Here is a 57,671-nt window from a genome sequence, read left to right on the forward strand (position 1 = left end):
AGGGCAAGACCTCGGCCGCGCTGGGCATGGCGGTGCGCGCGATCGGCCACGACATGAAGGTCGGGGTCGTGCAATTCGTGAAGGGCGCGATGGCGACGGGCGAGAAAGCGGTGTTCGATCGCTTTCCCGACCTGATCGAATTCAAGCCGATGGGCGAAGGCTTTACCTGGGACACGCAGGACCGGACGCGCGACATTGCGGTCGCGCGCGAAGCGTGGGACGAGGTGAAGCGCATGATCGCCGACCCGAGCTACAAGATGGTGATCGCCGACGAGCTCAACATCGTGCTGCGGTACGACTATCTGCCGGTGGATGAGGTGCTGGAGGCGCTGGGTGCGAAACCGCATATGACGCATGTGATCATCACCGGGCGCAATGCCCCGCAGGAGTTGATCGACACCGCCGACCTCGTCACCGAGATGGCGCAGGTGAAGCATCCGTTCCGCGAGCAGAATGTGAAGGCGCAGAAGGGAATCGAGTTCTGATGCGGGCGCGCGCGCTTGCGGCGGCAGCGGCGCTGCTCGGCGGCGCCGGACTGCTCTGGGCGACCTCCCCCGCCCCGCGCGCCAAGGCGCCCGCCGTTCCGCAGCGCATCGTATCGATCAACCTGTGCGCCGACCAACTTGTGCTCGCGCTCGCCGACCGGGAGCAGATCGCCGGGCTCACCAAAAATGCCACCGATGTCGAAATGTCGGGCGAGGCGGCCAAGGCCGCAGGCATTCCCTTGCTCAGCAATTCGGCCGAGCAGATATTGGCGATCGAACCCGACCTGATCGTCGGCATGCCGGCGAGCCGCAGCGCGGCGCTGCGCGCGCTGCCGCGGCAGGACTATCCGCTACTCGATCTCGCCACCGCGAACACGCTGGATGAAATCTATACCTCGATCCGCGAGACGGCGGCGGCGGTCGGCCATCCCGAACGCGGCAGCGCGCTGATCGCACGAATGCAAGGCGAGCTGGCCGGGCTGCCCAAGCCGGGCAAGGGCCGCGTCGCGGCCTATTATCAGCGGCGCGGCTATATGACCGGCACGGGGACGCTGATCGACGAGCTGATGGGGCGCGTCGGGCTGGTCAATCTGGCGGGCAAGCTCGGCAAGCCGCCGCTGTCGCAATTGAGCCTTGAGGAAATGGTCGCGGCGGAGCCCGATTTCCTGATCGTCGAGAGCGCGACCGATGTCGTGACCGACCAGGGAAGCGAAATGCTGCACCATCCCGCGATCAAGGATATTCCGCGCATCAGCATTCCGCAGGCGTGGACCGTATGCGGCAGCCCCGCCTATACACAGGCGGCGCGCAGCATGACCGCGCAGATTGCGCGCATCGACGGGGACCGACCATGAACCGCCTTGCCCTGCCCCGCTGGTCGCTGATCGCGGCGCTGCTCCTGTTGACGCTCGTCGCCGCCACCGGATCCTTGCTGTTTGGCGCGGTCGACCTCTCGGTCGCGCGGCTGATCGCCGCCGCGACCGGCGACGGCGACCGGGTGGCGTCGGTGATCCTGTTCGACCTGCGCCTGCCGCGCACGATCCTCGCGCTCGGCGTCGGCGCGATCCTCGGGCTCGCGGGCGCCGCGCTGCAGGGCTATCTGCGCAATCCGCTTGCCGAACCGTCGGTGCTCGGAACGTCGAACGCCGCGGCGCTCGGCGGGGTGGCGGCGCTCTATTTCGGGATCGCTGAACTGCATCCTGTCATGCTTCCCTTGCTCGCGACGGGCGGCGCGCTGCTGTCGCTCGCCTTGCTGTTCATCCTGTCGGGCAAGGCCGAAAGCCCGCTGACCTTGATCCTTGCCGGGATTGCGGTCGGCACGCTCGCGGTCGCGGGGACCAGCCTTGCGCTCAACCTGTCGCCCAATCCCTTCGCGGCGATGGAAATCATGACCTGGCTGCTCGGCAGCCTCGAGAACCGGTCGTTCGACCATGTGTGGATCGCACTGCCGTGCATCGCGATCGGCGGGGCGATGCTGCTGTGGAACGGGCGCGCGCTCGATGCGCTGACGCTGGGCGAGGATGCCGCGCAGGCGCTAGGCACCGACCTTCGGCGAACAAGATTGCGGCTGCTCATCGGCACCGCGATCGGCGTTGGCGGCGCGGTCGCCGTGTCGGGATCGATCGGTTTCGTTGGGCTGATCGTGCCGCACCTGATCCGCCCGCTCACCGATCGCAGCCCGTCGGCGATCCTGCTGCCCTCGGCCATCGGCGGTGCGGCGCTGCTGACGCTCGCGGACCTTGGCGTCCGGATCATTCCGACGACGAACGAGCTGAAGCTGGGCGTCGTCACCGCCTTTCTGGGGGTACCGATCTTCCTCCTCCACCTGATGCGGGAGCGACGGATATGGTGAGCATCACGCTGAACAAGATCGGCGTCACGCTCGGGCGCCGGACCGTCGTGCATGGCGTCAGCGCGGATTTTCGCGCGGGCACGCTGACGGGGATCGTCGGTCCCAATGGCGCGGGTAAATCAACGCTGGCGCGCGCGATGCTCGCGCTGGTGCCCGCGAGCGGCCGCGCCGAGGTCGATGGCGTCGATGTGACGGCGATGCCGCGCGCCGACCTCGCACGGCGCATCGCCTATGTGCCGCAGGGGCAGACCCTGCACTGGCCACTGACGGTCGAGCGGCTCGTCGGGCTGGGGCGGCTGCCGCACCTCGCGCCGATGTCGCGGATTTCGGATGCCGATACGGCGGCGATCGAACGCGCGATGGCGCGCGCCGATGTGCTGGAACTGCGCGACCGGATCGCGACCGAGCTGTCGGGCGGCGAGCGCGCGCGGGTGCTGTTCGCGCGCGCGCTGGCGGTCGAGGCGCCCGCGTTGATCGCCGACGAACCGCTCGCCAGCCTTGATCCGGGGCACCAGATCGACGTGATGGACATGCTGCGCGCCGAAGCGACCGGCGGCGGACTGGTGATCGCGGTGCTGCACGATTTGACGCTGGCGGCGCGATACTGCGACCGGCTGCTGCTGATCGACGAAGGGCGGATCGTCGCCGACGGGACACCCGCCGAGGTGCTGACCGCCGAGCGGCTCCGCGCGGTTTACGGGATCGATGCGCGCGTCGAAACGGGTGGCGAATGGCCGACGATTACCTTGTTCGGGCGAGCAAGGTGAGCGAGACGCTCTTTGCCGAGCAGGGTTATGCTGCGGTATCACTGTTCGAACCGGAGCTTGTTCGCGAAGCGCAAGCCGATATCGCGGAGCATATCGACCGCGTGTCGCGCGCGCTCTACCTGCCCTTCGATCAAAGCTGCCCCGACGCGCCCCTGAGCGAACGGATCGACCGCGTGTTTGCGTACGAGCGCAGCGTCGCGAACCTGCTGCGCGTCGCGGTGTGCACCGATGCGCATCGCGGGCCGCGGCTGCAGGCACTCGTCAAGGATCCGCGGCTGATAGAAACCGCCGAGCGGCTCGGCGGCCGCAAATTGTCGGGCAAGATCGCACGCGTGCGCGCGAGCATCGCCTGCTTTCCCGAGCATCGCCACGCCTGGCACAGCGACGTCGCGCGCGACGATGGCACGGGATGTGGCAAGGTGCTCGTCACCGCATGGATCCCGCTGAGCGATGCCGGCCCGACAAGCGGAGGGTTGGAGGTTGCGGCGAAGCGCCAGCCCGCGCCGCTGGCGAGCGAGGGCGACGACGGGTATGAAATTCCCGAATGGCGGCTCGCCGGACTGCCGCGCGTGCAGCCTGAGTGTCCGGCGGGGACGGCGCTGTTCCTCGATCGCTTCACGCCGCATCGCACGCTGCCGGCAAAGTCGACGCGCTTTGCGCTCGTCGTCTGGATGAAGGCCGCCTAGCGGGCGGGTTCGACGCGAACCGTCCGGCTAGCGCGTTTGCCGTCGGCCGAACGACTGCGCACATCGACGGCAGCGCTGACCGCCACGGGCCCCGAATAGCGCGTCCAGGCACCGCCCTCGATGCGATATTCGATCGCCGTGCCGGGGAACATGCTGTTCGCCTCGAGCTTGCCGTTCGCGATGCGTGCGCCGGGAGGGGCGACGCGATAGGCAATGCCCATCCGCTCAAGCTGCGGGAATTGCACCGCAACGCGCCCGGCGAAATCCTGCCACCCCGCCTTCAGCTTGGCCGCATCGACGCGCTTGTCGCCCCATGCGTAGCTTGCACCGGCCTGATACGCCGGGGTCCACGGTGCCGGGCTCCACGCACGCTCGGCGAGCGCGAGCAGGCGCGGGAAAAGCATATAGTCGACCTGCGCGTCGGTGCGGATCGTCTCGCTCCATAGCTGCGCCTGCAGCCCAGCGACGCGGCGCCCCGGCTGCAACACCGGCTTGTCCTCGATCGCCTTGCCCTCGGCCTGGATGTTGCGGATCGTCGCGGCGTTGGCGGGCAGATTGTCCGGCATGAAGCCGAAGACCTGATAGGGATCCACCCCGCGCGAGGCCCAATTGTACCCGCCCTCTTCGGGGTTCGGCGCGTAGGGCATGTCGAAATAGCCGAGGTCGGGGATCGACAGCACCGCGTCCCAGCCCCGGTTCATCTGGTCGTGCGCCTCGCGGATCGCGCCCGCGTGGAGCACCCCCCAGATGTTCGTCTGCACCTTGTTCGGCATCGCCGCCGCTTCGGTGTGCCCCATGCCGTCGCTCCAGCCGGCGGCTTCGAGCCCCCTCGCGGCGAGGCTCTGGCTCACGCGTTCGATGAAGCGAGGGGTGAGCTTGCCCGCATCGCCGCCGTTTTCGGCGATCATGGCCTTGCACGCGGGCGATTTGACCCACGCACCCGCGGTCTCGTCGGCGCCGAGATGGAAGGTCTTGAGCGGCACGCTGGCCCGCCGGTGCATATCGGCGAGCGCGTCGACCACGGTGTCGACGAAAAGATAGGTCGCTGGCAGGCAGACGTTCAGCGTGTTGTCGCTGTAATTCTGGATGCTGCGATATTCGGTCGTGTCGGCGGGGTCGATCAGCCGGTAGGCTTCGGCCTCCGCCTTCTTCCCTTCGGCGGCAAGGCGCGCATGGCGTGCCTCCATCGCCCTGATCGCCGCGCGCGAATGGCCGGGCATGTCGATCGAGGGGATCACCTCGATCTGCCGCGCCGCCGCTGCCTTTACGATCATGACATAGTCGGCGACGCTCAGATAGCCGTTGACGCCGCCCGTTCCGTCAGGCCCGGCGCCGAGTTGCGGGAGCAAGCACCTCGTTTCGGCGGGGTCATGGCAACGTTTCGAACCGATTTCAGCGAGTTCGGGCAGCGCGGGAATCTCGATCCGCCAACCTTCGTCGTCGGCGAGATGGAGATGCAGCTTGTTGAGCTTGTACGCCGCCATCGCCTCGACGAGTTTCAATATCTCGTCGCGGCTGTGGAAGTTGCGGCCGAGATCGATGTGGAGCCCGCGGAAGCGATATTCGGGGGCATCCTCGACATGGAGCGGGGCGAGCCTGCCCCCTTCGAACGCCGCCTGTTGCGCGAGCGATCGCAGCGCATGGCTCGCGCCCGCCGCATCGCCCGCAGCGATCACGATGCCCGACGCCTTGACGTCAAGGGAATAGCTCTCGGGCTTCATCGCCGCGTCGATGCGGATTGCCAGCGGCACCGCGCCGCCCTCGGCTGCGCCGAGCGCCGCCAGAGCAGGCGCGATGGCGTTTCGGTCGAGACCGGTCAGCGTCGGCGCGACGCCGCGACCGAGATCGATGCTTTTGCCCCTGCCCTGCGTCGCGTTGAGCGGCTTGGGCAGGATCACGATGCCCTTCGCTTCGGGCGCTTGCCGCTCGGCCTGCAGCCCGAACGCGCGTTCGGCAGTGAGCCAGCGTGTCTTGTCGGTGCCGCCCTTGGTCGCGAGTTTCGCCTCGTCGGTCATCGGCGCAACGAAAGGCAGGACTTGTAGGCCCGTTTCGGTATCGAGGAGAGGTCGCGTCGCGGCAATCGTGCGCGGCTGTAACCCATCGGCGACGAGATAAGCGTTGGGCATCGCGAACGCCTTGGAGAAGTTGGACCCGGTGCCCCACAGCCTGATCTCGTGCTTCGAGCCGGGGCGCAGCGTCGCGCCGGGTTTCAGCATCAACTGCTGCACATCGCCGTTGACGAGCCGATGCGTGAAGATGTCGCTCTCGACGAGCGGGAGCCGATTGACGAAGCTGAAATAGAGCGACAGGCCCTTTGCCGGCAGCGCGTCGGGCAGCCGTTCGGGGATTGTCAGCGTGATCGTCGCCAGGAAACAGCCCTCGATACCAGGCGGGCACGTCGGGCCGTTGTCAACGACCTGATAGCGGTAACCCAGCGTGTCGGCGAAGCGGTCGAGCGAGGCCTGCGGTGATACGTCTGCCGCCAAAGCGTACGGCGCGGCGAGTGCCACTATTGCTGCTGCCGTCGCGCCGAAGGCCCGCATTCCTATTCTCCCAATCGATAATTTGTATCTAATTTGTCATGTCGCACCCACGTGGTCAACGCCTTTCGATCTGGCTGTTTTGGTAGAAAAATTAGCGAATCGCTCGCGAGCATTGCATTTTCGCTGCCGAACGACCTCCCGATTGGTCTCATATTAGTATTTCCTTCCCGCCCACGCGGGGAGCAAAAATTGCCCCATTCACGCGGCGGCATTTGGCGCGAACTATTCGCAACAGATTGACGCGACGATACCAATGCAACACATAAGGCCATGGCGCTGGTCCTATCAGCCAGAATGCCTTTGCAACCGGATGGAGCAACGTCCTTGTCACTGATCGAACGCGTGGGGCCGCTGCAGAAGGACGATCCCACCCCGCTGTATCTTCAGTTGCAGAAGGTCCTGCGCGACGCGGTCGAGGGGCAGTTGGTCAAGGCCGAGGAGGCGATCCCGACCGAGCGCGACCTGGCCGAGGAATTCGACGTCTCGCGCATCACGGTGCGCAAGGCGATCGACGGGCTGGTCGCCGACGGCATCGTCACGCGCCGCCGCGGCGCGGGGACATTCGTCACGCGGCCGCGCGTCGAGAAGAGCTTTTCGAAACTCACCTCCTTCTCGGAGGACATGGTCTCGCGCGGACGCAAGCCGCACAGCCAATGGATCAGCAAAACCGCGGGCGCGGTCACGCCCGAGGAGGCGCTGTCGCTCGGCCTGTCGCCGGGTTCGCTCGTCTATCGCTTTCACCGCATCCGCTATGCCGACGACACGTCAATGGCGCTCGAATATGCGACGATCCCGGCCTATTGCCTGCCGTCGGTCGAGACGGTCGGGGCGTCGCTGTACGAGGCGCTCGAAGCCGCGGGGCATCTGCCGGTGCGCGCGCTCCAGCGGCTCCGCGCGGTCGCCTTCACCGCCGAGCAGGCGGAGATATTGGGGATAGAGGCCGGCACGCCGGGTCTGTTCATCGAACGGCGCGGCTTTCTGGCGGATGGGCGCACCGCCGAATTCACCCAGAGCTTTTATCGCGGCGACGCCTATGACGTCGTTGCAGAACTGAACGGCTAAGCGCGCGGCGCAGTCGGCGCCCATTGCCTTCGCGTCACCCTTATAAGACCAATTTCTGGAAACGGGGACTGCACTGCAGCCGCGCTTCCTTCAACGCGTCGTGCATCGGGAACGCCAAGGAATGGTGGCATTGCACGCGCAGAATCAAGAAAATTCGCTCTTTGCGAACATACATCTTGATGAGACCTATATAACCTATATAGTACCAATGCATCGAGCGGCCGTACGCCGCCGACCGGGAGACGAGATTCTATGACGCCCAACGCCGCATCGGACGGACGACAGACGTTGATGGAGCAGGAAGCGGGCGAAGCGGCGGGCGCGGTTGCACGGATGCTGGAGGCGAATCGGGATGCGTTCGCCGCGATCGGCCGGCGCCTTCGCACCTCGCCGCCAGCGGCTGTCGTAACCTGCGCGCGCGGATCGTCGGATCACGCCGCAACCTATGCCAAATATCTGATCGAGACGATGACGGGGACGCCGACCGCGTCGGCCGCGCTGTCGATCGCCTCGCTCTATGACGCGCCCGCGGTCGCCGGAAACCGGTTGTGCCTCGCGATCTCGCAGTCGGGCAAGAGCCCCGACCTGCTTGCCGCAGTCGAACAGCAGCGCGACGCCGGCGCCTTTGTCGTCGCGCTCGTCAATGCGGAGGGCACCCCGCTCGCCGAGCTCGCCGATGTGGTGATCCCGCTTTCGGCGGGGATCGAGCGCTCGGTCGCCGCGACCAAATCCTATATCTGCTCACTCGCCGCGATCGCGGCGCTCGTCGCGGCATGGGCCGAGGATGCGGCGCTCGAAGACGCGCTGACCGCCCTGCCCGCGCAGCTTGCCGACGCGTTCGCGCTCGACTGGTCCCCGGCGGTCGCCGCCTTTCAGGGTGCGAGCAATTTGTTCGTGCTCGGCCGCGGTTATGGCCTCGGCGTCGCACAGGAGGCCGCCCTCAAGTTCAAGGAAACCTCCGGTCTCCACGCCGAAAGTTTCAGCGCCGCCGAGGTTCGCCACGGTCCGATGGCAATCGTCGGCGACACCTTTCATGTTCTCGCCTTTGGCGGCAGCGACCGCGCGGCGGTCAGCGTCCGCGAGGCGACGACCGAGTTCCGCGGCCGCGGCGCAACGGTCCTGCTCGCCGATCCCGCAGGCGGCGACCTGCCCGCCATCGCAGCACATGCCGCGATCGAGCCGATCCTGCTGATCCAGAGCTTTTACCGCATGGCGAGCGCGCTCGCGCTGGCGCGCGGCCACAACCCCGACTCGCCTCCGCATCTCAACAAGGTTACCGAGACCCTATGATCTTTCGTTTCCATAACGGCCGGGTCGCGCTGCCGACCGGCGCGGTCGGCGCGGCGGACATCGCGATTGCCGACGGCTCCATCCTGTCGGTGACGGCTGCTGCCGATACGGCCGCCGACGAGGTCGTCGACCTAGGCGGCGGCTGGCTGCTTCCGGGGTTCGTCGACACGCAGGTGAACGGCGGCGGCGGCGTGCTGTTCAACGACCAGGTCGATGTCGATGCGATCGCTGCGATCGGCGCCGCGCATGCGCGCTATGGCACCACCGCTTTCCTGCCGACGCTGATCAGCGACACGCCGGCGCAGATCGCCTCGGCGCTCGCCGCGGTCGACGCCGCGATCGAGCAAGGCGTGCCCGGCGTCGTCGGCATCCATATCGAAGGCCCGTTTATCAACGAGGTGAAGCGCGGCATTCACGAAGCGCACCGTATCCGCCGCCTCGACGACGCGATCCTCGCGACGCTGACCGCGCCGCATCGCGGGCGCGTGATGCTGACGCTCGCGCCTGAACTTTGCGACGAGGACGACATCCGCACCCTCGTGCGCCACGGTGTGATCGTCAGCGCGGGGCACAGCGATGCGACCTATGACGAGGCGCAGCGCGCAATCGCCGCAGGGCTCACCGGTTTCACCCATTTGTTCAACGCAATGTCGCCGCTGCATCACCGCAATCCGGGTGCGGTCGGCGCCGCGTTCGATTCGGACACATATTGCGGGCTGATCGTCGACAACGTCCACCTGCACCCCGCGGTCGTCCGGCTGGCGATCCACGCCAAGGGCAAGGACCGCATCATGCTGGTCACCGACGCGATGCCCAGCGTCGGCACCGACGACAGCGAATTCACGCTGCAGGGCAAACGCATCGCGGTGAAGGATGGTGTCTGCATTTTCGAGGACGGCACGCTCGCGGGCACGCATCTCGACATGGCGTCGGCGCTGCGCAAGACGGCCCAAGTGACCGGCCTTTCGGTGCCCGACGTGTCGGTGATGGCGAGCGCCACGCCCGCCGCCTTCCTGTCGCTGCACGATCGCATCGGGGCAATCGCGCCGGGGCAGCGCGCCGACTGGGTGTGGCTGGACGCCGAACTCGCACCGCACGCGACGTGGATCGGCGGACGGGTCATTTCGGACCCCGCGCCGGACCTTGTCCAGACCGCCTGATGATACATAAGCCGCACGACATAAGCGGCAGAAGTTTTGGGGAATAGCCGATGAGCCTGATCATCACCTCTCCGCTCAGAGGCTGGGCGACGACGCTGGACAGCGTGCCCGATCCGGTCTTCGCCCAGCGGATGATGGGCGACGGCGTCGCGATCCAGCCGCTCGGCGACACGGTGGTCGCGCCCTTCGATGGCGAGGTGGTGACGCTCCACGATGCGGGCCATGCGGTCTCGCTGCGCAGTGCCGAGGGCGCCGAAATACTGATCCATGTCGGGCTCGATACGGTGATGCTGAAGGGCGAGGGTTTCACCCCGCTGGTCGCGATCGGCGATCAGGTGTCGCGCGGCGACCCGCTGATCCGCTTCGACCTCGATGCGGTCGCGCTCGCCGCGACGAGCCTGATCACGCCCGTGATCGTCACCAATGCCGAGGCCTTTGCGATCAGCCGCCGTACCGTCGATTGTTCGATCGGAGCGTGCGAGGCCCTGATGACGCTGGTGCCGGTTCAGGCGGAGACGCGGCGACGGTCGGATGACGGCACGCTGATCGAGCAGGCGGTAACGCTATCGCTGCCGCACGGCATCCACGCCCGCCCCGCGGCGCGGATCGGTGAGGCGGTGCGCGGGTTCGAGGCCGAGGTACATCTGCTGAACGGCGACAAGCGCGGCGATGCGCGAAGCACGGTGGCGCTGCTCGCGCTCGGTACGGCCTTTGGCGACGAGGTGGTCGTGCAGGCGCGCGGGGACGATGCCGAGGCGGCGCTGGCGGCAATCGTCGCGCTGCTCGAAACCGACATGGGCGAAGGCGCGGCGGTCGCGAAGCCAGTGTCTGCGCCCCGCGAACAAGTCCTGCACGCGGGACAGATCGGCGGCGTCATCGCCTCTCCCGGCCTTGCGATGGGGCCGGCGGCGCGACTGCGTCAGGTCGATATCGCGGTCGCACGCGATGGCGCGGGAGCAGCCGGGGAGCGCGCCGCACTCTTCGCGGCACGGGATGAGGTTCGCGGACAGATTGCTACGCGCGCCGACAGCGTGGACGGCAGCGTCGCTTCGGTCATGCAGGCGCATCTCGCGCTGATCGACGATCCCGAGCTGCTTGCGGGCGCCGAAAAGCGCATCGCCGAGGGACGCAGTGCGGGCTTTGCATGGCGCGGGGCGATCCACGACCAGATCGACGCGATCCGCGCGACGGGCAACGCGCATCTGATCGAACGCATCGACGATCTGATCGATATCGAGCGCCAATTGCTGTCGGCGTTGACCGGCACGCCGGTCGACGGTGAGGCGATTCCCGCGGGCGCGATTGTGGTCGCCGAGGATTTGTTGCCGTCGCAGCTGGTGGCTCTCGCCGCCACGAAACCCGCCGGCATCTGCCTCGCGCGCGGCGGTCCGACGTCGCACGTCGCGATCCTGTGCGCGGGTATGGGGCTCCCCGCGCTCGTCGCGATGGGCGATGCGCTGGATGCCGTTGCGGAGGGCGTAACGCTGTTGCTCGATGCCGAGATGGGGCATGTCACGGCCTCCCCCTCGCCTGCCGATGCCGAAGCCTTCACCGCGCGCCTTGCCAAGCGCGATGCGCGGCGCGCGGCAGCTCAGGCCGCCGCAAAGGATGCATGCCAGACCGCCGACGGCACGCGCATCGAAATCTTCGCCAATATCGGCACGGTCGAAGACGCCGTGCTCGCCGCCGAGCAGGGCGCCGAGGGTTCGGGGCTCGTCCGTAGCGAATTCCTGTTCCTCGATCGCGACACCGCGCCGTCGGAGGACGAGCAGCACGCCGCCTATCAGGGCATCGCCGACGCGCTCGCCGGCAAGCCGGTGATCATCCGCCTGCTCGACATCGGCGGCGACAAGCCCGCCGCCTATATTCCGATTGCGCATGAGGAAAATCCGGCGCTCGGCCAGCGCGGCATCCGCGTTGCGCTCGCCCAGCCAAACCTGCTCGAAACGCAGCTCCGCGCGATCCTGCGTGTCCAGCCCGTCGGCCAGTGCAAGATCATGATCCCGATGGTCGCGAGCATCGACGAGCTGCGTCAGGTACGCGCGCTCGTCGACCGGCTGCGCGGCGAAATGGGGATCGCGACCCCGGTCGAGGTCGGGGTAATGGTCGAAACCCCGGCGGCGGCGATGACCGCCGACCTGCTCGCCGCCGAGGCCGATTTCCTGTCGATCGGGACCAACGACCTGACCCAATATGTCCTCGCGATGGATCGCGGCAATCCGGCGGTCGCCGCCGGCGTCGACGCGATGCACCCTGCGGTGCTGCGCATGATCGGCGAGACCTGCCGCCTCGCGACCGCGCGCGGGCGCTGGGTCGGGGTGTGCGGGGGCCTCGCCTCCGATCCCGCGGCGCTGCCGATCCTGGTCGGGCTCGGCGTTACCGAATTGTCGGCGGTCCCCAGCTTCGTCGCCGAGGCGAAGCAGATCGTGCGCGGCCTGACCCTGATCGAGGCGCGCGCGCACGCCGAGCTCGCGTTGCAATGCAAATCGGCGGCCGAGGTTCGCGCGCTCGCCCGTGCATTCGAGGAGACACGCCGATGAGGAAGATGCTCGAAACGCTCCAGCCGCTCGGCCGCGCGCTGATGCTGCCGATTGCGGTGCTGCCGATTGCCGGGCTGCTGCTGCGCATCGGCCAGCCCGATTTGCTCGATATCGCCTTCATCTCGGCAGCGGGCGCGGCGATTTTCGAAAATCTTGGCATATTGTTCGCGATCGGCGTCGCGGTCGGCTTTGCGCGCGACGGCAATGGCGCTGCGGCGCTCGCGGGCGTCGTCTGCTACCTCGTCACCACCACTGGCGCGCAGACCTTCCTCGCCGCGCCGCCCGATATCGGCGCCGGCCTGCCCGAGGCGGCGGCGGCGCTAACGGCAAAGAACTGGACTCTAACGCAGATCGACAAGCTCGAGGTGCCCATAGGCATATTGTCGGGCCTGATCGGCGGCAATTTCTACAACCGCTTCGCGACGATCGCGCTCCCCGAATATCTTGCCTTCTTCGGCGGCCGGCGCTTCGTTCCGATCGCGAGCGGCGTCGCCGGGCTGCTGCTCGCGGCGGTGCTCGGCTATGGCTATGCGCATATCAGCGGCGCGATCGATGCCGCGAGCCGAACCGTCGTCGAGAGCGGCGGTGCGGGGCTTTTCGTCTATGGCGTGCTCAACCGGTTGCTGATCGTCACCGGTCTGCACCATATCATCAACAACGCCGCCTGGTTCGTCGTCGGCGATTTCGGCGGCGCGACCGGCGACCTGCGGCGCTTCTTCGCGGGCGATCCCACTGCAGGCGCGTTCATGTCGGGCTTCTTTCCGGTGATGATGTTCGGCCTGCCCGCCGCGTGCCTCGCCATGTACCATGAGGCGCGGCCCGAGCGGCGTAAAGCGGTCGGCGGCATGCTGTTCAGCCTCGCCTTCACCAGCTTCCTGACCGGCGTGACCGAACCGATCGAGTTCACCTTCATGTTTGTCGCGCCCCTGCTCTATGCGATCCACGCGCTGCTGACCGGCGTCGCGATGGCGCTGATGAACGCGCTCGACGTGAAGCTCGGTTTCGGGTTCTCGGCGGGACTGTTCGACTATGTGCTGAACTTCAGCCTCGCGACGCGGCCGTGGATGCTGCTCCCGGTGGGCGCCGCTTATGCCGCGCTCTATTACGGCCTGTTCCGCTTCTTCATCCGCCGCTTCGACCTTGCGACGCCGGGACGCGAAAAAGGCGTCGTTGCCGAAGCCGCGACGCAATCGGCGGGCGGGGCACGCGGCGGCGCCTTTGTTGCGGCACTCGGCGGCGCGGCCAATCTGGTCAGCGTCGACGCCTGCACAACCCGCCTGCGCCTGATCGTCGCCGACAGCCAGGCCATCGACGACGACGCGCTGACCGCGCTGGGCGCGCGCGGCATCATCCGCCCGTCCGAAAAGGCGGCGCAGGTCGTGCTCGGGCCGATCGCCGATCTGGTCGCCGAGGAAATCCGCGGCGCACTGGCGTGGAGCGGTGCCGCGGCAGCGGCGACGCTGACCCCGGTGATAGCGGGCGGCACCGACGCCGCGGGGCTACCCGCGGAGATCGTCGGCGCGCTCGGCGGCGATGCCAATGTCCGCACCGTCCATGCGCTGCACGGCCGTTTCCGGGTCGAGCTCGCCGATGCGGGGCGCGTCGACGAAAGCGCGCTCGCGCGATTGACGCATGGCATCGCCCGCCCGCGCCCCGATGTCTGCCATATCCTGACCTGAATTCAGGCCGGCGACGACATCTTCATCAGCACCAGCCCGCCGACGATCAGCAGCGCGGCGACGATACGCATCGCATTCGCCTGTTCGCCGAGCACGAAAATGCCGACCAGAAACGCGCCGACCGCGCCAATCCCGGTCCAGATCGTATAGGCAGTGCCGAGCGGCAGCGATTTCATCGACAGCGAGAGAAGCGCGAAGCTTGCGATCATCGCGACGAGCGTGACGAGCGACGGCCCGAGCTTCGAGAAGCCCTCCGATTGCTTCATCGAAAAAGCCCACACGACTTCGAGCACGCCAGCGATCGTCAGGTAAATCCAGGCCATGACAGCCTCCTTCAAAGGCTGCCGGGCCGTCCCGGACTTGAAGACCCGCACAGCGCGCGGGCGAGGACGTGGCCTCTTTGGATGTCCGCGCCCCCTAGCGTCAGGAGAACGCGGCATCAAGCGCAGCCCAAAAAAGCCCGTCGCCGGTCGCGCAGTGAGCTCAGCGGTTTGGCGCGAGCCGCATCGCGGCACCGCCGCCCGGCGCGAGCCACAGCTTGTAGCTGTCGCCCTTCTTCACCTTGACCGTGTCATAGGCGATGCGGTGCCGCGCGTCGGTCAGATAAGTGGCGCCCTCGCCGTCCTTCCAGATCGTCGCGGTATAGGTCTTTCCGGATTCGAGGAAATCGAAGTTCAGCGCCAGCGTGCGTTCGGTCGCGTCGTTAACCCCGCCGACATACCAGTCAGCGCTATTCCGGTCCTTGCGCGCGAAGATCGCGTAATCGCCGACCTCGCCCGCGATGAGCTTGCTGTCGGCCCAATCGGCGGGGACCTGTTTGATGAATTCGAGCTCGCGCGGATATTTCTCCAGATTCTCGATGAAGTCGGCCGCCATCTGGATCGGCGAATAGAGCGCGAGATAGAGCCCGAGTTGCTTCGCGAGCGTCGAGGCGAGCGGCGCCTTGTTCGCCCCTTCGAGGCTCAGCACGCCGGGGGTGAAGTCCATCGGCCCCGACAGCATGCGCGTATAGACGAGCGTCGGTTCATGGTCCGGGCCGTTCGCGAAGGCACCCCACGCATTATACTCCATGCCGCGTGCGCCCTCGCGCGCGACCCAGTTGGGATAGGTCCGGCGGAGCCCGGTGTCCTTGATCGGTTCGTGCGGATTGACCGCGACATGATATTTGGCGGCGGTTTCGACGACCTTCAGATGATGCTGCACCTGACGCTGGCCGTCGTGCCATTCCATCGCGATCGTTCCAGGCGTTTCGCCGGGCGCAATGATCCCGCCCGCGTCGGCGACATAGCCGGTCTTGACCGTCCCCACGCCGAGCTGGCCATAAAGCTTCATCGCGTCGTCGAGCTGCGCCTCATAGACCGCGATATTGCCGCCGGTTTCGTGATGGCCGATCAGTTGCACGCCCTTTCTGCGCGCATAGTCGGTGACCGCCTTCAGGTCGAAATCGGGGGTCGCCTGCGTGAAGCTGAACTCATCGCCATGGCCGAACCAGTTGCCGTTCCAGCCCTTGTTCCAGCCCTCGACGAGCACGCCGCCGAAGCCGTGCTTCGCGGCAAAATCGATATATTGCTTGGTCCTTGTCGTCGTCGCGCCATGCTTCGGCCCTTCGGCCCAGCTCCAGTCGCCGCGGATCATCCCCCACCAGATGCCGATATATTTCATCGGCTTGAACCAGCTGACATCGCCCAGCTTGTTCGGTTCGTTGAGGTTGAGTTCGAGGTCGCTTTCGACCAGCCCCGCCGCATTGTCGGCGATCCGGATCGTCCGCCACGGCGTCGCGAACGGCAGGTCGCGTATGACGCGCGCGCCCTTCGACGAGGGCGACAGCGTGGCGCGGAACTTCTGTCCCTCGGCGCGCTTGAACCACATGCCGGCATAGTCGACGAGCGCGGCTTCGTGGAATGCCAGGTGCGTTCCGTCGTCGAGGCGCATCGTGATCGGCGTGTGCGCGGTCGCGACCGCGTCGATCGGCGTCTTTTGATAGAATTGTTCGTAGCGGTTCCACTCGCCGCCGGTGATCCACCATGCGGTGCCCTTGGGTGCGATGTCGAATTCGGTGATTTCGTCGACGATCTTTGCGGTCGGGAGGCCGGCCTGCTCGGGCAGTTCGTAGCGGAAGCCGATGCCGTCGTCGAAGAGGCGGAAGCGGATGTTCATCGCATGGCCGCCCCAGCTCTTGTCCTGACGGAAGCGGACGAGCAGTTCATTGTGCCGGTCGCGCACGAAGCGGCGCTCGCCCCACGGCTGTTCCCAGCGCGTGTCGCCGCTCGCGCGCTCGACGCTTTCGATCGTGAAGCCGCGTTGCAGCCCGATGCGGTCGGCGAGGATGAAGCCGAGCTTCGACGGCGCGATCAGTAATTTGCCTTTGCGCGACAGCGACCATGTCGGTCGCTGGTCATTGTCGGTCGACACGGTGAGCGTGATGGCGCCATCGGGCGACGAGGCCACCTGCCCGGGCCGCGCGTCCTGCGCAAAGGCGGGCGTCGCTGCCACGGCGAGCAGCGGGAGGGCGGCGAACAGGCTACGCATCAATTTGTTCCTTCGAGTTTCAGCCAGAGAGCGCCGCACGGCGGCAGATGCGCCGGGTCGGCGCCATTGAGGGCAGCGACGGGCGTGCCGCCCCGCCCATGATCCGCGATATCGATCGTCGCGCCGCCGAGATTGAAGAGGCAGCGGATATGCTCGCCGTCGGCGATCCGGTCGAAAGCGAGCAGGTCGCCCTCGGCAATCCAGCGCGCGTCGCGGCCGAGGCGCAGCGCAGGGTGCGCGGCGCGCAGCGCGACGAGATGGCGCGTGAGGTTGAGCAGCGATGCGGGATCGGCCTGTTGCCGGTCGACCGCGAGCGCGCCATGCTCGGCGCCGAGCGGTAGCCATGGATCGGCGCTCGAAAAGCCTGCATGCGCCTCACCCGCCGCCCATGGCAGTGGCGTCCGCGCGCCGTCGCGCGACAGCGTCAGCGGCCAGTTCTTGAGCGCCTCGGGATCCTTCACCAGCTCGAACGGGATCTCGACCTGATCGAGCCCCAGCTCCTCGCCATTGTAGAGGATGATATTGCCGCGCAGCGCGCAGAGCAGCGCCATTTTCATGCGGGCAAACGCTGCGGCATCAACGCCGTCGGGCGTCCAGCGCGATACCGCGCGCGGCGCGTCATGGTTTTCGAACGCCCAGCTCGGCCAGCCGAGCCCCGGCGTGTCGGGCCATTGTTCGGCCGCCTCGCGCACCAGTTGCGGCGTCAGCCGGTCGGCATAGAGAAAGTCAAAGCCATAGGCGCTGTTGAGGCGGCCATTGCCCGCGGTGAACAGCTTCATCTCGCGCACCGCATCGTCGCCGCCGACTTCGGCGACGGTGAAGCTGCCCGGATATTGATCGGTCAGCGCACGGATGCGTTCGAGGAAGAGCGGGATGTCGGGGTGCGACTGGTTGTGGATCTTCTGCTGGAAATCGAACGGCCGCGTGCGGACCTTGTTCGACGGCGGCGCGGGCGGATTGTCGCGAAATTCGGGGTCGTGCATCGAAAAGTTGATCGCATCGATACGAAAGCCGTCGACGCCGCGGTCGAGCCAGAAGCGCACGACGCCGAGCAGCGCGTCCTGCACCGCCGGGTTGTGGACGTTGAGCTGCGGCTGCGAGCCCAGGAAATTATGCATATAATATTGGCCGCGCCGCGCGTCCCACGTCCATGCGGGGCCGCCGAACACCGACTGCCAATTGGTCGGCGGCGCCCCGTCGGGCTTGGCATCGGCCCAGACATACCAGTCGGCCTTGTCATTCGCCTTGCTCGCGCGGCTTTCCGCAAACCAGGCATGCCGGTCGGATGTGTGCGCGAACACAAGATCGGTCGTGACCTTCAGCCCCAGCGCATGCGCGCGCGCCACCAGCGCGTCGAAATCGTCGAGCGTCCCGAAGATCGGATCGACGCCGCAATAGTCGGCGATATCGTAGCCGAAATCATCCATCGGCGAGGGGTAGAAGGGCGACAACCAGATCGCATCGACGCCGAGCGCGGCGACATAGTCGAGCCGCGCGGTGATGCCGGCAAGGTCGCCGATCCCGTCGCCGTTCGAATCGGCGAAGCTGCGCGGATAGATTTGATAGATTGCCGCGCCCTTCCACCACGGCGTTTCCGTCGCGGCGAGGCGGGTCTGGTCCTGAACGAGGGGGCTGTTCGTCGTCACGCGTGCTTTCGCTTATTCACTGGCCTGGCAGATGATCGTGCCAAAGGCGGGGAGAGAAAGATGGAGGCTGCCCGGCGCCGTGGGAACCGCGGGGCAGTCGCCGTGGAGCGCGGTAAAACCCGCGCTTTTCATATCGATGGCGATGTTCGCCGATAATGTCGCCGACGACGTGTTGAAGGCGAGCAGGATTTCGCGGCCGGTGTCGGGGTCGAAGCGCGATACCGCGAGCAGGCCGGGCTTTTCGGAGAAAGCGCGGACCCTGGTGGCGCCGCGCATCAGCGCGGGGTTCTTGCGCCGAATCTCGGACAGCGCCGCGATATGGCGATAGAGCGGATGCGCGGTGTCGAAATTGGCGGTCGCGGTCGTCGCGTCGCTGCCGATCAGGTCGTTGTCGTTATAGGCCGCAACCTGCGACGCGAACATATTTTCGCGCGCAAGCTGGTCCTTGTCGTCCGAGACGAACCCCTGCTCGTCGCCATAATAGATCGTCGGCACCCCGCGCAGCGTCAGCAACATGGCATGGCCGAGCATCACGCGCTGGAGCAGTTCGGCCTCGCTCGCCTTCGGGTTCGCAGCCTTCACGAACATGGCGAAACGGCCCATGTCGTGATTGCCGAGGAAGGTCGGCAGTTCCTGCGCCGCCTCTGCTCCGCCCTTGTAGAGCGCGTCGCCGTCGAACAGCCGCGCGAACTCGCCGGTGCCCTTCGTGCCGCTCACCGCGTCGATCGCGGCGCGTGCAAAGCCGAAGTCAAGCACTGCGGGGAGGCCCGCCGCGTGCGTGTACCAGGCGAGCGCGCCCGGATCGACGGCATCGACATAGACTTCACCGAAAATGTGAAAATTGGGGATGCCGCGCGCCTTTGCGCGCGCCTGCATCGCGGGCACGAAGGCCTGCCAGAATTCGGGGTTCACATGCTTCGCGGTGTCGATGCGGAAGCCGTCGATCCCGAATTCGTCGATCCAGCGACCATAGATGTCGATAAAGCCCTGCACGACGCGCGGATGCTCGGTAGCCAGATCGTCGAGCCCGGAGAAGTCGCCGTACAGCGCGGACTCGCCGACCCAGTCGCTGTTGCCACGATTGTGATAATAGATCGGGTCGTTGAGCCAGGCGGGAACCTTCACCCGCTCCTCGCCCTTCGGGATGATGGGGGTGTAGGCGAAGGCGAGGTCGGTGAGCTTCGACCAGTTTCCGGCATCGGCGACATGATCGCCCGCGAAACCCGGATTGATCGGCGCCCCCTTCACCCCGCCGCGCCGCGAGTAAGGATAATCGGCGAGGCTGCGGTAGCGGAAGCCGCCGGCCGCATCTTCCTTGTAGGTGATCACATCGGCGGTGTGGTTGGCGATGATGTCCATATAGACCTTCATGCCGCGCGCATGGGCGGCGTCGACGAAGGCCTTGAACTCGGCATTGGTGCCGAAATGCGGGTCGACCTGCGTGAAGTCGGTGACCCAATAGCCGTGATATCCCGCGCTCTCTTCGCCCTTCGGCCCCTGCACCGGTTTGTTCTTGAAGATCGGCGCGAACCAGATCGCGGTCGCGCCGAGACCCTCGATATAGTCGAGCCGCTTCGTCAGGCCGGCAAGGTCGCCGCCGTGGAAGAAGCCCTTGGCGGTCGGGTCATAGCCAGTCTGAAGCCGGTCGCCTTTCAGCCCGCCCATGTCGTTCGTGGCATCGCCATTCTCGAAGCGGTCGGGGAGGACGAAATAGATGATTTCGTCCTCGGGCGGGCGCTGGCGGAAATCCGCAACCGGCGCGGAGCCCGACAGGCTCATTGCGATGATCGATGCGAGCAAACTCATGCGGGCACTCCAGCCGCGCAATGCTGCGCGATAAATTCGTCGTGGGCGGGAAGATGCGACGCAGTGCGCGCGACGATCGTTTCGATGTCGGCGAAAAAGCCCGCCAGTTCGTCGCCGGTGAGTTGGTCGGCCATCGGGTGATGGCCATCGGGCATGATATTCTGCCCCGTCAGCACCTGGAACCAGCCGATTTCGATGAACAATTCGTCGCCCTCGCGGACGATCTGGCCTTGGCTTTTGAACAGCTCGATCTTGCGCGCGAGCGTTTCGGGAATGCCCATCTCGCGGCAGCGGATCCAGAAGGGCGCGTCGGTGCGCTGGTTGGCGTGATAGTGGAGGATGACGAAGTCGCGGATGCGCTCGTAGTCGAAGCGGACGCGGCGGTTATAGGCAGCGATATTGGCGGCATCGAAATCGCGGTCGGGGAAATGCGCGAGCAGCTTGGCTATGCCGTTCTGGATCAGGTGGATGCTCGTCGACTCAAGCGGTTCGAGGAAGCCCGAGGCGAGGCCGAGCGCGACGACATTGGCGTTCCACGCCTGTTTGCGCATGCCAGTGCGGAAGCGGAGCGTGCGCGGGTCGGCGAGCGGGCGGCCCTCGACATTGGCGAGCAGCGTCGCGGTCGCCTCATCCTCGCTGATGAAGTCGCTGCAAAAGACATGGCCGTTGCCGGTGCGGTGCTGGAGCGGGATGCGCCATTGCCAGCCGGCCTTGTGCGCGATCGCCTGCGTATAGGGCCGCGCAGGGCCCGTATTTTCGCTCGGCACCGCGATCGCGCGGTCGCAGGGAAGCCACTGCGTCCAGTCTTCGAAGCCGGTTTCGAGCGCATCCTCGATCAGCAGCGCGCGAAAGCCCGAACAGTCGATGAAGAGTTCGCCTTCGATCGTCGTGCCATCTTCCAGCACGACGGCTTCGACATGGCCGCTTTCGCCGCCCCGCCGGACGCTGGCGATCTTGCCTTCGGTCCGTTCGACCCCGGCGGCCTCGGAAACCTTGCGCAGATAGGCCGCATAGAGCGCGGCATCGAAATGAAAGGCGTAGGCGATGCCGTCGAGGCTGGTGTTCGGGATTTGCGGCAGCCGCGCAAAGCGGTTCTGCCGCCCGGCGGTTTCGTTCAGCGAATAATCGCCGAGCCGCCCCGCGACACCCTCGTTCCGGCCGCGAAGCCAATATTGCTGGAACGGCAGCATGCCGAGGCTGCGGCCGATCTGGCCGAAGGCGTGCATATAGACGTCGCCGATCCGGCCCCAATCGTGAAACTGGATGCCGAGTTTGAACGTGCCGCCGGTTTCGCGAATGAACTCATTCTCGTCGATGCCGATCAGCGCGTTGAACAGGCGGATCGCGGGGATCGTCGCCTCGCCAACCCCAACGGTGCCGATCTCGTCGCTTTCGACCAGCCGGATCGACAGATTGTCCATCGTCCGCGACAGCGCCGCGGCGGCCATCCAGCCCGCGGTTCCGCCGCCGACGATGACGACCTTCGTGATGCGGCTGTCGCCCACCCTGTTCCTTTCTCTCGTCCGGAAACGGGCCGGGCGTGTCGCCCGACCCGCGCATCCCGTCAGAACTTATAGGTGATGCCGGCCATGAAGTTGCGACCATAATTCTGATAGTCGCGGATCTGGCGCGGATCATTGTTGTAATAGGTCACGAACGGCTCGTTGGTCAGGTTCGACGCCTGGAACAGGATGCCCAGCCCTTCGAGCCCGCCGCTCTGGAAGGTATAGCCGACCTGCGCGTCGACGACGAACTCGCTCTTCGCCATGAACATGTCGCGTGCGAGGCTGATCGTCGAAACTTCGGCAAGGAACTTCGAGCGATAGCGGCCCGACGCGCGCACCTGGAAGCCGTCCTTTTCGAAATAGGCGGTTCCGTTGATGACCCATTTCGACAGGCCGGGCATCGAGATCGGATCCTCGCCACCTTCGCGCACGCGGCTCTTGGTGTACGAGGCGCTGCCGAGCACGCCGAAACCGTCGAGCGACTGGGTGAGGTTGGCGAAGGGCAGCGAGAAGGAGGCTTCGGCACCATAGACGCGACCGGCATTGCCGTTCAGCCACTGCTTGCTGAGGCCTGCGCGCGTGCCGACCGTGCCGCCGTCGGGAACCTCGAAGTCCGTAAAGTCGAACGGATTGACCTGACGATAGATGTAATTTTCGAGATATTTGTAGAAGCCGCCGACCGAGACATAGCCGCCCTGCCCGAAATATTTCTCGAGCCCCACATCGACCGTGTCGGCCATCAGCGGACGCAGCCGCGCGTTGCCGAGGTCGAGCGACCAGGGCGAGGCGTTGACGTCGGTGTTGTTGCGCTTCGACGCGTCGAAATTGACGCCGCCGCCCGGCTTCAGCTGATCCATGCGCGCACGCGCCAGCACGCGGGCGGCACCGAAGCGCAGGAAGGTGTTGTCGGCGAATTCGACCGACAGGTTCAGGCTGGGCAGGATGTCGGTATATTTGGCGCCGTCGGTGACCGGGGTCGACTGGGTCACGCCGCCGACGACCTGCGCATAGAAGCTCGATCCCGTCTGGTCCGAGTGGACGATCTGGACGCCGACGTTGCCGCGGATCGGCGTGCTGCCCGCATCGGCGTCGAAATTCGCCTGCACGAAACCGGTCAGCACCTTTTCGCGGATCGTATAATCGTTGAACACACGCGCCGGGTCGAAGCCCGCGCCGTCGGTCAGATTATAGTTGCCGTCATTGTAGAAACGCCAGCTGTCGAACGCGACCATGCCGGGGATGCCGATGAAGTCGAGCGACACCGGATCATAGAGATAATCGGCGGGCACCGCGGTGTTCGCGGGATAATTTTTGCTCGTCAGCACGAAGCCGCGGTCGTCGAGGCTCTTCTTGCGGTCCGAATAATTGGCGCCGACGCGGATGCTGCTGAGCACGCCGCCCAGTTCCTGCGTCGCCTGCAGGCGCAGCGATTTCAGCTGGTCTTTGATCTTCGGCGTGTTGACGAAGCCGTCCTGGCAATTGGCAACCGCGCCGCCGCAGCTGTTCCAGCCCTGCGGGTCGGTGATCACGAACAGATTGGGGTCGGAATAGTCGAGCGACGGGTCGAACATGATGCCGCCCTTCGAGCGCATCTCGAAGCCGAGCGCGGTTTCGCGTGCGCCGACATTCTGGCCGCGGCCGGTGCCGAGATAGATTTCGAGATTTTCCTCGGTCTTCTTGATCCGCGAATAGCCGAGATCGAGTTCGAGCGTCAGCTTCTCGTTCGGCTTGAACTGCGCGTTCCAGCCGCCGGCGATGATCGTCGAGTCGCGGTGGACAACGTCGTTGCGCATCACCGCCTCGGTGCCCGTCCAAACGCCCTTCGTCACCAGACCGTCCTCGACGGTGAAGCCGGGCTGAAGCGTCGAATTGCCCCAAAAGAGCGGGAATTCGATCCCGCGCAGGCGCTGTTCATCCTTGAACTTCGACCAATAGCCGTCGATCGTCGTGTGGAACTTGTCGCTGGGTTCCCATTCGACGACCGCCATCACGCCGTCGCGCTTCAACTCGTTCGATTTCACATAGGGCTTGGCGCCGCCGATGATGAAACCGGTGTTCGTACCGTCGGTCGCTTCGGGATAGCCCCAAGCGTTGAAGCGCTCCTCGGCGGTCGGCGACTGCATACGCGCATAACCGATCGCCCAGCCGAGCGTGCCGTCGGCATTCTGGTCAATATAGGAGATGTTGGCGCGATAGCCCTTGTTCGAAATATCGGGGTTGAGCTTGCCGAGATCGTTGATCTCGAAGCGTGCCCCGGCGGCGATCGCGCGCTTGCCATAGGCGAGCGGGCGCACCGTGCGCATGTCGATCGTGCCGCCGATGGCTTGGCCGATCAGCGACGCGTCGGGGGTCTTGTAGACGATGGCGCCGTTCAGCAATTCGGACGGATATTGGTCGAGCTCGACGCCGCGGTTGTTGCTCGCCGAAACCTGTTCGCGGCCGTTGAGCAGGGTGGTGGTGAAATCGGGCGCGAGACCGCGGATCGACACGACATTGGCGCGGCCGTCGAGGCGCTGTGTCGCGAGGCCCGGCAGGCGCGACAGCGATTCGGCGATAGACAGGTCGGGCAGCTTGCCGATGTCTTCGGCCGACACGACCTCGACGATCGAGGTGTTGTTCTTCTTCGCCTGGACCGAATTGTTGATCGCGCCGCGGATGCCGCTGACGACGATTTCGCCTTCGGCCGGCGCTTCGTCGACGGGCGCGGTGCTCGCGTCCTGCGCCATCGCGGCGGCAGGCATCAAGGCGGTCAAAGCGAAGCCGAGCGCGATGGCGCTGACACCGCGGTTCAGATTGTTCGGCAAGATCATGTGTGGCTCCCCTGGCACGGACGGGTGGTCTTGACCCATGCATCGGAAGGGGGGACGCGGCGCGTCCGTCAGGCTCCTCTCCGGCACGTGGGCTTTCCCATCTTGAGCCTCGCAATTGAAACCAATCGCGCCGCGCCGCCATAGGGTATACGTATACGCATAATATGCAGGCGCTCGGACTGTCGCGGAAATACAACGGATTCAGCCCCGAAAACCGGGCAACTCCGCATTGTGCAAATTCTTGGCATAGACCTGACCAATCGCTAGTCTGCGACGGAGGCGGCGGCCATCGCAAGACCGCGGCGTCAGGGAGAGAGACATGGGGCGGCAACCCTCGGCCAAGCCGACGAGTTTCGACATCGCCTATCTGGCGGGCGTCTCGCAGCCCACGGTTTCACGCGCGCTGCGCGGCAGCAAATCGGTCAGCGCCGCGACCCGCGCAAACATCGAACGCATTGCGCGCGAACTCAATTACACCGTCGACAAAAATGCCTCGAGCCTGCGCTCGCAGCGCACCCACACGCTCGCCTTGCTCTTCTTCGAGGATCCGAACCCCGACGAATCGATGATCAACCCCTTCTTCCTGTCGATGCTGGGGTCGATCACGCGCGAATGCGCGCGGCGCGGATACGATCTGCTGATCAGTTTCCAGCAGATGCACAATGACTGGCACGTCACCTATCAGGACAGCCACCGGTCCGACGGTATCATCCTGCTCGGCTATGGCGATTATCAGCTCTATCTCACCAAGCTCGAGCATCTGGTCGAGATGGGGACCAAGTTCGTGCGTTGGGGGTCGGTGTCCGAAGACGGGATCGGGCTGACCGTTGGGTCCGACAATGTCGGCGCGGGCGAACTGGCGGGCGCGCATCTGGTCGAGATCGGGAGGCGGCGCATCGCCTTCCTCGGCGACGCGTCGGACCATGCGCCCGAATTCCAGGATCGCTATAACGGCCTCTGCCGCGCGATGCGCGCCGCGGGCCTCGAGCCCGATCCGGCGCTTCAGCGCGACGCGGTTTCGTCCGAGGATTCGGGCTATGCCGCCGCGCGGTCGCTCATCGAAAGCGGCCAGAATTTCGACGCCGTCTTCGCCGCCAGCGACCTGATCGCGATCGGCGCGATGCGCGCGCTGACCGAAGCGGGGCTGCGCCTGCCGCAGGACGTCGCGATCATCGGCTTCGACGACATCCCCGCCGCCAGCCTGACCTCGCCGACGCTGACCACGCTGATGCAGGATATGAAGGGCGCGGGGACCTTGCTCGTCGACGCGCTGCTCGCGCGGATCGAGGATCGCCCCGTCGAGCAGCGGATATTGCCAGCCCGGCTGATCCGGCGCCAGAGCACGGCGATCTGACGAAGCTTCGTGTCGGCATTGGGTTGGAAGCGGCCCTTTGTGAACCCCGGCGAAAGCCGGGGCCGAGTGCGGAACTAGCTAAGGTCGCGTCAGAATTCTGGGCCCCGGCTTCCGCCGGGGTTCACATCTGTATCGGCGGCTCTCGGCCGAAAGCGGCCCCCACGTATTCGTATACGTAACCGCACCGCGCTTGCCCTGCACCGCGCGCGCTGCAACACCCCCACCAACGCGAGCCGCGCCAGCAGCCGCAACGGGAGACGCATGATGGAAAAACCGAAGCAGGGCTTTGCCGGCCTGTGGAATATCAGCTTCGGCTTTTTCGGCATCCAGATCGGCTTCGCGCTGCAGAATGCGAATATGAGCCGTATCTTCCAGTCGCTCGGCGAGGATATCGAGAAACTTCCCGGCCTGTGGGTCGCCGCGCCGCTAACCGGCCTGCTCGTCCAGCCGATCATCGGGCATATGAGCGACCGGACCTGGCTCGGCCGGCTCGGGCGCCGCCGTCCTTATTTTCTCGCCGGCGCGATCCTCGCCGCGATCGCGCTGTTCGTCATGCCCGAAAGCCCCGCGATCTGGTTCGCCGCGATGATGCTGTGGATCCTCGACGCCTCGCTCAACATCTCGATGGAGCCCTTCCGCGCCTTCGTCGGCGACATGCTGCGCAAGGATCAGCACAGCGTCGGCTATGCGGTGCAGACCGCCTTCATCGGCGCGGGCGCGGTGGTCGGATCACTCTTCCCGACGCTGATGGAGGCGATGGGCGTCGCCAATGTCGCGCCGCCGGGACAAATCCCCGACACGGTGCGCTACGCCTTCTGGTTCGGCGGGATTGCGCTGTTCCTTGCCGTACTGTGGACCGTCGTCACGACGGACGAATATAGTCCCGAACAGATGGCGTCCTTCGAAGCTGCGGCGGACGGCGAGGCAACCGCAGTCCGCGCCCTCGCCTCGCACAGCTATACAGCCAGCGGCGGCTGGATCGGCGCCGGGCTGCTCGTCCTGCTCGTCCAGCATCATTTCGCCCTGCTGCGCGAGGTGCTGCTGCTCGGTGCGCTGCTGATCGGCTATGGTCTCGCAAGCATCGCCGCGATCGCGCTGGCGCGCCGCGGCAACGACACGAACATGCTGTCGAGCATCGTCGGCGATTTCTCGGGCATGCCGGCGCTGATGAAGCGGCTTGCGCTCGTCCAGTTCTTCAGCTGGTCGGCGCTGTTCATCATGTGGATCAACACCACCCCGATCGTCGCCCAATATCATTTCGGCACGACCGATGCCGCGAGCGCGGCCTATCAGGAGGCGGGCAACTGGGTCGGCGAATTGTTCGCCATCTATAATGGCGTCGCCGCCATCGCGGCGCTGACCCTGCTCCCCTGGCTATCGCGCCGTTTCGGGCAGGCCCGGACGCACATAATCGGGCTCGCGTGCGGAGCGATCGGTTACGGCAGTTTCTTCCTGCTACGCGACCCCACACATCTGATCGTCAGCGAGATTTTCATTGGCATCTTCTGGGCATCGGTGCTGGCCATGCCCTATGCGATCCTCGCCTCCAGCCTGCCGCAAGCAAAGCTCGGCATCTACATGGGGCTCTTCAACATCTTCGTCGTCGTGCCGCAATTGCTCGTCGCAACGGTGATGGGCTCGATCATGAAATCGCTGTTTCCCGGCGAACCCATCTACACGATGGCCTTCGCCGCCTTTGCCCTGCTGCTGGCGATGATTGCGATGCTGCGCGTCGGCCAACCGGCCGCAGATCGCGGCCAAACCGTCCACGGCTAGTCGCGCCCAGATACCGCCCTATCGGGCGAAGAAACCGGTGTCACAACAACGCCGCACGACTGTCATCGTGGCGACCCACTGCGGCCATCGAATCGCAACCCCGAAGCCCTAGCGGACGCCGACCGCAATCGGCGGCAATCCAATCCAGGGGTTTCAGAATGACGATCAGAGGTCTTGCCTCAGCCACCGCGCTTGTTCTTCTCGCGAGCACGAGCAGCGCCGCACTGGCACAGTCGGACACCGGCGACACAGCTGCCAGCGACGCGGCGGCGCAGGGCGACGAGATCGTCGTGACCGGCCGCGCGGGCGCCGGCGACCGCACGCGGATCGAGACGAGCTATGCGATCACCTCGATCGACAACGACACGCTGCGCTCGCGCGCCCCGTCGAGCGTCACCGAAGCGCTGAAGTCGGTCCCCGGCTTCTGGGTCGAGGCATCGGGCGGCGAAGGCAGCGGCAACGTCCGCGCGCGCGGCATTCCGGTCGACGGGTTCGGATCGATCACCCTGCTCGAAAACGGCCTGCCGGTGCAGCATGACCCCTCGCTCGGCTATCTCAATGCCGACCAGGCCTTCCGCATCGATGAATCGATCGAACGCGTCGAGGTCGTCCGCGGCGGCCCGTCGTCGATCTTTTATTCGAACGCCCCCGGCGGCGCGGTCAACTTCATCACGCGGCAGGCCAAGGACGAACTGACCGGCGTCGCGCGCATCCTTTATGGCCCGACCGCCGACCTGTTCCGCTTCGACGGCTGGGTCGGGACGCCGCTCGGCAACGGCTGGAGCCTTGGCGTCGGCGGCTATTATCGTAAGGAAGATGGCGTCCGCGATCCCGGTTTCGCGGGCAATGAGGGCGGACAGATCCGCGCCGACCTCAACTATGATTTCGGCGATGGCCGGATCACGCTCGGTTACAAAAAGATCGACGACAGCACGATCTTCTACACCGGCATCCCGCTCACCAAGGACCGCAAGGGCAATATCGTCGGCCTGCCGGGCTTCGACCCGCATTATGGCACGACCGCGAGCCGCGCGACCGCCTTCATGACGCTGCGCGACGCCAACGGGCCGGTCCGGTTCAACAATGCCGACGGCACCGACGTCAACCTCGACCAGTTCAGCCTGCTCGCCGAGTGGGAGCTCGCGCCGGGCTGGAAGCTCAGCAACCGCGCGCGCTATCGCGACTCGCTGACGGTGCGCAACGGCGTCTATCCGGCGTCGATCAGCACCGCGACCGCCTTCCTCAACCAGAACCGCGCCTCGCTCCTCGCCGCCTTCCCCGGCGCGGCGAGCGTCCAGCTGCGCTACAGCGACACCGGCGAGGCGTTCGACGTCACCGGCCAGAACGGCAACGGCGACGTCTTCATCAACGCCGCGCGCCCGGTCACCGTCGACGAGAGCGAGTTCCTCAACGACCTCCGCCTCGCGCACAGTTTCGACATCGGCGGGATGACGCATGATGTGTCGATCGGCTTCTATTACGCCCGGATCGAAGAGACTTTCCAGCGATACTCGGCGTCGACGCTGCAGGACGTATCGGACAATTCGCGCCTGCTCGACCTCGTCGCGCTCAATGGTGCGGGGCAGGTCATCGGCGCGGCGACCGAAAATGGCGTCGTGCGTTATGGCTCCGAATTCGCCAACGGCAGCGGCACGCAGGACACGTTCGCAGTATATGCCGCCGACGAATGGCAGGTCACGCCGCAGCTCCGCATCGACGGCGGCGTCCGCTGGGAAACGGTCAAGACGCGCGGCGCACAGGAGGGCAGCAAGACGGTCAACCTCGGCAATGCGGCGACGCTCGCCGATAACAGCGTGCTGACCGGAAACGGCATCTTCGCTCCCTTCGATCAGAAGTTCGACAAGGTCGGCTATACGATCGGCGCGGACTGGCAGTTCGCACCGCGTGCCGGGGTCTTCGCGCGCTACACCTCCGCCTTCCGTTTGCCGAGCGTCGGGAGCTTCATTACCAGCGCCACCGCGGTTCCGCGGACGCAGGGCATCGACCTGTGGGAAGCGGGCCTCAAATATCAGTCGCGCTTCGCCAGCGTCTACCTCACCGGCTTCCTGACCGACTTCAACTCCTATGGCATCGGCAACACGAAGTTCGACCCGGTCACCAACGGCTATGTGTCGCAGACGGTCTATACCGACACGCGCGCGTACGGCGTCGAGTTCGAAGGGACGGTGCGGCCGACGTCGTGGTTCGACTTCACCCTCAACGGCACGTGGCAGGACCCGACCTTCCGCAACCTGCGCTATCACGAGCTGACCACGGTCAACGGGCAGCAGACGCTGGTCCCGCGCGACTATTCGGGCAATCAGCTGATCCGCGTCCCCAAAATGACGCTGCGCGCGACGCCGGCGGTGACGCTGCTCGGCGACCGGCTGCGCGCGCAGGTCGATGTCGAACATTATACGAAGCGTTACGCCGATGCGGCGAACATATCGAAACTGCCCGCCTATACCGTGCTCAATGCCAGCGTCCGGTTCAACCTGACCAACCAGATCACGATCTGGGCCTATGGCGACAACCTGACCAACGAGCTCGGGCTGACCGAGGGCAACCCGCGCGCGGGCGAACTGACCAGCGGACAGGCGAACGACCTGTTGTTCATCGGGCGTCCGATCGTCGGCCGCAACGTCCGCTTCGCCGTCGACTTCCGTTTCTGATGCTGCACCGCGCGATCCTGTTCGCTGCTGTTCTGGCGATGGCCGCCCCCGTGGCGGCCATCGAACAGACGCCGCCCGATGTGACGGTCACCGGCGAGATCACCGGAACCGACCATCAGACCTATCGCGAGGTGGCGTTCGACGTTCCCGAGGGGACCGAACGCGTCACCGCGGTGCTGAGTTACGACAAGTCGAACAAGACCGTCGTCGACATGGGCGTGTGGGATCCGGCGCGTTTTCGCGGCTGGAGCGGCGGATCGCGTGACCGCTTCACGATTGCGCCGAGCGACGCGACGCCGGGCTATCTGGCGGGTGCGCTGCCCGTCGGGCGCTGGCGCGTGATGCTGGGCGTTCCCAATGCGCGGGCGAACAGCCGGGCGGCCTATACGGTCCGGGTCTTCTTCGACCGCGCCGACGAGCGACGCGCCACCGCCGCGATCGCCGATCCACCGATCAAGGCCGGGCCGGGCTGGTATCGCGGCGACCTTCATATGCACGATGCGCACAGCGACGGCAGCTGCCGGAGCCGTGGCGGGCGGAAGGTGCCATGCCCGCTGTTCCGCACCGTTGCCGCCGCCGCCGAGGCAGGGCTCGATTTCATTTCGGTCACCGACCATAATACCACCGCGCATTTTAGCGGCCTGCGCGAGCTCCAGCCCTACTTCGACACGATGCTTCTGATCCCGGGGATCGAGGTGACGACCTTCGGCGGCCACGCCAATATCTTTGGCCCGACCGGCATCGTCGATTTCCGCGTCGGCACGCCCGGCGGCCCCGATATCCGCTCATTGCAGCGCGATGTTGCGGCGGCGGGCGCGATCATGTCGATCAACCATCCCGCCCTGCCCTCGGGCGAACAATGCATGGGTTGCGGCTGGACGTGGAAGGACACCGACTATGGCGCCATTACGACGATCGAGGCGATCAACGGCACGATGACCGAGGGGCCCTTCGCCGGGCTCGGCTTCTGGTATGCGCGGCTGAACGAAGGACACCGCCTGACCGGCATCGCCGCCAGCGACAATCACGACCCCGACGTCGCGCCCGGCAACCCGCCGCCCGGCCCGGCGGCGATCGGCCACCCGCGCACCGTCGTCCATGCAAGTGCATTGTCGACGCCCGCGATCCTCGACGGCCTTCGCGCGGGCAATGTGTTTCTCGACATAGAGGGGACGAACACGCGCCTTCTCGAAGTCGAAGCCTCTGCGAACGGACAGCGCGCGATGATGGGAGAAACATTGTCGGGCCGCCGCCGCATTACCATCGGCGCGCATGTCGCGGGCGTCACCGGCGCATTTGCCGAGCTGATCCTGAACGGTCAGCCGACCAGAGAACGCCAGCCGATCGGTTCTGACGACGCCCGGCTAAACTGGACGCTGAACGCGCAGCAAAGCTGCGGCTGGCTTGCGGTCAATGTTCGCGGCAGCACGGGCAAGCTGCTGCTCGCCGGCAACCCGGTCTATCTATCATGCAGCTAGATCCCAGGGGTTGGCGATTCGCCGATTGAAAAGTCGGACAGCCGACATCCGGCCGATAGCTACCAGTCCCCTTTTGCTCGCTTTTGTGCGAAAGGCGGCCGTCAGCGATTTTCTGCAAAGAGGCTACGTGCGTACCAGGCTCAGCATTTGCAAAAAGAAGCATTCCTATCGGTCGGAGGAGGAAGCGCTCGCGGTCGCTCGGTGTGCCGAAATCACGCTCCGCACCTATCGCTGCGACCGCTGCCGACTGTTCCATTTGACCAGCCGCACAAAGGGCAAGCCTATGCTTCGACGCGTTGAAGGAGCGTTTTCTTAGCGATCCGAAGCGCCTTTTCCTTGCCACACATCCCCGCATGCGATCCGGCGCGAAGCGAGCGAAATCGCCAAATGCGGCGTCAAAACAGAATCTGCGCGACGATGCTTGTCTTCGCCCCGGCACGCTGCTAGTGGCGCCCCTCGTTGCCGCTTTAGCTCAGTTGGTAGAGCACATCATTCGTAATGATGGGGTCACAGGTTCGAGTCCTGAAGCGGCACCACTTCTCCAGATCATTCGAATGAACTTGAAAGCCGCAGCGCGCATGAGCCTGCGCGGCGTCGCCACACCCCGCGATCGGGCGCGTGTTTTCGCGATATTTTCCTGGATTCCCTCTGCGGGAAAATGGTGCCCAGAAGAGGACTCGATAGTTAAGCCTATGATTTTGAAAAGAAATTTATTTCTCTTCGGAAAGCAAAATGGTGGCCCCTTCGATGGCCCGCGTCAATATTTCATGGAGTGGTTCAAGTGTTGGATGTCTCAACAACGCACGCGGAATGTCATAGCGATCCAGAGCCCTTGTCGCAACCCGCGACGCTCGTGATTCAATTATGAACGCAGCCACGCGAAACTCTTGGCGGTCATGTTGGCCAGTGGGTGCGGAGGGCCGTGACGCCTTGTGGCCGTCTGGCGACCGACCCGGTCTCGGGGACGGAACACTAGGAAGCTGACCTTCGCTGGCGACCCGCTTGGTGTAAACGAAGCCGCTCTGCCGTCGACGCCTCTCGACCCAACTAAGCCATTCAGCGCCCAAATGTTGACTTGAAGATCCGTCTCAAAACGGGAAGGTTTTTGCGACTGTCAGCGCAGGAAGGCCAAGAGATTGAGTGCGCCTGATAATCCCAGCAATCCAAAGCCGACGACAAGAAGGCTGGTGCCCTTGGCGCGATTGGCGTGCTCGGTTGAATTGGCGAGGTTATAAATATCGCCTTTGTATCCGGGCATGAGCTGCTGGATATTCAGTTCATGCGCCGTAACGATCAGCGCGAGCGCATCGAGGATACGTTTCACCCGCCATGCCAAGACCACCGATCCAGCAACGCTGCATATAGCCGCTACTATCTTGAGCGAATTTGGATCGAGCATGTTCCCCCCTTAAAATGCAAACTTGGCCTGTCCTTTGTCTTCAACAGGGCGCAGGCGTGAATAGGCGAGCAGTTCGGCCATTGAACCGCCTTTGTCACGCCAGTTGTAGAACGTTTCCTCGCCGAGCAACACATAATGCCAATCGGCATCGCTGCGCTGATCGGATGCAATGCCGTTGATCCGATCGCACCAGGCAACCGCCGCCTTGCGTTTCCGCAGGACGTTCGGGGATGAAAGCTGCCCCTGCGCCTTCGTTTCGACGAGATAGATGGACGCCCCCGCCCGCACGAAAAAGTCAGGTGAATAGAAGGCCGGTAGGCCATCTTCCTTAATGTAGCGAAGCCGCGCGAAGGTGTGTTTCTGCTCATTGATCTTGCAATACGCATCCACGCTCGCATCGCGCTCGCAGGTTTCCATGAAGGCCTGTTCGAGGCCACCGCTCCGCGATGGGAAAGGTAGCCGGAGGTAAATTGCCTTTTCGACCGCCAAGGACGAGCCGGCGCGCATGGCGAGTTTCGGCACCTCTGACAGGCGACGATGAGCCACCTCGGCATCGGCAACGATGACGCTATCTTCTGCTTCGAGAATGGCGCGCGCCCATACTTTGATGATATGTTCCGTCACCGGGTCGAGAAGCAGGACGCGCCAATTTTCATCCTCCAGCGGCTCAAATTCCTGTTTGAACAGGTATTGCCGGACGAACCCGTCAATGCCCTCGGCAAGTTCGGCGCGGTTAATCTGGATATAGGGAAATTTGCTGGCGTTGGCGAAAGCCTTGGAGCTGGATGTGGTATCGGTCAGCGTCACGGCTTCCGTGATGCGCCGCGTAATCCGGGCAAGGTAATCATTATAGCCGGTCGCGGTCATGACCCCGCCATGAACACGATAATCGCCGAACCGCGTTTTCGCCTGCACGTCCTCCGAATGGAATTTCTCGCCGTGCCCTAGCTGGCTTTTGAGCTGATCGAGGTTGAACGCGCCGAAGGGGGCCAACTCGGATGGCTCTATCTGCGTATCTTCCAGTTCCTCCATCTGTTCGCGCAGGATGAATGGGATCGCGAAATCATATTCTTCATAACCGTCCCGCAGGCCGACCGACACAAGGTCGCCCGTGGACGTGGTATTGGTGTCATCGTCATCGGCCTCGGCTGCGAGGCCTTCTTGGATCAGCTCGTCATAGAAGCTCTGGAAAGCCGGATGCTCGACAATCGACAGAATATCGATCATGTTATTGGGCGTCTTGCCCGTGCGGATGAGTTGGCGGTTTTCCCGCTTGATATCGTCGTATTCATTGCCGCGCCACATGAGGCGCAGCCCGCGCCCGATGGTCTGTTCGAGCAGGATGCCGGCGCCAGATGCCCGAAGCGGGACGATGACGCAGATGTTGTTTACGTCAAAACCCTCACGCAGCATCAGGACGCTGACGATGACGCGGGGGGATTTATGGCGGTCAACATCGAACAGTCGCTCGCGCAGCACCTTCCACTCGTCGGGTTTCAGCTCACCCTTGCGGTTTGAATCTACCCGAAGCACCTCGTCGTCAGCCAATCCTTCGAGCTGCATGAACTCCGCGACCAAAGGCGTGACCGTGGTATCCTCGCAGACAACCAGCATTTTCGGATGCTTTTCGGGCGCGAGGTCGGCAAAATCGGCTTCCAGCTTCCGCAGCTTGGTAAGGCCGGCGCGCAACATGATGCGCTGCCCTTCAGACAGCATGGGATTGCCATTCTCGTCACGATCGGCTTTGAAATCCAGCTCCTCGTTACTGAGTGCGCCGATTTCCGATCGCTTATCCAGAACGAGGGATTTGACCAGGCCCGCACGCATGGCGGTCTTGAGGTCGAAATCCACCACGATGTGCGGGAAATAGGATTTGCGAGAGTTCTTGCCCGTTCCTACCTCGTTGTAAGGGGTGGCCGAAAAGTCCACCTGAACAAAACGGCTCGCCTTCGGCTCCGCGATTAGGTTGAGGCTTTTCTGCCATTCAACCTCCGTCACCTCGCCCTCACGCTTGAACTCGTGGATATGGTGGGCTTCGTCATTGAAGACCATCAGCGCCGGCAAATCCTTGAGATATGAAAGGATGCCGCCACGCTCATAACGACGGTTCAGGACGTTCAGATCGTTGCCCGCGCTCGTCCCAGGTGGGAGAGGCAGGATGCTTTGAACTACGATCTTTGGATCGACGGATTCCCCAGGCGAGTCGATATCGTCCTCGTCCTGCGGCTCGCCTTCCTCGGAGAGGACATGCCAATTGGAAATGGCGATGATGCCGCCTGCCGTGACCTTGCGGCCGATATCTTCCTTCGGGCAGACCGCGCCCTGTACGAACCGAAAAACCTCGTCCCGATGGGCGTCGGGAATGAACAGCTCTTGGAAAATCGCCAGATCGGAGATGGTGAAATCGCGCTTGCCGTCACGCTCTTTGCCCATGAAGGCATCGAGCAAACGGTCATAGACGATGAGGCCGGGAGCCACGACAAGGAAGTTTTTGGTATATCGTCCGCTATCCGGCGCACGGTTAGCATTAAGTATCTGCCAGACCATGAGGGCCTGCAAAACCCATGTTTTGCCCGTGCCGGTTGCCATTTTCAGGCAGTATTTCGGATAGGCGTTCTTCGGTGCGCGGATCACTTCGGAATCCCGCGCGCTCGCCAGCATGACCTCTGGCGCGGCGACCTGATACAGGTCTTGCAGCGTGTTTACGCCCAGCACCTCATGAGCATAGATCACGTTGAGCAGGGCTTGCCGCTGCCCAGGATGGAAATTGAACTGGCGGGCGTCCTGAAACTCTGCCTGAAACCACCACTTGAGCAGCTCCGCCGTCATTTCCGATACCTGATCGAGGATCGGCGCTTCGCCGTTTTCCAGTCCGATACAGGCTTCCTCAACCTTCGCCGTCAGCCCCTTGGAAAGGGTCAGATCGTTGATGCTCGCCATCACGCCACCTCAATCATGGCTTCGGCTTCAAATCCGAACACATCGACGACGCGAACACAGACCTGTCGTTTGCCGACCTTTTTGGGGAGGTCAGTCAGCCTTGCTTTAGTAACGACGCGATAGGGATCGTCGTCGTTTTCCGTGTTGCCGCGATAGTCCTGCCAGACCGAGCGGAACACCTCCCCGTCATAGTCTGGATCGACGCTCCAATATTCGATGAGCGCCATTGGATCATCGTTGATGACATGCTGGAGCTTTTCGCGGTTGGCATCGTCGAGATTTAGCGCCTCCGGCGAGAGCAGCACATAATTGGCGATCGAAACCGACAAAGACTCCCCCTCGCCCACCTGTTCGCGCGCGACCTCGCCGAGTTTGAGATACTGCAGGGACGAGAACCGAACTTCATCGGCTTTCAGCTTATGCCCCTTCTTTTTGAGCCGATCGAGCAAATCGGGCGGGATCACCAGAACCTCCAGACGATCCCCCTGCCCCAATGCCTCGATATCGTGGCCGATCGTCGAGGAGAAATTCCAGCCCAACACGATGACCTTATCCCAGCCACCCATGAGATTGTCGCGGATCTCGATCGCGCGCCGCAAGGTGGTCAGGCCCGTCATCTTATTGGGGCTATCGGCCAGTACGAGGGTCTTGCCACCCTGCAGCCTACCCATGTTCTTGTTGGGATTTTCCTCCACGGGTAGCGGGAGCGCGCCAAACAAGCCCAGCACGATTTCCGCGAGATCGCCGATGCGGAACTTTGCGCCCATCGTCGAGCGCATCTGCTCGACCTGGTAATCGCCAATATGCTGATAGAGAAACGGCTTGGCGTCTTGGTCGATCATCCGCTTGCGCGTCACCATACACGCCGGCTTTCCAAAATCCGACGCGATCCAGCGACGGCCGAGCCTTTCGGCAACGGCCGCAGTGGTGCCAGAGCCGATGAAGAAATCGGCCACCAAATCACCTTCATTGGAAATCGCAGTAATAACGCGCTCAATCAACGCTTCGGGCTTCTGCGTATTGAAGAACAGGTTTTCCTTGCGATCCGCAGGCTGCAGCATGGATATGCGCCAAACGTCATCAAGCGTCCTTTCGGTGGACTCAATGTAGATCACCTTGCCGTCAGGCCCCTTGGCGTTGACGATTTTTTGCTTCTCTTTGTCCCATACGCGCTTGAGCTGTTTAACCGGCGCTTCCCGTTCTTCCCGTATTTTATTGAAGGTATAATCGTCACCCGCGCGATACCAGAGCAATACATCATGGTTTTTAGCGAAGTGGTTCACATTGCCTTGCATTTTATTATAATAATACCAGACAATCTCGTTGACGAAGTTTGATTTTCCGAACACCTCATCGAGAACCATGCGGACATAATGGCAGACGTGCCAATCCAGATGGACCACGATGCTGCCATCATGGGCCAGCAATTCCTTCATGAGGAAAAGCCGTGGCGTGATCATCCGCAGATATGACGCCGTGCCCTCGCTCCATGTGTCCGTATAGGCGAATTGCTCAATGACATTGGGAAGCTGCTCGATGGAGGCACCGGGTAATTCGACCTTGCGGCGATAATCCGCCTTACTGTCGTAAGGAGGGTCGATATAGATAAGGTTGACTTTGCCACGCACGGATTCCGCGTCGTCGCCGCCCGCCAGTAGAGAGCCGATTGCCAAGAGATTGTCGCCATAGATCAGGCGACTTTCACCGACGGCAGCCGCCTGATCCTTCTTGTCGGCGACCTTGAGCAGATCCTGCCAATTGCTATCGCGCGAGGGAATGACCAATTCCCGCGTCTGCAGGCCGAGGCGATAGTTGCTCTCTGCCCGCTCCATGACGCGCTCGGCTTCGCGCTTCCCCTCGGCCACAATGGCCGGAAGCTGTTCGAGCAAACTCTTCATTCAATATCCCCCTGCCCGCGTTGGTCGCGCGGTGTTGTCTTAAATCGCAATTTGGTCAGATCATCGCCGGCTGCGGATCGAGCAGCTTGCCCTTGAAGGGCGCGACCGTAATATGGGCGGGATTCTTCATACGTATGCCAGTGACAGCGTTCATATCCACCTCCTAGTGGTAATCCTGATAATTGATGTCGATAATCTCGATCTCGTCGTGGTCGATCTGAAACGTCATCCGCCAGTTTTTCGTGACGAACACGCTCCAACTGCCCTTGCGGTCGCCGGTAAGCTGATAGGCTTTCCAGCTGGCACGGTGCGCAGCTCGTCCTCCTGCTCCATGTCCTGGAGAAAGGAGGCCGCGCGCTGTATCTTGGGCACGACGGCGGGTTACAGCCCGCTGCCATCATCTATCTCAATGAGGCGTCGCAATCACCTGTGGACCACGTTTCTGATCTTCATGTTTTAGACTGTCAGAGAAGAGTGTTCGGTGTCAAGTGACGCCATACGACGAAAAAACCCCAGACCACTTCTTATCTGATCGGCGCATCCATCAACAGGTACCAGAAGCTGACCGTCGAAAATTGGGGAGCGCCTTGAGACGAGAGAACGGCGACAATGAGGCGCAAGCTTCGACACGTCAGTCCTCGACTGGCTACATCCAAACTGCGATCCCGACTAGGGTCAGAAATGTCCCCCACAACAAACCACCGGCTCCCGCCCAAGTCACCCACCAGTCTTGCTCATCGTTCGAGCGCTTCTGCTTGATCATACCCTCGACGCGGCCGAGCGAGCGCGCCAGCGCGTCGCACGCATCCACGACGATCTTCCGATCATCAGCCCTGTAGGTGATCAATCCTTCGTGCATTTCCATGGCAATGGTTAGCGGCGTGAGCCGCATCGCCGGTCGATCGTCGATGCTGGCAAGCCACTCCTCCATCTTCGTGAGCCGCGACGCCATCTCGCGGAGCGTTGGCGAGTAATCGGGAAGTTTGTCCTTGGCCGCGGTCAGACCTTCGATGGCGGCGCGCTGAAGCGATATCTCCCGGCGCAGATCCTCGAAGGCGGTGGCGGCATCGGCTGGCTGCTGGGCGGTGCGGGCTGGTTTCTGGGTCATGGACGCAGCCTACATCCCTATCCCCATGCCGCGTCCACGGCCTAGACTTAGTTGGAGATCCTGAGACAGCGTTTTCGAACTCATGGCGTCCAGCCCGAGTTGCGCACGCCGATTCTGGAGCAGCGACTCGAGCTGCGGATCGCGGTGAAGGCTCTTCGCCATGTTGGAGAGATTGGCGCGCGCCGCATCGCGCGCGGCGTAGGTCGGCGCGTCCTTTACCTTCGCGCTCTCCTGCTTCCATGTGGTAACGAACAGTTCGGCACGCTTCTCGGTATCTGCAGTAAGTAGGACGCGTTCACGCGCCGCGCGCTCGGCCGCAGCTCGCTCGGCAGCGCGGGCCGCGTCCTGGCGGTCGATCGCTGCCATCGCACCGGCGGTCCTCCCCTCGGCCGTTTCCTTGGTCAGCTGATAGCTCTTCCCGAACGCCTCGCGTAAATCGTTCGCGGCGCCGGGTCGCAGCGCATCGAGTTCCGCTCGGGCCGTTCGATAGGCATCGTGCTCATGTGGCAACTCCTTGCCCCCGCCCCGCCGCACATCGACGATCTGCTTCGTAATACCCGCGAACCGCTCGACCGCTTTGTCGAGCGGTGACCGCGACGACTCGGCATCGAGCGAGCGGGCGCTGATGCGGACCTCGGCAAGCTTGACCGGGCGCCGCCGTTCGGACGTCACCTCGGCGGGCGGCTCGCGTGCGATGGAGAGTTTCAGCCCGTCGAACATGCCGCGCTCGGGCACCGCTGCCTTCGCGGGTTCGGGCACACGATAATCGCTCGCCATATCCTTGCCGCGTTCGCGCGATGCCGCGCGGATCAGCTTCCCGCGATCGGCAAAATCGTCGCGCCCATAGTGAAGATCGACGCTCTCGCGATGCCGCGACAGGGCGACATAGGTCGAGTGGGTATCGATTCCTGGCGTCGCAAGTAGCTGCACCCGATCAACCGTCATGCCCTGCGCCTTGTGGATCGTGGCGGCATAGCCATGATCGACATGCGCATAGTCCTTCAGGTCGAACGCCACGCTGCGCCCATCGTCCAGCATCACCGCCATGCGCATCCGGTCGATATTCTGGACCGTGCCGAGCGAGCCGTTCTTCACGCCGATACTTCGCTCGTTCCGCAGGAACATCACACGGTCATTCTCGGCGAACATTCGCTCGCCGCGTTCGACGGTGATAGCAACTTCGACGCCAAGCGCCCCGCCCGCTTTGAGCCGGTCGCGCACCGCCTCGTTGAGCGCGCGCACCTCGTCATTGGTATGGGTGAGGATGATGCGGCTGGCGTCCGAATAATGCTGGCGATCACGATCCCAGCCATCGACCAGCTCGGCGCGCGCCGCCTCGCGCGTTTCGGCTGCATGCACAAAGCCAGCCTCCGCATAGCGCCCGATCGCTTCGCCCGTCCGCCCGGTCGCGAGCTCGCGCGTCGCCTGACGCTGCCAGTCCTCCTGCTGGCGGCGGATGTCCATGATCTCGACGGCGCCATGACTTTCTGCGACCGAGCGGAATGCCGCGCCCGCCTCGATCGCCTGCAGCTGCTGCGGGTCCCCAACAAGAACAACCTTGGCGCCCTGCTTCTCGGCTTCGGACACGACGCGCTTAAGCTGGCGCGTACCGACCATGCCCGCCTCGTCGATGACTAGGATATGTTTGTCGGTCAGCCGATCGCGATCGTTAGCCCATTGGTGTTCGAGACTTGCGAGGGTGCGCGACCCGATGCCCGAACCCTGCTCAAGCCCCTCGGCGGCAATGCCTGACAGCGCGGCGCCCTGCACCTGATAGCCTGCCGCCTCCCACGCCTCGCGCGCAACACCGAGCATCGCGCTCTTCCCCGTCCCGGCATAGCCAATGACATTGCTGATTCCGCGCGAACTGGTCACATGCTCAAGCGCGCCGCGCTGCTCGACCGACAGATCGAGACCGCGCTTGGCGGCAAGAGCGAGCGCCCGCTCGCGCTGTCGATCGGGCACGGCATGATTGCGCCGTGCATCGAGCGTCGCGGTCGCGCGTTCGAGACACCGCTCGGCCTCGATCATCGAGCGCGAGGTGAACCGATCGTCGCCGCGACCGTCATGGCCGAGCGCAATCAGGTCGGGCGAGTCCTTCACCGCCAACATCACCGCATCGAACTGCTCCTTTCCGTCACTGTGCCGGTGAACGAACATCGCGAGATCGCGGTTGGTGAATGTCGCTTGCCTATGCGTAATCGCATCAAGCGCGATGCCAGGATGGGCGATGATCTTGTCGCCATTCGACCGGGCAATCTCCAGATGCTCGCCATGCCGATCAGCCTCAAGCCCCTGCCCCGCCATGCGCGATGCTGCCGGACCGATCTTGTGCTGCGGCTCGAGGTCGATGCCCTGCGCTTCCAAGGTGCGATGATCGACGCGCGCATCGATATCGAGCGCGGCAAGACGCTCGTTGACATGCTCGGCCCAGGCTTCGCGCCAATGGGTCAGAAGCTCGGTGCGGTTCCAGTCGCGCACTTTGGCGCCGAACTCGGCCGATCCGTCCTCACCGATGCGGATCTCGCGCATCGTCAGCATGACATGGGCATGGGGTCTGGGGAGACCGTCGATGCCTATGTCCCAATGAACATTAAGGTCGGCGATCATGCCGCGGTCGACGAACTCGCGAGCCACGAAGTCGCGGGCAAGTTCGATCCCCTGATCCTGCGTCATCTCGCGGGGGATCGCGAACTCGATCTCGCGAGCAAGCTGGGCATCCTTACGAAGTTCCACCGCCTCCACATCGTTCCAGAGCCGCTCACGGTCGCGCCATTCCTCGGACGCGCCGTCGGGCAGCAGCACTTCGCTGTGCACGACGCCCACCTTGTTCGAGAAGTCGTGGCTGCGGCCAAGCCGCTCGTCGTGCAGCCGGTCGGCCGAACGATAGGCCGCAGCGGCAACCGCGCTGCTGCCAACCGCGCGGGAAATGACCTTTGCCGAGAAATGATAGATCGCCATGAGGGCTATCCATTTAGGGCAAAACGAGCACGTCGGCACGACGTATAAGCGCGCCCTCACACGATTTCATCGCGCTCGGAATCGTGACATCTCATTGAATTCCAACGCCTTGCAGGGCCGTGAGACTCGGCATAGCTGGATCGTCCGACCCCCTTTCATGGAAGGACAGACGATGCGCAAACCCCGCGATTTCGACGCCGAACTCCAGGCGCTCACCGACAAGGCCAGGGTGCTCAAGACGAAGAAGCAAGGCCAGCTCGGCGAGCTGGTCGTTGCAACCGGTGCCGACGCGCTGTCGATCGAGCAGTTGGCGGGCGCCCTGTTTGAGGCTGCCGGGGCCGACGCTGCGCAGAAGGAGGCATGGCGCAAGAGGGGCGCAGCCTTCTTTCGCGGAGAAGGCGCCCGCGCTCGCAAAGGCGCTCGCCGGCACGCGCGCGGCACATCGGCGGTCGATCCAAGCGCGCAATCGCCTTCAGGCGAAGGCGGCGCGGCATGACACGCGGGCGTGGAAAGTGAAGCGGCGCGAGCGTACGCGCCAGCTCATCGAGCTCGGAGGGCTGGTCGCCAAGGCCGATCTGATCGAGCTGACGGGCGACGATCGCGCGGTCATCCTCGGCCTGCTCGTCGAGGCAGCGGCAAAGCTATGCAGCGCCGAGCGCGAGCAGTACTTGCTGCTCTGGCAGCGACGCGGAAAGCGCGCCTTCGACAGCGGCGAAGCGGCAGCGCCGCCAAACCGGATATTTACCTGACCGCGCTATGCCGTCGGGGTGGCAAGGCCCTGGCATCCTCGTCGGCGAAGGCCGCGTCGTAAATCGAGCACGAGTATCTTGCTCGGCGCGGGCGTGATCGGCGCGCTGGTCGGTGTCGGATCGATCAGCGCCACACCCGAAGGGCGTGATCAGATAATCACGTCCGCTGGAGATGTGGCAGTAGCAACCGGCTTTGCCCGCGAACGCGCTCCTCAAGAGGGCGACCATTGGCGCCGTTGCGACGATGCGCGCGACGCCGGAACGGCGCCGATCTATCGCGGCGAACCGGGTTACCGTGATTGGCTCGATGCCGACGATGACGGGATCGCCTGCGAGCCCTATCGCGGGCAGTAGGCGCCCGTACTATTTCGCTTTGGCGCGACCCCGCGCAGCAGGCTTTCGTCCGCCGCCTCGGCCCTTCGTGCCAAGGCCGATTTGCTTCGCAAGTTCCCGGCGCGTTTCGGCATAGTTTGGCGCGACCATCGGATAGTCCTTCGCCAAATTCCATTTGGCGCGATACTCGTCGGGCGTCATGTCATGATCCGTCGCGAGGTGGCGGCGCAGCATCTTCATCTTCTTGCCGTCTTCGAGACATACGATGTGATCAGGCTTTACCGACGCCCGGACCGACACCGCAGGCTGCTGCGGCTCAACCGCTGGCTCAGCCTTCGTCGTAAGACCCGCGAGCGCATCGTGGACCGAGCGGATGACGAGCGGGATATCCGAAATCGCGACGCTATTATTGCTGACATGTGCAGCAACAATGTCGGCGGTCAGCGTGACCAGCATGTCGGAATCTTCCATCTCCATAACCCCTATTCTGCGGCGCGGTTGGCGCCTTCCAAGCCCGCGAGATGCTCACGGCAGATCGTTGCGACTAGACCTTCGAGCACAGCGACGCGCTCGCCGATCCACGTCAACTCCTCGGCGGTGATCTTATAGTGAGGTGAGTAGCGCGCGCCGACATATGCGAGCCGCAGCAACTCGAAGCAGCGGCGGCTGAATTTTTCGTCGCGAGGCCACGCTTCGATCAGTGCGGGCGCAATTTGCTCACACTGCGAGCGCAGAAAATTAAGTCGGTGCGACTTTGGGCTATAGAGTGACAACACAAGAAGCGCACAGTGATAGAAGCGCTCGGTCGCCTGATGGTAGTTGAACGCAGCCTCGTTGAAATTGCCACGATCCACTAGAAACTTGCCTGAAGCCGCAAATGCTGTCGCGCTTTCAAACCACGCCTCGAAATGCTTTTCGGCTTCAACCATCGCTTCTTCGGGAGAAAGATTGCGTGGCTGTGCAAATTCATATCCCTCGGCCTCGTAAAGCGCGATCCCCTGCTCAACGATATCAATGAAGAATGGCCGTCCGCGCTCGAGCTGCGCGTTCACATCTTTAAGCGAGTGAACAATGAAACTGACCGGCGCCGTGCGGGTGTGATTGATGGCAACCTCGCGCATGAGCCGATCCTCGGCAGCCGACCAATGTTCGAAATCGGTGAGTCGCTCGTTGTTGACGACAACGAGGATATCATAGTCCGACTGGTAGCCACCGACTGGATCGTCGACCCAGTCGCCGCGCGCATAGCTACCGTAGAGGACGATCTTGAAGATCCGCCCCTTGCGGTTCCAGTCCGAATTACCCCGCGCATGCGCAGTTTCAAATTCCTCGAACAGGATACGCACGACATCAGCAAGTTCGCGCTGCTTCGATTGCGGGAGATGGTCGAGACTAGTTCGCATCATTCTCTTCCTGAAAGGCGGCAGGCCGGATGGCAAGCGCCATCCCGCCTGCCGCGGATCAAAGCCACGGCCAAACCAGACGCGGGAAGCGTGCGTGAAGGCACCGCGACCACATAAGGAGGGTGCAGGCGAAGTCGGCAATGATGTGCTCTACAGTCACGCCGTGCCGCTCTGCCAGCTCCGGATAGGGGGTATTGTCGAAGCGAACAGACAGGAAGATATCGCCCTGCCGCGCGGTCATCTTGCGCAGCGCGATGACCATCCGGCGCTCGGCGTCCGCAATGGTCACGGTGGAAAGATCGCGGCGTCTCACTGCTCGTCTCCGACGAAGGCGAGCAGATAGTCGCTCGCCTTGCTCGCCTGACTGGCGGCGCGGAAGATCGCCTTCTCATCGCCGCGCAAGACCGAGAGCCACGACGCGATATAGTCCGAGTGCCGAACGGTAGGGGCGATGCCGAGCGAAGCGCAGGTGAACGCCGACGCCATCTCGGCAACAAGCTCTTCCTTGGCGTAAGCCTCCGAACCAAACCCACCCTTCTGGTCACGGTCCAGCCGACTGCCATGTCCGGTCCAGTGCCCGAGTTCGTGAAGCGCGGTGCGATACCAGTTGATCGGCTCATGGAAGGCCGCCTGCGGCGGCACCTGAACAAAGTCATGGCTTGGACTGTAGAAGGCGTCGCCCCCGCCGATCTGGAAGCGCGCGCCGCTGGCGGCGATCAGCGCATCGGCTTCGGCAATGGCGAGGACAGGATCGATTGCCACGGCTTCGGGGGCGAAGTCCTCGGGCAGCCCTTCGCACTGCTCGACGTTGAACACGGTGAAGCGTTTCAAGAATGCAACCTGCCGCGCCGCGCGATCCTCGCCGCGCGCCGCCTCGACTTCGGCCTTGGGCGTGAAGCGGTCAGCGTAACAAATGATCGTGCCCTTCTCGCCGCGTCGGACATTACCGCCCGCCGCTTCGGCCTGCCGGTAGGTGAGCCAGCGCTGCGAGGCAAAGCGGCGACGGATGACCTCGGCCCACAGGATCAGGACATTGATCCCCGAGTATTTGCGGCCCGTTCCGGCATTCTGCGGCATCGTGCAGCCGCATGCCGCGCTATCCCAAGGCTGGACCCAAGGCAGTCTTCCTTCCTCGAGCTCCGCTATGATGCTGCTGGTGACCTCGGAATAGAGGCTCTGCCGTTCGATTTTCTCCGCACGCATATCCCTTCTCCTTCAAACCACCGCACCCCGGCCCGGAAGGGGGCGGGGTGGGCGGCAGGAGGGAGCCGGCAGACCCGCGACATCGGCCGGGGTGCATCCGAAGGACCGCAATGAAATGGAGGACCTGCGGCACGCGGGTTGCGGCCCGGCCGTGCGGGGCTAGAGGCGAGTGACGCCCACCCTGCCCCCGCCCAGCCGGGGACAAACGACTCCGCCGCGAAGCGGCGACCGCTGGTCCCAACCCCCACGAATCGAAAAACGATCGCGCCGCCGACGGTGCGGCAACCCGAGCGCGACCGTCTCAGACGGTCTCATTTTGGACGGGTGAGACAGAAAATCCGAAACGGAGCGAATTAATTTGGTGCCATTTGAGGGTACATTAGACCGCAGTAGGAAGCAGTAGACGGCATTTGGCCGCATTTGACCGCATTTGGCCGGAAAGGGCCTCTTTTCAGACCGTTGACGACGACCGAACTTCTCCCACATCATCAGCGCTGTGAGAGGGCACACAGCTTCATATAAAGGAGAAAATGTGCATGTCGTCTCAACCCATTCCCGACCGGTTCCTCCGTCTCAACACCGTCCTCGACCGCACCGGTCTCAGTCGCGCAACGCTCTATCGGAAGATAGCCGCCGGCACCTTTCCGCACCAGGTCAAGATCGCCGAGCGCTGCTGCGGCTGGCGTGAGTCTGAAGTTGCGGCGTGGCAACGCGACCCGGACGGCTTCAACGGCTCAGGTCTGCCGCCTCTCGCGGCCTGACTGGCACGAGAAGACCCCCGCACCGCCGAGGCGGTACGGGGCATGTCGCGGATCAGTCGGCCGGGTTCCAGATGAGCGCGTAGCCGTCTTCGCCATCCTGGCCGGCGGCCCGGCCGAGGTTCGCATAGAGGCGGCGCGGTCCGAACTCGGGAGCCGCGAGGCTCAGCGACACATAGGGCTCGCGCGATGCCTGTCCGACGCGGATCCAGCCGGCACCGATCTCGACGCCTTCCGAATAGACCCGGTAGTCGGGCTGGACGTCGCCCGCCTTCGAGCGGTTCGCCCGGATTTCGATCGCGGCGCGGATCGAGAGGGTTTTCAGCTGGCCCACGAAACCCGTTTCGATGGTGCCGTTCACAAAGCCGATAGCTGCCATTGGTCGTCTCCTCAAATTCACCGCGGGACCATCCCTGCGGCATGGGCGGACCAAGGGCCGGCGCCTGAGGTGTCTCGCGAACCCGTAGGGCCGCAGCGAAGCGGAGGAGTGCGGCGGCGCGATTATTTGAAGCGAAGCGGCCGCGAGGAGACTGCGCAGCAGTCGGGGAAATAATCGCGCCGCCGCACTTTTGCGGGACGCCGCGCCGGTCCAGGTCATATCGCCCGTCGCCGGGGATGCTTCTGCGGCTGAGGTCTTCGAGACCGTGGCAGCCTCGCCTTGGGGGCTATCGAGAATTTCGGGAGACAAGCCAAAGCTCGCGGTCCGCGCGCTACCCCGTTCCCCAGCGCGACGCGGCCAAAGCCCTTCCCGACTATCCAATGACTTGCGCGAAAATCCCGCATTGGGACAATCGACCGAGGAAATTACGACGAGTTGCAGCGGCTTGCTCGAAATCCTGTCGGGTTTCTACAATTCTGCGAGACGGTCGCCGTTAAAGGATTGCGTACGAAATCTTCCGCTGAGCGGTCGCTACTGCGACCCACGCGACAGCTCGGTGTGGGGGGCGATGTTTTGCGATGCATACATCGTTGAAGGGCGGCGCGAGGAACTCCTCACGCCGCCTTTCCTTTTTTGGCGCCCGCGCGTCGATGCCGCTTGCGGCAGCGGCGCGCGCCGAACGATCAACGCCGCGCCGGGCTCGACCGGCGCGTCAATTTCCCCGCGCTAAAAATGGGCAGGCGACCGAAACCGCCTGCCCTGTCGATCAGGCTGCAAGAGGCGGGAGTTCCTCTGCTTCGCCCTCGCTGGTTTCCGCCACTTCATCCTCGGCGCTGGCCGCAAGCTCATGTCGGACGCTCGCCGCCGCCTTCACGCTGCCTACCCCACCGCGCGTAGTGTAAGCAGACGGCGGGAACACCATCCACTGCGGAACCCACGACTCGGCCCTCGCGCGGCCGTTCGCGCCTTCGAGGCAATCCGAGACAATGGCCTTCAACGCCTTGCCCTTCTCACCGGCGTTCGCTGCCGCCACCTCCTGCCCCGCGACCTCGCCGACGATGGCGAGCAGAACTTCGCGGTCGCGAAGCTGGTCGAAGAAGGCCGCGTCCGCCGACCAGTGCTGGCGCATGTCGGTGCCGAGATGGAGCCCGATCATCTCGACCGCCTCGCTTCCCGCCTGCAACGTCTCGCCCATGACGATCGCTACGATCTCCAGTACCACCGGATCGGGCAGTTCCAGAAGGCGCGCAAAGAGCGGAGCAAAAGGGGGACGGTTCATCGGCCTTCCCGTGACTGTCGGGGCCTCCTCATCGAACCCGAGCACCGCCAGCACAGCACGGCGCTTGATGTCAAACGCCGTCTCGGCGGAAGACGTCTCGACGCTTTCGGCGATATCCTCCTTCGGCGCCCGCTGGCTCTCGACATCGACGCGCCAAAGATCGGCGCCCGCGATGACATGCGCGAGCATCGCCCGCAGCGCGACGCCGCCGTGCCCTGCCAGATCGGCGCGAACCGCCGCATGGCGATGAAGGTCGATATAGGCATTGAGCGGGCCGGAAACTTCGGGACGAACGGGCTTCGCGATTTCGGCATTGCCGTCGCCATCGCCGCCGCCACCCGAAAGCCGTTTCGCTTCCTTGGTGGTGACGAAGCCCTCGTGGAAAGTCACCTCCCCGCTCTCGCGGACCTCGACATAGATGCGGCTGCCTTTGCGCTTGCCCGCATGGGCGTAATCCCACGACCGGAACCAGTCGCCGCGCGCCATGATGACGACATCGGACCAGCCCGCTTCGAGATAGTCAGCCTTTCGCGCCTCGATGGCTGCCATCTGCGCCGACCAGAAGCCATCGCCGTCGGCAAAGAAGCTGTCCTCGCCGAACAGGTCGGACACGACAGCGAGCTTCGCTTCCTCGGCATCGAACAGCGCGTACTTCACGGCAATGGCGGTGCCGCCGAACAGCCATGCTTTCAGCTGATGACCGGTCGGGCAATAGCTGCCCTCATCGTCGAACAGCGCCAGCCACGCCTTCTGCTGGCTCTTCGATGCGAGGGTCAGATGCCGAACCGTGCCCGCATCGATCTCGCCGCCGCGATAGAGGGTGCGGATGCGGGGGAGCAGATTGCCGAGCGCAAGGATGCGCTTCACGGCGCGCGGTTCGAATCCGAAACTGTCCGCGACCTCTTCGACCGACCGCCCCGCCTTGACCAATGCGACGAACGCCTCCCACTGGCTGACCTCGTCGGGCTGCACCCGTGCGAGATTTTCGAGCATCGAGGCTTCGAGCGCATCGGCATCGTCGCCCTCGTCCAGAATGGCGCAAGGAATGGGCCGAACCGCCCCGCCCTCACGCGCGACGGCACCCACGGCGGTAAAGCGCCGACGCCCCGCGACGATCTCATAGTGGCCTTCCGAACAATTGGGCCGAACGAGCAGCGGAACAAGTACCCCGCGCGCGCGGATGCTCGGCATAAGGTCTGCGACGTCGGGGTCTTTCCCCTTCCCGCGCATGTTGGCGGCTGCGATGGACAGATTGCCCAGTTCAATGAAATCCAACTTCATGATTTTCTTCCTTCTCTTCAACCACACCCGGCCCCGGACGGCGGGGCGGGCGGCGAGAAAAGGCGAGGGGACCGCGCCAAAGGACGGCGCGCACCCGAAGGGCCGCAACGAAGAGGAGGAGCCGGGCATCGCCCGGCTTGCGCGCTGGCCGAGCGGTCCCATAGCCGTGCGCCGAACGACACGCTGTCCGTGGCCGGCCACCAGCAACGCCGCCGTGCGGTCAGCGCGGCGTCAATATCGGATAACAGACGCGCCCTTGGCGAAGCCGCAGGCGGGGCGGCGTGCGCGCGCAGATGTGCTTAGCCGCCGCCCCGCCAAGATCAGCGAGCCAAGAGCGCAGCGCGGCAACCCAAGCAAACGCGCGACCTCTGGCGGCAGCCTGCCGCCGCCAGTGCGCGATCATTTGAGGCCGCGCTCAATCTGCCGTCGGCTCAACTCTCCCAAGCTTCATTGAGCACCACTGCCGCCAATGCTGATTTGTCATGCGGGAAGAATCGACCGTAATGTTTCGCGACGATTTCCGGGCTATCCTGAATGGCATAGCCCGCCTGCTCGTATGAGCCAGTCTTCTTGAGGACATGGGTCGCCAAAACATCTCGAACATTATGCGGACCGTGCGGGAGCAGGCCCTTGATCGCACCTTGGCCGGTATATGGATTGTAGATCCCATAGCGTTGGGTCGTCAGGCGCCAGGCATCGTAAAAACCGACCTGACTATAAGCGGCATTTTTCGTGGTCAGCTTCGCCGACTTCACAAAGAAGGTCTTCGGATCCTCGGCGCCCCCGAGCAGGATTTGCCGATCGCGCTCCAAATAGAGATCGATGAACTCATAGAGCCGTCCGAGATCGGGCAGCAGCAGTCGATAGGGCTTTCGGCTGAAAAAGGATGAGGACGCATTCTTGAAGGCAACCGCCGGAATGAAGACCTCCCATCCGCCCGACAGATCATTCCATCGCAGCTCTCCGCACTTCAGCCTTTCGAGCTGCTTCTCGCTGCTGTGGTGCCCGCCCCGGACGCAGAAGCGAAGCTGGCGCAGATTCTTCTGTCGAAGTCCCAGGTGCAGTCCGAAACGCAGCATCAGAAAGGCGCGCACGGCCTCGGCCGCGGCTTTCGGATACCGACGTGCACTAGGCATCCGGTCCAGTATTTCTTCCGTGATCTTGCGATATTCGCCGACGGGGCTCTCAGCCTCAAGGATGGGCAATATGGGCTCGAAAGGATCGCGATGAACCTTCGCGACGCGCTGGACGTCCTTCTTTCGGTTCAGCGCATAAATGGTGAAGCGGTCACAGACCGCATCCCAGTCCCGCCGCGCCTCTTCGACTTCCGCAGCTGAGATCAAACCATCAACGGGTTGCAACGCATCTGCGAGGTCAGAGTGCTGCCGCATCCAGCCCGTCTTGTCTCTCGCAAGCGAGAGCGCGAAGTCGAGCATGTTGATTTCCCAGCTCGTGTAGAAGCCGCGGCGATCTTCGCGCCAATGGAGATACCAGTCCCAAAGAGACGGGAAGAGAAGCATGGCGAGGCACAGCCGATCGATCGGAACGCCGAGCCCCTTGATCTCGCCGTCGGCCGGCGACCGCAGCGCGCCGAAGAGCAACCCGAGATGCTCGAGTTTCTGCGATGCAGTCTCTTCGCCCCACATCCCCTGCCGTAAAAGCCCCGACGGAGCCAGGGTTGAGGTCTTGAACGCGATGAGGCGGCCGACTTCTTGCTGGAGATGCAAAGGTGCATCCCGGCACGCCAATTCCGTTCCCTCGTCCGGATCATCCTTACCGGAGCCGCCGCCGCCTCGAACACGGCCGTCACCAAGGTTACCCGGAAAACGAAGCGAGAAGCGCTGCTGCGTCGCTTCGCGCTGGAACCGCCGATAATCTGTGGCGCCCTCAATGATCACCGAGCGCACCCACGCCAATATCTCCTCGCGCTCGCGTTTGGGTCGTGTCGAGAAATCGCTCGGAAGGTGCCAGGCAAGCCGGCGACGCTCCGCAGTCGTAAGTTTCGCAATAGCGGGCCGCGCGGCGGCCCGGCCGCTCCGGTCCAGCTTCTCGTGGAAATAGCCTGCCGGGAGACGATAGCGCCGCTCGATTCGTTCGAGGACAGCAAGGCTTTCTACCGTCCCTGGCGATTTTGCACCGACAGCCCAGGTCTGAATCGTCTTGCGGTCGGTTTTGTCGCCGGGACGGATGATCGCGCGATGGAGATGATTGCAGCTGTCGCCGTGCCGCATCATGTGCAGTGCGAGCGCTTCCGGGAACGTGGGAGGGTCTATCCAGTCCTCGGCCGACGGCTCGGGGAATTCGACAATCGGCTTCGGTTTGGGGCCACGCTTTAATTTGGGCCGAAGGACGGTCTCCGCTTCGCCGCTGACGGATGTGAGGGATGGTCGTTCTGCCAATATTGTGGGCACGTTTGATATGCTCCTGAAATGGGGTGCGGAGCGGCGCCCAATGCCAGAAGCCCATTTTCAAAAGGGAAATGCCGTGCGACCGGGTCAATGCAGCCACGCGAGACCAACCAAAGCGGTCAAAATGGTCGAGAACAGATTCTGCGCGAGGATGCTTGTTTTACTATCGGCACGCTGGTAGAGGCGCCCCTCGTTGCCGCTTTAGCTCAGTTGGTAGAGCACATCATTCGTAATGATGGGGTCACAGGTTCGAGTCCTGTAAGCGGCACCATCGACCCCATAATTCAACGAGTTAAGCGTCTGACATGGCGGCGGGTTGACCCAATCTGCCCCTAATCGATGCGGCCGCCTATCCTTCGGCATTCGCGGGCGGGCGAAGTGATATCTGGAGCGAAGATAGCTCGGCGATTTCTTCTTCGGTCATACCCGAGAATAGTTCGATGAGTTCGTCCTGCCTTGGCTGACCAAAGGCGAGACGATAAGTCGCCAGTGACATTTTCAGATTGTCATAGCGTTCGAACTCGCGGCTGAAGGGCGGCATGAGGACGACGCGCTCGATTTTCGCGTCGCCAGGGTAAATCCAGTACGGGATAATGTCTCCGGCTCCGCCGGAAGCGATTTCATCGGCTTGAGCCGCGGCGAACATCGCTGTCCAATGCGACCCCTGTTCAGGCAACATCTCCGCGGTTCCGCCTTGGACCGCCGCAACATTACGCCGCACCGCATGGTTTTTGAAGCGATGCACCCGTCCCTCTCGCTGCTCGATATCGACCGGATTGCGCGGAAGGTTCCAATGAACGATTCGAGCGCAATAGGGATGGAAATCGAGACCTTCTTGTCCGATTGAAGTTGAGGCGAGAACAAATGGCCGGAATGGGGATTTGAAGGCTGCTTGCACCAGCGCGGTTCGCCGAATCCCCTTCTCTTCTTCTGCATGTGTCGCAAAACGCATCGCGAAGCGCGCTCGAACCTCGAACGTCTCGTCATTCAATCGCGACCGCCCAGCAGTCCAGTGATCCAGCGTGATCTGGGCGGGCCTCAGCGCGACAACCTCAATCAATTTCGAAGCAATGAGATGAACTCGCTCGCGCGGCGCATATTGCTCGGCGCGCTCGGCCTCGACCAACAGATGCAAATACTCGTCAAGAACGGCTTGCAGGTCGTGGCTCGACGCATGCGCCAGAATCAATCGCCAGTAATTGACCGGCGAGTTTTCCTCGAGAAGCGCTCGGGTCTCCGGCTGGTTGTACAGACTTCGAAATCCGAGCGCGATCGCCATAGCGGCGCCCAGGAGTTCGGGATCGTCAGAATCACGCTCTGGGCACACGCGCGCAAGCGCCCGCAGCGCGCACGTCGCAGGCGAACCGAGGGCAAGCTCCGCAAGCATGTCGAGACATTGTCGAGAGTCGGCGTCGCCCTGATGATCTTCACTCCCGAGCGCGTCGATTATGGCCGCGATGGTCCTCGCCATTGCTTCATGGTCATCATGCCCTTCATGCTCGACCGCCGCCAAGTCCTCCCAATTGACCGCACTTCCCAATTCGATGTCCACAAGGAGAGGAAGCAGCCGGTCAGAGCGACCCGACATTCGTTCGAGGATCGAAGCGTCTATTTTCTCGGCGAGAACTTGTCGCGCTTGGGCAAGCAACTCGGCACGATGCGTCGCTCGGCCAAACCTTGCCTCGAGCGCCAATGGATCGATCAAAGTCGCGAGCGCCGGCGAAGGGCAAAGCATCGGCAAAAGTTCTTCGACGCCGATCGGCCGGCCGGTCCGGCTGGCAGACTCCGGAGACATCCCCATACGGCGGCTTGCCTCATGAGAAAGGAGTGCAGCTATGGCGTCGGGAACCATTGACCAGTCTGAAAACACAAGTGACTTGGTAGCAGCAGAGGCTTCGCCGAATGAAGGGCGAGAGGGCGGGATCCAGAGTGCCTTGTCGAGTCCCTCCCCGAAAGCCGTCCCCGCTAGGGCACGCATCCGTGAGTTGCGAAGCGGAAGCTCGTCATATGCCTCAATCTGCGCCTTGGTAATCAGGTGGCCCTGGACGTTCCGAATGGCGCTCCGCAGTTCTTTGGCTGGCCGAAGCTTCAAGGCTTGAAGCTTGTCGCGTAGCTTATACCCTCGCATGAAATTGAGGAGATATGGGGCCGATTTCCAATATTCGATCACGGAAGGCGCACCCACCAGATCGGCGATCTTGGACACCTCTCTGACCTCCTCAAGATCGCCCGTTTCGACCGACAGCTTAGGCCGGTATTCTCTCACGAGCGCGTTGCGATCTTCGGTTCGGTCAACTCTCTCGGTTCGGGCGATCACCTGAGATAGCGTGGAGTGGAGCTTGTCGCGCCTATCGCGCGCGAGTTGCTTGGTCGCCGGCATCGACTGCAGCGCTCGCCTGAAGTCAGCGAGTTCCACCTCAAGCTCGCTCACGCGGCGTTCACCGTCGATATCGCCGAACAGAAACCGCATCGTTCGGAGGAAGTCCTTATAGTGGTCACCCTCTTCGGCATCGTCGCTACTGATCGTGAGCATCCGGTAAGGCGTCGCCGAAAGCAGCAACAGGCGGGCCTTTGAGCCATCGTCTCCGCGATAGGAAAAGAGCGCGCGCGCCAGTTCAGCTGCAGCGGCCTTCTCGGGGGCCAAGTCCGCATCATGCTCGTGCAAAAGCTCGGCAAATCGCTGGAATTCATCCAGAATGATAAGATCAGGGGTCAGCGCATTGACGCAAACTCGAGCAAGTATGCGCCTAAGCTCTCCAATGAGGACGGCCGGACGCTGGTCGGGGGGATAATGCGGGTTTTGCCGGCTCCGGGCAATCTCCGCCGCAGTCCGTACCCGTTCGACCAGGCCATCATCAACCGCTTCATTGAAAAGCTGGGAGATTACAGCCGAAATTTTCTGTTCACGCATGCGTGAAACAATACCCGGCCAGTTCGCTTCAGCCACCGTCCCCCGAAAGACGCGTTGCACTCCTTTGTGTCGAAGGCCGATACGCTGGCGTAGCATCTCAAATAGAAGTGCACGTTCTGGCGCCGTTCCCAATGACGACTTCAAATCAAGCGCAGTGCCCGGTGTCAGGCTAATCAGGTTCACCGGCCTTGAAGCAAGGCCGCCTTGCCGTTCAATCTCCAGGGGCAGAAGCGTGAGCCGTGTATTCAGAGGCTTCGCATCGGAGCCGACGACGTTGAGCGCCTTGATATTCTGCTCTGCTATCGCCTGATTGGAGCAGATATAAACGATATCGATCCGGTCAACCTTGCCAGTCAGTTCCTCGATTGTCTTCGCGATGACACCTCGCGCGACCATCGTCTTTCCGAGCCCGACTTCATCGGCGACCAAAAACTGATCGGTAGGCGATGGCTCCGAGAATAATCGCCGAAAGACATAGTCTACGGTAGCACGCTGAAAGGGTTTCAGGACGGCGAGATGAGGGTCAGCTTTATAGGTCATCGGCGTGCCTTCGATGATCCGAGAAGTGGCGCGAAGCTCGCCCATAGTTCCCTAAACTCCTCTGGAACGATATTCCCATCGCCCTCGGGGCTATCCAGACGCCTGAGTAGCGCATCGATCTCCCTCAGCTCATCGCCGCCCATGTTAAGCGCGCGGACCATCGGCTCCAGCAACGAGCTTCCGCCCTGTCCGAAGCGCTGTAGCCACTGCCCTTCACCGGCGGCTTCGCCTTCGAGGAAGCTGCCTTCGCCCAGGCTTCCAAGCAGAAGGCTGAGATACCGAAAAAAATTCTCCGCGTTCGCAATATGCGCGCTGAGCACTGCAGCATCCCGGCCCTCAGGGAGGTCGACAAGGCGCGCACCGAGCGTAAAGGAGCATTCCATGTTCGTCGGCTGATGGTGCAGGCGCACCCCCAGCCACCGGGTGACATCACCCAACGGCAAGTGACCAACAGCGAGGGGAACCCGTGCCTGAAACAAGGCCGCCGCATCATGCCCGCTCAGATTGGCAACGGTAATCGGACGAAGGAAGCAGGCGACGCCGTCCGGGAGTTCGACGCCTGGCACGGCTCCGGCAACGGAAACCTCGAGGCCGACCAGATCACCCAGCTCGGTACAATTGAGATCCAGAGGCACGGCCGCAATTTCCCGCCGCAGGCGATCGAGCAGCTTTTCGGCCGCCAATCGTGCGTCTTCAGTTGGAGCCTCGGACGGTTCGTACGGTATCAACAGGCGCCTAAAGCCGTCTGAGAAGAGCGCCTGATCAATGGTTCCCATCCGGGTTTTCGGTCCATCAAGCTCAGCCATGACCTCGACATTCTGCGTCCGCCCGCTCTTCGTCGGGACAAGTGCCGCCACTGTCGCGTTGGCTGAACCAAGGTGAATGTGAAGACGCGAACCGCGCTCAACGACGTAAGCCTTTGCGTGCAGACCTTCGAGATTGCCGGTATCTGCGGCCTCCTCATCCCCTTCTTCAAATTCCGTCGCACGGCTATCGAGGGTCTGGACTTGAAACAGCGATCGAACGCTCGGGTTCAAACAGTCCAGCTCCTCCGGTCGCGCAATAAGCTGGGAGGCGCCAGGTTCGGCATATCCGTCGGCCAACCACTTCAGGGCCTCGTTGCTTACAAACGGCGATAGAATGGCTATTCGCTCGCCCTTTTTAGGCTCCCATCGCTCTGTACCCAAGCCGTTCACCGCAAAGCTAATGCGGGTCGCTCCGGCTGGCAAATCGCTCCACCAGCAATGCTGAAGGTCGCGGACCAGCGAGCGAAGAAACGCCGGTTCGGTTGGGCGGGTCGAACGATTAGCCAATCCTGGAAGCGCCCTAAGAAGCCTCGCAATCGGTTCATTTGAGCTATTTTCCTCATCGTAATCGACCGTGCCGTCGAGGCAGAGCGCGAGGTCCCAGCACCGGTCATTGGTGAGGTTACGAGATAAGATGGCCAGCCTCATGCGGACCGGCTCGCCTCTCTTTTCGGGCTGAAAACGGAGGCACCAGAGTTTCGGGTGGAAGGCGCCGCCACCAGGCGCCGAAACTTCCACTATGCTCTTCTCATATAGCGCCATAAGCCGGGCGGCGTTGGGGTTAGCGGACTTGATCCGCCCGCGGTCGCAGTAGATTGTGATGCGCTCCGCCATCCGCTCGACGCTTTGCAGCAAAGCCAGCGGACTGCGTCGCATCTCGTCGCGATTTTCAGCGTCTCGAAACACAATGGCGATGGGAATTGCGAGCGCCGTTTCGAAATCGAGCGAATAAGTGGTCGCGACGGCATGATCGAAGCGGTAGCCATCGGGCGCACGCATCATAGCCGTGTAGAGCTCTCTATTTTCTGGGTCAAAAGATGGATCAGGCTGCATCGGCCAGCTCCGTCAGATAGCTTCGGGTAATTCCCCAGCGAAAATCCAGTCGCGCATGCCCCGAAGCGCCCGACCATCGTTCAAGCGGCCCATCGTGAAGCAACCGTGCCTTCCCGCGCTTCAAACCGTGCTCCCGGCGCTTGAGCAACTCGATCGCACGATTGTCAGACTGAAGCGCGGTGCCTCGCTCCCGCGCAAGACCTATCCATTCTCGAATGAACGAGCGCGTGGGCGACCTCAAATTATGACTCGTTCGTCCGACAAGTGCAAAAAGGCCATCCACATCCCAATCATCCACTTTGAGCTGTTTCAGATCATTGTGCCAATCCTCGAGCTCATCTGTGTAGCGACCGCATAATTCTTCCGACTCAGCGTGCTTGCTTGCATTGGGATTGTCTCCGGCGCGGCGCGCTAGGAGGAGATTGTAGAGCACGCTCGCACCGTACATTACGCCCGAGAAGCGCTCCGCGTGATCAAGTATTGCACGGTTTGAATCGGATATGTTTCGCGCGACAATCTGCCATGGCCATTGTTCGTTCCGTTCTCCGCCGTCGGCAGCGAGCTCATTGAGCAAGCTCGACTTCGCGCTGATGGCGAAACGGTCCCTAAGAAAATCCGCCTC

At 63.5% G+C, this 57,671-nt stretch carries 41 protein-coding genes and 2 tRNA genes (2 of these 43 cut by a window edge); 21 read left to right on the forward strand and 22 right to left on the reverse strand.

The genetic code is table 11. The features are described from left to right. The 5 genes in view from cobO to GGC65_RS05900 are tightly spaced (each overlapping or abutting the next) and all read left to right on the forward strand, a layout consistent with a single transcriptional unit that may run on beyond the window. Window positions 1–485 carry the 3' portion of a cob(I)yrinic acid a,c-diamide adenosyltransferase gene (gene cobO / locus GGC65_RS05880; protein WP_192646305.1) on the forward strand. 124 nt of this gene lie to the left of the window's left edge, so the window shows 485 of its 609 coding nt (coding positions 125–609); its start codon lies beyond the left edge, outside the window; its stop codon occupies window positions 483–485. Beyond that, window positions 485–1,339 (forward strand): ABC transporter substrate-binding protein, encoded by an 855-nt coding sequence (locus GGC65_RS05885; RefSeq protein ID WP_192646306.1) that lies wholly within the window; start codon window positions 485–487, stop codon window positions 1,337–1,339. Before cobO ends, GGC65_RS05885 begins: the two co-directional genes overlap by 1 nt. Then, window positions 1,336–2,337: a FecCD family ABC transporter permease gene (locus GGC65_RS05890; protein WP_136173854.1), complete on the forward strand. Its 1,002-nt coding sequence runs from the start codon at window positions 1,336–1,338 to the stop codon at window positions 2,335–2,337. Before GGC65_RS05885 ends, GGC65_RS05890 begins: the two co-directional genes overlap by 4 nt. After that, window positions 2,331–3,104: an ABC transporter ATP-binding protein gene (locus tag GGC65_RS05895; RefSeq protein WP_192646307.1), complete on the forward strand. Its 774-nt coding sequence runs from the start codon at window positions 2,331–2,333 to the stop codon at window positions 3,102–3,104. The genes GGC65_RS05890 and GGC65_RS05895 overlap by 7 nt, the downstream gene beginning before the upstream one ends. Beyond that, complete coding sequence (locus GGC65_RS05900) at window positions 3,068–3,790, forward strand: phytanoyl-CoA dioxygenase family protein (protein ID WP_192646308.1); 723 nt, start codon at window positions 3,068–3,070, stop codon at window positions 3,788–3,790. Before GGC65_RS05895 ends, GGC65_RS05900 begins: the two co-directional genes overlap by 37 nt. Here GGC65_RS05900 and GGC65_RS05905 read toward each other — a convergent pair. After that, the gene (locus GGC65_RS05905; protein ID WP_192646309.1) at window positions 3,787–6,333 is read right to left on the reverse strand and encodes a family 20 glycosylhydrolase; all 2,547 of its coding nucleotides are present in this window, start codon (window positions 6,331–6,333) and stop codon (window positions 3,787–3,789) included. The genes GGC65_RS05900 and GGC65_RS05905 overlap by 4 nt on opposite strands. Window positions 6,334–6,657: 324 nt before the next feature. On the opposite strand from GGC65_RS05905, the gene GGC65_RS05910 reads away from it, so the two are divergent. The 5 genes from GGC65_RS05910 (at window position 6,658) to nagE (ending at window position 14,064) form a co-directional block, all read left to right on the forward strand. Continuing rightward, on the forward strand, window positions 6,658–7,395 hold the full coding sequence (locus GGC65_RS05910) for a GntR family transcriptional regulator (protein WP_225940690.1): 738 nt from the start codon (window positions 6,658–6,660) through the stop codon (window positions 7,393–7,395). 252 nt (window positions 7,396–7,647) lie between these two features. After that, window positions 7,648–8,685, forward strand: a complete 1,038-nt coding sequence (locus GGC65_RS05915) for an SIS domain-containing protein (protein WP_225940691.1) — start codon at window positions 7,648–7,650, stop codon at window positions 8,683–8,685. Next, window positions 8,682–9,845, forward strand: a complete 1,164-nt coding sequence (gene nagA / locus GGC65_RS05920) for an N-acetylglucosamine-6-phosphate deacetylase (RefSeq protein ID WP_192646311.1) — start codon at window positions 8,682–8,684, stop codon at window positions 9,843–9,845. Before GGC65_RS05915 ends, nagA begins: the two co-directional genes overlap by 4 nt. A 50-nt stretch (window positions 9,846–9,895) precedes the next feature. Then, entirely contained in the window at window positions 9,896–12,385 is a 2,490-nt protein-coding gene (gene ptsP, locus GGC65_RS05925) for a phosphoenolpyruvate--protein phosphotransferase (protein ID WP_192646312.1), read from the forward strand. Next, complete coding sequence (gene nagE, locus GGC65_RS05930; protein WP_192646313.1) at window positions 12,382–14,064, forward strand: N-acetylglucosamine-specific PTS transporter subunit IIBC; 1,683 nt, start codon at window positions 12,382–12,384, stop codon at window positions 14,062–14,064. The genes ptsP and nagE overlap by 4 nt, the downstream gene beginning before the upstream one ends. Before the next feature lie 2 nt (window positions 14,065–14,066). Here the strand turns inward: nagE and GGC65_RS05935 are convergent, their stop codons facing one another. From GGC65_RS05935 to GGC65_RS05960, 6 genes are all read right to left on the reverse strand, one after another. Continuing rightward, on the reverse strand, window positions 14,067–14,387 hold the full coding sequence (locus tag GGC65_RS05935) for a DMT family transporter (protein WP_192646314.1): 321 nt from the start codon (window positions 14,385–14,387) through the stop codon (window positions 14,067–14,069). 160 nt (window positions 14,388–14,547) lie between these two features. Further along, window positions 14,548–16,593, reverse strand: a complete 2,046-nt coding sequence (locus GGC65_RS05940; protein WP_192646315.1) for a glycoside hydrolase family 97 protein — start codon at window positions 16,591–16,593, stop codon at window positions 14,548–14,550. Further along, complete coding sequence (locus tag GGC65_RS05945; protein WP_192646316.1) at window positions 16,593–18,239, reverse strand: alpha-amylase family glycosyl hydrolase; 1,647 nt, start codon at window positions 18,237–18,239, stop codon at window positions 16,593–16,595. Before GGC65_RS05945 ends, GGC65_RS05940 begins: the two co-directional genes overlap by 1 nt. A gap of 12 nt (window positions 18,240–18,251) precedes the next feature. Beyond that, a complete protein-coding gene (locus GGC65_RS05950; RefSeq protein WP_192646317.1) occupies window positions 18,252–20,045 on the reverse strand; it encodes an alpha-amylase family glycosyl hydrolase in 1,794 nt (597 codons plus the stop codon). Beyond that, window positions 20,042–21,550: a tryptophan halogenase family protein gene (locus GGC65_RS05955; RefSeq protein ID WP_192646318.1), complete on the reverse strand. Its 1,509-nt coding sequence runs from the start codon at window positions 21,548–21,550 to the stop codon at window positions 20,042–20,044. Before GGC65_RS05955 ends, GGC65_RS05950 begins: the two co-directional genes overlap by 4 nt. Window positions 21,551–21,609: 59 nt before the next feature. Continuing rightward, window positions 21,610–24,360: a TonB-dependent receptor gene (locus tag GGC65_RS05960; RefSeq protein WP_192646319.1), complete on the reverse strand. Its 2,751-nt coding sequence runs from the start codon at window positions 24,358–24,360 to the stop codon at window positions 21,610–21,612. A gap of 319 nt (window positions 24,361–24,679) precedes the next feature. Between GGC65_RS05960 and GGC65_RS05965 the strand changes: the two genes are divergently transcribed. The 5 genes from GGC65_RS05965 to GGC65_RS05985 all read left to right on the forward strand — a co-directional run bounded on the left by GGC65_RS05965 (window position 24,680) and on the right by GGC65_RS05985 (window position 32,176). After that, on the forward strand, window positions 24,680–25,714 hold the full coding sequence (locus tag GGC65_RS05965; RefSeq protein ID WP_192646320.1) for a LacI family DNA-binding transcriptional regulator: 1,035 nt from the start codon (window positions 24,680–24,682) through the stop codon (window positions 25,712–25,714). 264 nt (window positions 25,715–25,978) lie between these two features. Beyond that, window positions 25,979–27,490: an MFS transporter gene (locus GGC65_RS05970; RefSeq protein ID WP_192646321.1), complete on the forward strand. Its 1,512-nt coding sequence runs from the start codon at window positions 25,979–25,981 to the stop codon at window positions 27,488–27,490. A gap of 158 nt (window positions 27,491–27,648) precedes the next feature. Next, window positions 27,649–30,162, forward strand: coding sequence for a TonB-dependent receptor (locus GGC65_RS05975; RefSeq protein ID WP_192646322.1), 2,514 nt, complete (start codon window positions 27,649–27,651; stop codon window positions 30,160–30,162). Continuing rightward, complete coding sequence (locus tag GGC65_RS05980; protein ID WP_192646323.1) at window positions 30,162–31,640, forward strand: CehA/McbA family metallohydrolase; 1,479 nt, start codon at window positions 30,162–30,164, stop codon at window positions 31,638–31,640. The genes GGC65_RS05975 and GGC65_RS05980 overlap by 1 nt, the downstream gene beginning before the upstream one ends. A 461-nt stretch (window positions 31,641–32,101) precedes the next feature. Beyond that, window positions 32,102–32,176: transfer RNA gene (locus GGC65_RS05985), tRNA-Thr, on the forward strand. A gap of 578 nt (window positions 32,177–32,754) precedes the next feature. Here the strand turns inward: GGC65_RS05985 and GGC65_RS05990 are convergent. The 5 genes from GGC65_RS05990 to traA all read right to left on the reverse strand — a co-directional run bounded on the left by GGC65_RS05990 (window position 32,755) and on the right by traA (window position 41,946). Further along, window positions 32,755–33,039 (reverse strand): hypothetical protein, encoded by a 285-nt coding sequence (locus tag GGC65_RS05990; RefSeq protein ID WP_192646324.1) that lies wholly within the window; start codon window positions 33,037–33,039, stop codon window positions 32,755–32,757. A gap of 9 nt (window positions 33,040–33,048) precedes the next feature. Further along, window positions 33,049–35,979: a DEAD/DEAH box helicase family protein gene (locus GGC65_RS05995; RefSeq protein WP_192646325.1), complete on the reverse strand. Its 2,931-nt coding sequence runs from the start codon at window positions 35,977–35,979 to the stop codon at window positions 33,049–33,051. Continuing rightward, window positions 35,979–37,877, reverse strand: coding sequence for a site-specific DNA-methyltransferase (locus tag GGC65_RS06000; protein ID WP_192646326.1), 1,899 nt, complete (start codon window positions 37,875–37,877; stop codon window positions 35,979–35,981). The genes GGC65_RS05995 and GGC65_RS06000 overlap by 1 nt, the downstream gene beginning before the upstream one ends. Window positions 37,878–38,523: 646 nt before the next feature. Continuing rightward, window positions 38,524–38,985 carry a DUF6118 family protein gene (locus GGC65_RS06010; protein WP_192646327.1) on the reverse strand — a complete coding sequence of 154 codons (462 nt, stop codon included), beginning with the start codon at window positions 38,983–38,985 and terminating at the stop codon, window positions 38,524–38,526. Between the two features lie 9 nt (window positions 38,986–38,994). Next, window positions 38,995–41,946, reverse strand: coding sequence for a Ti-type conjugative transfer relaxase TraA (gene traA / locus GGC65_RS06015; protein WP_192646328.1), 2,952 nt, complete (start codon window positions 41,944–41,946; stop codon window positions 38,995–38,997). Between traA and GGC65_RS06020 the strand changes: the two genes are divergently transcribed. The 3 genes from GGC65_RS06020 to GGC65_RS06030 all read left to right on the forward strand — a co-directional run bounded on the left by GGC65_RS06020 (window position 41,945) and on the right by GGC65_RS06030 (window position 43,049). Continuing rightward, on the forward strand, window positions 41,945–42,442 hold the full coding sequence (locus GGC65_RS06020) for a conjugal transfer protein TraD (protein WP_413052717.1): 498 nt from the start codon (window positions 41,945–41,947) through the stop codon (window positions 42,440–42,442). The genes traA and GGC65_RS06020 overlap by 2 nt on opposite strands. A 16-nt stretch (window positions 42,443–42,458) precedes the next feature. After that, window positions 42,459–42,695 carry a conjugal transfer protein TraD gene (locus tag GGC65_RS06025; RefSeq protein WP_192646329.1) on the forward strand — a complete coding sequence of 79 codons (237 nt, stop codon included), beginning with the start codon at window positions 42,459–42,461 and terminating at the stop codon, window positions 42,693–42,695. 78 nt (window positions 42,696–42,773) lie between these two features. After that, the gene (locus GGC65_RS06030) at window positions 42,774–43,049 is read left to right on the forward strand and encodes an excalibur calcium-binding domain-containing protein (RefSeq protein WP_225940692.1); all 276 of its coding nucleotides are present in this window, start codon (window positions 42,774–42,776) and stop codon (window positions 43,047–43,049) included. Window positions 43,050–43,058: 9 nt separating this feature from the next. Here GGC65_RS06030 and GGC65_RS06035 read toward each other — a convergent pair whose 3' ends face one another. The 4 genes from GGC65_RS06035 to GGC65_RS06050 are packed head-to-tail and all read right to left on the reverse strand — an operon-like array spanning window position 43,059 to window position 45,634. After that, a complete protein-coding gene (locus tag GGC65_RS06035; RefSeq protein WP_192646331.1) occupies window positions 43,059–43,505 on the reverse strand; it encodes a MucR family transcriptional regulator in 447 nt (148 codons plus the stop codon). Between the two features lie 5 nt (window positions 43,506–43,510). Beyond that, a complete protein-coding gene (locus GGC65_RS06040; RefSeq protein ID WP_192646332.1) occupies window positions 43,511–44,431 on the reverse strand; it encodes a nucleotidyltransferase and HEPN domain-containing protein in 921 nt (306 codons plus the stop codon). 58 nt (window positions 44,432–44,489) lie between these two features. Further along, window positions 44,490–44,744 carry an iron dicitrate transport regulator FecR gene (locus GGC65_RS06045; protein WP_192646333.1) on the reverse strand — a complete coding sequence of 85 codons (255 nt, stop codon included), beginning with the start codon at window positions 44,742–44,744 and terminating at the stop codon, window positions 44,490–44,492. After that, complete coding sequence (locus GGC65_RS06050) at window positions 44,741–45,634, reverse strand: ArdC family protein (RefSeq protein ID WP_192646334.1); 894 nt, start codon at window positions 45,632–45,634, stop codon at window positions 44,741–44,743. Before GGC65_RS06050 ends, GGC65_RS06045 begins: the two co-directional genes overlap by 4 nt. A gap of 536 nt (window positions 45,635–46,170) precedes the next feature. Here GGC65_RS06050 and GGC65_RS06055 point away from each other — a divergent pair. Further along, window positions 46,171–46,395: a helix-turn-helix transcriptional regulator gene (locus tag GGC65_RS06055; protein ID WP_192646335.1), complete on the forward strand. Its 225-nt coding sequence runs from the start codon at window positions 46,171–46,173 to the stop codon at window positions 46,393–46,395. 52 nt (window positions 46,396–46,447) lie between these two features. Here GGC65_RS06055 and GGC65_RS06060 read toward each other — a convergent pair whose 3' ends face one another. Then, window positions 46,448–46,771 (reverse strand): DUF736 domain-containing protein, encoded by a 324-nt coding sequence (locus GGC65_RS06060; RefSeq protein WP_192646336.1) that lies wholly within the window; start codon window positions 46,769–46,771, stop codon window positions 46,448–46,450. Window positions 46,772–47,216: 445 nt separating this feature from the next. On the opposite strand from GGC65_RS06060, the gene GGC65_RS06065 reads away from it, so the two are divergent. After that, a complete protein-coding gene (locus tag GGC65_RS06065; RefSeq protein WP_192646337.1) occupies window positions 47,217–47,501 on the forward strand; it encodes a hypothetical protein in 285 nt (94 codons plus the stop codon). A 36-nt stretch (window positions 47,502–47,537) separates the two neighbouring features. Here the strand turns inward: GGC65_RS06065 and GGC65_RS06070 are convergent, their stop codons facing one another. Together GGC65_RS06070 and GGC65_RS06075 are read right to left on the reverse strand one after the other, a co-directional pair. Further along, window positions 47,538–49,331: a ParB/RepB/Spo0J family partition protein gene (locus GGC65_RS06070; RefSeq protein WP_192646338.1), complete on the reverse strand. Its 1,794-nt coding sequence runs from the start codon at window positions 49,329–49,331 to the stop codon at window positions 47,538–47,540. A 431-nt stretch (window positions 49,332–49,762) separates the two neighbouring features. After that, entirely contained in the window at window positions 49,763–51,730 is a 1,968-nt protein-coding gene (locus tag GGC65_RS06075) for a hypothetical protein (RefSeq protein WP_225940693.1), read from the reverse strand. A 204-nt stretch (window positions 51,731–51,934) separates the two neighbouring features. Between GGC65_RS06075 and GGC65_RS06080 the strand changes: the two genes are divergently transcribed. Next, a tRNA-Thr gene (locus GGC65_RS06080) sits at window positions 51,935–52,010 on the forward strand. A gap of 78 nt (window positions 52,011–52,088) precedes the next feature. Here GGC65_RS06080 and GGC65_RS06085 read toward each other — a convergent pair. The 3 genes in view from GGC65_RS06085 to GGC65_RS06095 are tightly spaced (each overlapping or abutting the next) and all read right to left on the reverse strand, a layout consistent with a single transcriptional unit that may run on beyond the window. Next, window positions 52,089–55,235 carry a C-terminal helicase domain-containing protein gene (locus GGC65_RS06085; RefSeq protein ID WP_225940694.1) on the reverse strand — a complete coding sequence of 1,049 codons (3,147 nt, stop codon included), beginning with the start codon at window positions 55,233–55,235 and terminating at the stop codon, window positions 52,089–52,091. Beyond that, window positions 55,187–57,049, reverse strand: a complete 1,863-nt coding sequence (locus tag GGC65_RS06090; RefSeq protein ID WP_192646339.1) for a phospholipase D family protein — start codon at window positions 57,047–57,049, stop codon at window positions 55,187–55,189. Before GGC65_RS06090 ends, GGC65_RS06085 begins: the two co-directional genes overlap by 49 nt. Then, window positions 57,039–57,671: the 3' portion of a DUF6361 family protein gene (locus GGC65_RS06095; RefSeq protein WP_192646340.1), read on the reverse strand. It continues 534 nt past the right edge of the window; only the last 633 of its 1,167 coding nucleotides appear in the window; the start codon falls outside the window, past its right edge — the gene reads right to left on this strand; the stop codon is at window positions 57,039–57,041. The genes GGC65_RS06090 and GGC65_RS06095 overlap by 11 nt, the downstream gene beginning before the upstream one ends.

The sequence above is a fragment of the Sphingopyxis sp. OAS728 genome (assembly GCF_014873485.1).
Lineage (GTDB): Bacteria > Pseudomonadota > Alphaproteobacteria > Sphingomonadales > Sphingomonadaceae > Sphingopyxis.

Coding starts and splice junctions, on each gene's coding strand:
- GGC65_RS05990 (WP_192646324.1), bottom strand. CDS start 33,039: ATGCTCGATCCAAATTCGCTCAAGATAGTAGCGGCTATATGCAGCGTT.
- GGC65_RS05900 (WP_192646308.1), top strand. CDS start 3,068: ATGGCCGACGATTACCTTGTTCGGGCGAGCAAGGTGAGCGAGACGCTC.
- GGC65_RS05980 (WP_192646323.1), top strand. CDS start 30,162: ATGCTGCACCGCGCGATCCTGTTCGCTGCTGTTCTGGCGATGGCCGCC.
- GGC65_RS06070 (WP_192646338.1), bottom strand. CDS start 49,331: ATGAAGTTGGATTTCATTGAACTGGGCAATCTGTCCATCGCAGCCGCC.
- GGC65_RS06020 (WP_413052717.1), top strand. CDS start 41,945: ATGAGGGCTATCCATTTAGGGCAAAACGAGCACGTCGGCACGACGTAT.
- GGC65_RS06060 (WP_192646336.1), bottom strand. CDS start 46,771: ATGGCAGCTATCGGCTTTGTGAACGGCACCATCGAAACGGGTTTCGTG.
- GGC65_RS05950 (WP_192646317.1), bottom strand. CDS start 20,045: ATGAGTTTGCTCGCATCGATCATCGCAATGAGCCTGTCGGGCTCCGCG.
- GGC65_RS05890 (WP_136173854.1), top strand. CDS start 1,336: ATGAACCGCCTTGCCCTGCCCCGCTGGTCGCTGATCGCGGCGCTGCTC.
- GGC65_RS05965 (WP_192646320.1), top strand. CDS start 24,680: ATGGGGCGGCAACCCTCGGCCAAGCCGACGAGTTTCGACATCGCCTAT.
- GGC65_RS06055 (WP_192646335.1), top strand. CDS start 46,171: ATGTCGTCTCAACCCATTCCCGACCGGTTCCTCCGTCTCAACACCGTC.
- GGC65_RS05995 (WP_192646325.1), bottom strand. CDS start 35,979: ATGGCGAGCATCAACGATCTGACCCTTTCCAAGGGGCTGACGGCGAAG.
- nagA (WP_192646311.1), top strand. CDS start 8,682: ATGATCTTTCGTTTCCATAACGGCCGGGTCGCGCTGCCGACCGGCGCG.
- GGC65_RS06035 (WP_192646331.1), bottom strand. CDS start 43,505: ATGGAGATGGAAGATTCCGACATGCTGGTCACGCTGACCGCCGACATT.
- GGC65_RS05905 (WP_192646309.1), bottom strand. CDS start 6,333: ATGCGGGCCTTCGGCGCGACGGCAGCAGCAATAGTGGCACTCGCCGCG.
- GGC65_RS05915 (WP_225940691.1), top strand. CDS start 7,648: ATGACGCCCAACGCCGCATCGGACGGACGACAGACGTTGATGGAGCAG.
- GGC65_RS06090 (WP_192646339.1), bottom strand. CDS start 57,049: ATGCAGCCTGATCCATCTTTTGACCCAGAAAATAGAGAGCTCTACACG.
- traA (WP_192646328.1), bottom strand. CDS start 41,946: ATGGCGATCTATCATTTCTCGGCAAAGGTCATTTCCCGCGCGGTTGGC.
- GGC65_RS06000 (WP_192646326.1), bottom strand. CDS start 37,877: ATGAAGAGTTTGCTCGAACAGCTTCCGGCCATTGTGGCCGAGGGGAAG.
- GGC65_RS05960 (WP_192646319.1), bottom strand. CDS start 24,360: ATGATCTTGCCGAACAATCTGAACCGCGGTGTCAGCGCCATCGCGCTC.
- GGC65_RS05940 (WP_192646315.1), bottom strand. CDS start 16,593: ATGCGTAGCCTGTTCGCCGCCCTCCCGCTGCTCGCCGTGGCAGCGACG.
- ptsP (WP_192646312.1), top strand. CDS start 9,896: ATGAGCCTGATCATCACCTCTCCGCTCAGAGGCTGGGCGACGACGCTG.
- GGC65_RS05975 (WP_192646322.1), top strand. CDS start 27,649: ATGACGATCAGAGGTCTTGCCTCAGCCACCGCGCTTGTTCTTCTCGCG.
- GGC65_RS05935 (WP_192646314.1), bottom strand. CDS start 14,387: ATGGCCTGGATTTACCTGACGATCGCTGGCGTGCTCGAAGTCGTGTGG.
- GGC65_RS05895 (WP_192646307.1), top strand. CDS start 2,331: ATGGTGAGCATCACGCTGAACAAGATCGGCGTCACGCTCGGGCGCCGG.
- GGC65_RS06010 (WP_192646327.1), bottom strand. CDS start 38,985: ATGACCCAGAAACCAGCCCGCACCGCCCAGCAGCCAGCCGATGCCGCC.
- GGC65_RS06050 (WP_192646334.1), bottom strand. CDS start 45,634: ATGCGTGCGGAGAAAATCGAACGGCAGAGCCTCTATTCCGAGGTCACC.
- GGC65_RS05970 (WP_192646321.1), top strand. CDS start 25,979: ATGGAAAAACCGAAGCAGGGCTTTGCCGGCCTGTGGAATATCAGCTTC.
- GGC65_RS06040 (WP_192646332.1), bottom strand. CDS start 44,431: ATGCGAACTAGTCTCGACCATCTCCCGCAATCGAAGCAGCGCGAACTT.
- nagE (WP_192646313.1), top strand. CDS start 12,382: ATGAGGAAGATGCTCGAAACGCTCCAGCCGCTCGGCCGCGCGCTGATG.
- GGC65_RS06085 (WP_225940694.1), bottom strand. CDS start 55,235: ATGGGCGAGCTTCGCGCCACTTCTCGGATCATCGAAGGCACGCCGATG.
- GGC65_RS05885 (WP_192646306.1), top strand. CDS start 485: ATGCGGGCGCGCGCGCTTGCGGCGGCAGCGGCGCTGCTCGGCGGCGCC.